53 protein-coding genes, 2 tRNA genes and 1 pseudogene (2 of these 56 only partly in view) are annotated in these 55,994 nt (G+C 73.7%); 30 read left to right on the top strand and 26 right to left on the bottom strand.

What is annotated here, in order from left to right; all coding sequences use genetic code 11:
• Window positions 1–719 carry the 5' portion of an SMP-30/gluconolactonase/LRE family protein gene (locus tag Sya03_RS27485; protein ID WP_203941328.1) on the bottom strand. Its footprint begins 196 nt before the window's first position, so only the first 719 of its 915 coding nucleotides appear in the window; the start codon lies at window positions 717–719; its stop codon lies beyond the left edge, outside the window.
• 146 nt (window positions 720–865) lie between these two features.
• Here Sya03_RS27485 and Sya03_RS27480 point away from each other — a divergent pair, with 146 nt between their 5' ends.
• The 7 genes from Sya03_RS27480 to Sya03_RS27450 all read left to right on the top strand — a co-directional run bounded on the left by Sya03_RS27480 (window position 866) and on the right by Sya03_RS27450 (window position 6,817).
• Window positions 866–1,777 (top strand): cation diffusion facilitator family transporter, encoded by a 912-nt coding sequence (locus Sya03_RS27480; RefSeq protein ID WP_203941327.1) that lies wholly within the window; start codon window positions 866–868, stop codon window positions 1,775–1,777.
• A gap of 51 nt (window positions 1,778–1,828) precedes the next feature.
• On the top strand, window positions 1,829–2,890 hold the full coding sequence (locus Sya03_RS27475) for a spore photoproduct lyase family protein (RefSeq protein ID WP_203941326.1): 1,062 nt from the start codon (window positions 1,829–1,831) through the stop codon (window positions 2,888–2,890).
• A 36-nt stretch (window positions 2,891–2,926) separates the two neighbouring features.
• Window positions 2,927–3,691: an arsenate reductase/protein-tyrosine-phosphatase family protein gene (locus Sya03_RS27470; RefSeq protein WP_203941325.1), complete on the top strand. Its 765-nt coding sequence runs from the start codon at window positions 2,927–2,929 to the stop codon at window positions 3,689–3,691.
• A gap of 13 nt (window positions 3,692–3,704) precedes the next feature.
• On the top strand, window positions 3,705–4,082 hold the full coding sequence (locus Sya03_RS27465) for a VOC family protein (protein WP_203941324.1): 378 nt from the start codon (window positions 3,705–3,707) through the stop codon (window positions 4,080–4,082).
• Window positions 4,083–4,143: 61 nt separating this feature from the next.
• Entirely contained in the window at window positions 4,144–4,767 is a 624-nt protein-coding gene (locus Sya03_RS27460) for a type IV pilus modification PilV family protein (RefSeq protein ID WP_203941323.1), read from the top strand.
• Window positions 4,767–5,357: a PulJ/GspJ family protein gene (locus Sya03_RS27455; RefSeq protein WP_203941322.1), complete on the top strand. Its 591-nt coding sequence runs from the start codon at window positions 4,767–4,769 to the stop codon at window positions 5,355–5,357. Before Sya03_RS27460 ends, Sya03_RS27455 begins: the two co-directional genes overlap by 1 nt.
• A complete protein-coding gene (locus tag Sya03_RS27450; protein ID WP_203941321.1) occupies window positions 5,354–6,817 on the top strand; it encodes a hypothetical protein in 1,464 nt (487 codons plus the stop codon). Before Sya03_RS27455 ends, Sya03_RS27450 begins: the two co-directional genes overlap by 4 nt.
• A gap of 49 nt (window positions 6,818–6,866) precedes the next feature.
• On the opposite strand, the gene Sya03_RS27445 is transcribed toward Sya03_RS27450, so the two are convergent.
• Window positions 6,867–10,853, bottom strand: a complete 3,987-nt coding sequence (locus Sya03_RS27445) for a glycoside hydrolase family 3 N-terminal domain-containing protein (RefSeq protein WP_203941320.1) — start codon at window positions 10,851–10,853, stop codon at window positions 6,867–6,869.
• Between the two features lie 216 nt (window positions 10,854–11,069).
• Here Sya03_RS27445 and Sya03_RS27440 point away from each other — a divergent pair, with 216 nt between their 5' ends.
• Together Sya03_RS27440 and surE are read left to right on the top strand one after the other, a co-directional pair.
• The gene (locus Sya03_RS27440; RefSeq protein ID WP_239107891.1) at window positions 11,070–12,008 is read left to right on the top strand and encodes a 1-phosphofructokinase family hexose kinase; all 939 of its coding nucleotides are present in this window, start codon (window positions 11,070–11,072) and stop codon (window positions 12,006–12,008) included.
• Complete coding sequence (surE, locus tag Sya03_RS27435; RefSeq protein ID WP_203941319.1) at window positions 12,005–12,847, top strand: 5'/3'-nucleotidase SurE; 843 nt, start codon at window positions 12,005–12,007, stop codon at window positions 12,845–12,847. The genes Sya03_RS27440 and surE overlap by 4 nt, the downstream gene beginning before the upstream one ends.
• Here surE and Sya03_RS27430 read toward each other — a convergent pair.
• Both Sya03_RS27430 and Sya03_RS27425 read right to left on the bottom strand, forming a co-directional pair.
• Window positions 12,824–13,714: a serine/threonine-protein kinase gene (locus Sya03_RS27430; RefSeq protein WP_203941318.1), complete on the bottom strand. Its 891-nt coding sequence runs from the start codon at window positions 13,712–13,714 to the stop codon at window positions 12,824–12,826. The genes surE and Sya03_RS27430 overlap by 24 nt on opposite strands.
• 76 nt (window positions 13,715–13,790) lie before the next feature.
• Window positions 13,791–14,162: an STAS domain-containing protein gene (locus tag Sya03_RS27425; protein WP_203941317.1), complete on the bottom strand. Its 372-nt coding sequence runs from the start codon at window positions 14,160–14,162 to the stop codon at window positions 13,791–13,793.
• Between the two features lie 362 nt (window positions 14,163–14,524).
• On the opposite strand from Sya03_RS27425, the gene Sya03_RS27420 reads away from it, so the two are divergent.
• The 3 genes from Sya03_RS27420 (at window position 14,525) to Sya03_RS27410 (ending at window position 15,739) form a co-directional block, all read left to right on the top strand.
• Window positions 14,525–14,674, top strand: coding sequence for a hypothetical protein (locus Sya03_RS27420; RefSeq protein WP_203941316.1), 150 nt, complete (start codon window positions 14,525–14,527; stop codon window positions 14,672–14,674).
• A gap of 65 nt (window positions 14,675–14,739) precedes the next feature.
• Window positions 14,740–15,183 carry a hypothetical protein gene (locus tag Sya03_RS27415; protein WP_203941357.1) on the top strand — a complete coding sequence of 148 codons (444 nt, stop codon included), beginning with the start codon at window positions 14,740–14,742 and terminating at the stop codon, window positions 15,181–15,183.
• Window positions 15,184–15,187: 4 nt separating this feature from the next.
• A complete protein-coding gene (locus tag Sya03_RS27410) occupies window positions 15,188–15,739 on the top strand; it encodes a YdeI/OmpD-associated family protein (RefSeq protein WP_203941355.1) in 552 nt (183 codons plus the stop codon).
• Between the two features lie 15 nt (window positions 15,740–15,754).
• On the opposite strand, the gene Sya03_RS27405 is transcribed toward Sya03_RS27410, so the two are convergent.
• Window positions 15,755–16,219 carry a hypothetical protein gene (locus tag Sya03_RS27405; RefSeq protein WP_203941315.1) on the bottom strand — a complete coding sequence of 155 codons (465 nt, stop codon included), beginning with the start codon at window positions 16,217–16,219 and terminating at the stop codon, window positions 15,755–15,757.
• Window positions 16,220–16,369: 150 nt separating this feature from the next.
• On the opposite strand from Sya03_RS27405, the gene Sya03_RS27400 reads away from it, so the two are divergent.
• Both Sya03_RS27400 and Sya03_RS27395 read left to right on the top strand, forming a co-directional pair.
• On the top strand, window positions 16,370–17,797 hold the full coding sequence (locus Sya03_RS27400; protein WP_203941314.1) for a serine/threonine-protein kinase: 1,428 nt from the start codon (window positions 16,370–16,372) through the stop codon (window positions 17,795–17,797).
• A 72-nt stretch (window positions 17,798–17,869) separates the two neighbouring features.
• Window positions 17,870–18,199: a hypothetical protein gene (locus tag Sya03_RS27395; protein WP_203941313.1), complete on the top strand. Its 330-nt coding sequence runs from the start codon at window positions 17,870–17,872 to the stop codon at window positions 18,197–18,199.
• On the opposite strand, the gene Sya03_RS27390 is transcribed toward Sya03_RS27395, so the two are convergent.
• Together Sya03_RS27390 and Sya03_RS27385 are read right to left on the bottom strand one after the other, a co-directional pair.
• Complete coding sequence (locus Sya03_RS27390) at window positions 18,147–19,856, bottom strand: M16 family metallopeptidase (protein WP_203941312.1); 1,710 nt, start codon at window positions 19,854–19,856, stop codon at window positions 18,147–18,149. The genes Sya03_RS27395 and Sya03_RS27390 overlap by 53 nt on opposite strands.
• Complete coding sequence (locus Sya03_RS27385) at window positions 19,853–20,824, bottom strand: tetratricopeptide repeat protein (RefSeq protein WP_203941311.1); 972 nt, start codon at window positions 20,822–20,824, stop codon at window positions 19,853–19,855. The genes Sya03_RS27390 and Sya03_RS27385 overlap by 4 nt, the downstream gene beginning before the upstream one ends.
• A gap of 133 nt (window positions 20,825–20,957) precedes the next feature.
• Between Sya03_RS27385 and Sya03_RS27380 the strand changes: the two genes are divergently transcribed.
• Window positions 20,958–23,300, top strand: coding sequence for a putative bifunctional diguanylate cyclase/phosphodiesterase (locus tag Sya03_RS27380; protein ID WP_203941310.1), 2,343 nt, complete (start codon window positions 20,958–20,960; stop codon window positions 23,298–23,300).
• Window positions 23,301–23,340: 40 nt separating this feature from the next.
• Here the strand turns inward: Sya03_RS27380 and Sya03_RS27375 are convergent, their stop codons facing one another.
• Entirely contained in the window at window positions 23,341–24,471 is a 1,131-nt protein-coding gene (locus Sya03_RS27375) for a winged helix DNA-binding domain-containing protein (RefSeq protein WP_239107889.1), read from the bottom strand.
• Window positions 24,472–24,577: 106 nt separating this feature from the next.
• Between Sya03_RS27375 and Sya03_RS27370 the strand changes: the two genes are divergently transcribed.
• Both Sya03_RS27370 and Sya03_RS27365 read left to right on the top strand, forming a co-directional pair.
• Window positions 24,578–24,991 (top strand): CBS domain-containing protein, encoded by a 414-nt coding sequence (locus Sya03_RS27370; RefSeq protein ID WP_203941308.1) that lies wholly within the window; start codon window positions 24,578–24,580, stop codon window positions 24,989–24,991.
• 11 nt (window positions 24,992–25,002) lie between these two features.
• Window positions 25,003–25,821, top strand: a complete 819-nt coding sequence (locus Sya03_RS27365) for an SDR family NAD(P)-dependent oxidoreductase (protein ID WP_203941307.1) — start codon at window positions 25,003–25,005, stop codon at window positions 25,819–25,821.
• 72 nt (window positions 25,822–25,893) lie between these two features.
• Here the strand turns inward: Sya03_RS27365 and Sya03_RS27360 are convergent, their stop codons facing one another.
• Entirely contained in the window at window positions 25,894–26,124 is a 231-nt protein-coding gene (locus Sya03_RS27360; RefSeq protein ID WP_370871997.1) for a hypothetical protein, read from the bottom strand.
• Window positions 26,125–26,203: 79 nt separating this feature from the next.
• On the opposite strand from Sya03_RS27360, the gene Sya03_RS27355 reads away from it, so the two are divergent.
• Together Sya03_RS27355 and Sya03_RS27350 are read left to right on the top strand one after the other, a co-directional pair.
• Window positions 26,204–26,764 carry a P-loop nucleotide/nucleoside kinase family protein gene (locus Sya03_RS27355; protein ID WP_203941306.1) on the top strand — a complete coding sequence of 187 codons (561 nt, stop codon included), beginning with the start codon at window positions 26,204–26,206 and terminating at the stop codon, window positions 26,762–26,764.
• Window positions 26,761–27,735 (top strand): NAD-dependent epimerase/dehydratase family protein, encoded by a 975-nt coding sequence (locus tag Sya03_RS27350; RefSeq protein ID WP_203941305.1) that lies wholly within the window; start codon window positions 26,761–26,763, stop codon window positions 27,733–27,735. Before Sya03_RS27355 ends, Sya03_RS27350 begins: the two co-directional genes overlap by 4 nt.
• 42 nt (window positions 27,736–27,777) lie before the next feature.
• Here Sya03_RS27350 and Sya03_RS27345 read toward each other — a convergent pair whose 3' ends face one another.
• Both Sya03_RS27345 and Sya03_RS27340 read right to left on the bottom strand, forming a co-directional pair.
• The gene (locus Sya03_RS27345; protein ID WP_203941304.1) at window positions 27,778–28,956 is read right to left on the bottom strand and encodes a zinc-dependent alcohol dehydrogenase; all 1,179 of its coding nucleotides are present in this window, start codon (window positions 28,954–28,956) and stop codon (window positions 27,778–27,780) included.
• Between the two features lie 41 nt (window positions 28,957–28,997).
• Window positions 28,998–29,651, bottom strand: coding sequence for a GntR family transcriptional regulator (locus tag Sya03_RS27340; RefSeq protein ID WP_239107888.1), 654 nt, complete (start codon window positions 29,649–29,651; stop codon window positions 28,998–29,000).
• A gap of 140 nt (window positions 29,652–29,791) precedes the next feature.
• On the opposite strand from Sya03_RS27340, the gene Sya03_RS27335 reads away from it, so the two are divergent.
• Entirely contained in the window at window positions 29,792–30,427 is a 636-nt protein-coding gene (locus tag Sya03_RS27335; protein WP_203941303.1) for an SRPBCC family protein, read from the top strand.
• Between the two features lie 195 nt (window positions 30,428–30,622).
• On the opposite strand, the gene Sya03_RS27330 is transcribed toward Sya03_RS27335, so the two are convergent.
• Window positions 30,623–31,573: a hypothetical protein gene (locus Sya03_RS27330; protein WP_203941302.1), complete on the bottom strand. Its 951-nt coding sequence runs from the start codon at window positions 31,571–31,573 to the stop codon at window positions 30,623–30,625.
• 61 nt (window positions 31,574–31,634) lie between these two features.
• Between Sya03_RS27330 and Sya03_RS27325 the strand changes: the two genes are divergently transcribed.
• Window positions 31,635–32,228 (top strand): dihydrofolate reductase family protein, encoded by a 594-nt coding sequence (locus Sya03_RS27325; RefSeq protein WP_203941301.1) that lies wholly within the window; start codon window positions 31,635–31,637, stop codon window positions 32,226–32,228.
• Between the two features lie 67 nt (window positions 32,229–32,295).
• On the opposite strand, the gene Sya03_RS27320 is transcribed toward Sya03_RS27325, so the two are convergent.
• From Sya03_RS27320 to Sya03_RS27310, 3 genes are all read right to left on the bottom strand, one after another.
• Window positions 32,296–33,105 carry a class I SAM-dependent methyltransferase gene (locus Sya03_RS27320; RefSeq protein WP_203941300.1) on the bottom strand — a complete coding sequence of 270 codons (810 nt, stop codon included), beginning with the start codon at window positions 33,103–33,105 and terminating at the stop codon, window positions 32,296–32,298.
• A 49-nt stretch (window positions 33,106–33,154) separates the two neighbouring features.
• Complete coding sequence (locus Sya03_RS27315; RefSeq protein WP_203941299.1) at window positions 33,155–35,716, bottom strand: ATP-binding protein; 2,562 nt, start codon at window positions 35,714–35,716, stop codon at window positions 33,155–33,157.
• A 195-nt stretch (window positions 35,717–35,911) separates the two neighbouring features.
• Window positions 35,912–37,783 (bottom strand): DUF262 domain-containing protein, encoded by a 1,872-nt coding sequence (locus Sya03_RS27310; protein ID WP_203941298.1) that lies wholly within the window; start codon window positions 37,781–37,783, stop codon window positions 35,912–35,914.
• A 218-nt stretch (window positions 37,784–38,001) separates the two neighbouring features.
• On the opposite strand from Sya03_RS27310, the gene Sya03_RS27305 reads away from it, so the two are divergent.
• Window positions 38,002–38,772 carry a DUF3800 domain-containing protein gene (locus Sya03_RS27305; protein WP_203941297.1) on the top strand — a complete coding sequence of 257 codons (771 nt, stop codon included), beginning with the start codon at window positions 38,002–38,004 and terminating at the stop codon, window positions 38,770–38,772.
• Window positions 38,773–38,817: 45 nt separating this feature from the next.
• Here Sya03_RS27305 and Sya03_RS27300 read toward each other — a convergent pair whose 3' ends face one another.
• Together Sya03_RS27300 and Sya03_RS27295 are read right to left on the bottom strand one after the other, a co-directional pair.
• Window positions 38,818–39,243: an HPF/RaiA family ribosome-associated protein gene (locus Sya03_RS27300; RefSeq protein ID WP_203941296.1), complete on the bottom strand. Its 426-nt coding sequence runs from the start codon at window positions 39,241–39,243 to the stop codon at window positions 38,818–38,820.
• Between the two features lie 97 nt (window positions 39,244–39,340).
• The gene (locus Sya03_RS27295) at window positions 39,341–40,129 is read right to left on the bottom strand and encodes a bestrophin-like domain (protein WP_203941295.1); all 789 of its coding nucleotides are present in this window, start codon (window positions 40,127–40,129) and stop codon (window positions 39,341–39,343) included.
• Window positions 40,130–40,248: 119 nt separating this feature from the next.
• Between Sya03_RS27295 and glgX the strand changes: the two genes are divergently transcribed.
• The 7 genes and pseudogenes from glgX (at window position 40,249) to Sya03_RS31365 (ending at window position 47,865) form a co-directional block, all read left to right on the top strand.
• Window positions 40,249–42,345 (top strand): glycogen debranching protein GlgX, encoded by a 2,097-nt coding sequence (glgX, locus tag Sya03_RS27290; RefSeq protein WP_203941294.1) that lies wholly within the window; start codon window positions 40,249–40,251, stop codon window positions 42,343–42,345.
• Window positions 42,346–42,368: 23 nt separating this feature from the next.
• Entirely contained in the window at window positions 42,369–44,543 is a 2,175-nt protein-coding gene (locus Sya03_RS27285; RefSeq protein ID WP_203941293.1) for an AGE family epimerase/isomerase, read from the top strand.
• Window positions 44,544–44,565: 22 nt separating this feature from the next.
• Entirely contained in the window at window positions 44,566–46,068 is a 1,503-nt protein-coding gene (locus tag Sya03_RS27280; protein WP_203941292.1) for a GMC family oxidoreductase, read from the top strand.
• Window positions 46,069–46,078: 10 nt separating this feature from the next.
• The gene (locus Sya03_RS27275; RefSeq protein WP_203941291.1) at window positions 46,079–46,681 is read left to right on the top strand and encodes a DJ-1/PfpI family protein; all 603 of its coding nucleotides are present in this window, start codon (window positions 46,079–46,081) and stop codon (window positions 46,679–46,681) included.
• 250 nt (window positions 46,682–46,931) lie between these two features.
• A pseudogene (locus Sya03_RS31370) lies at window positions 46,932–47,213 on the top strand (hypothetical protein); the annotation flags it as partial.
• 83 nt (window positions 47,214–47,296) lie between these two features.
• Window positions 47,297–47,512 (top strand): MmyB family transcriptional regulator, encoded by a 216-nt coding sequence (locus Sya03_RS32000; RefSeq protein ID WP_486387574.1) that lies wholly within the window; start codon window positions 47,297–47,299, stop codon window positions 47,510–47,512.
• A complete protein-coding gene (locus Sya03_RS31365; RefSeq protein WP_486387575.1) occupies window positions 47,410–47,865 on the top strand; it encodes an MmyB family transcriptional regulator in 456 nt (151 codons plus the stop codon). Before Sya03_RS32000 ends, Sya03_RS31365 begins: the two co-directional genes overlap by 103 nt.
• Here Sya03_RS31365 and Sya03_RS27265 read toward each other — a convergent pair.
• From Sya03_RS27265 to Sya03_RS27255, 3 genes are all read right to left on the bottom strand, one after another.
• A tRNA-Ile gene (locus Sya03_RS27265) sits at window positions 47,839–47,912 on the bottom strand. The genes Sya03_RS31365 and Sya03_RS27265 overlap by 27 nt on opposite strands.
• 68 nt (window positions 47,913–47,980) lie before the next feature.
• Window positions 47,981–49,216 (bottom strand): FAD-dependent oxidoreductase, encoded by a 1,236-nt coding sequence (locus Sya03_RS27260; protein WP_203941290.1) that lies wholly within the window; start codon window positions 49,214–49,216, stop codon window positions 47,981–47,983.
• A 119-nt stretch (window positions 49,217–49,335) separates the two neighbouring features.
• A tRNA-Asn gene (locus tag Sya03_RS27255) sits at window positions 49,336–49,408 on the bottom strand.
• Window positions 49,409–49,637: 229 nt separating this feature from the next.
• Between Sya03_RS27255 and Sya03_RS27250 the strand changes: the two genes are divergently transcribed.
• Window positions 49,638–49,961, top strand: coding sequence for a hypothetical protein (locus Sya03_RS27250; protein WP_203941289.1), 324 nt, complete (start codon window positions 49,638–49,640; stop codon window positions 49,959–49,961).
• A gap of 75 nt (window positions 49,962–50,036) precedes the next feature.
• Here Sya03_RS27250 and Sya03_RS27245 read toward each other — a convergent pair whose 3' ends face one another.
• The 6 genes from Sya03_RS27245 to Sya03_RS27220 form a co-directional block, all read right to left on the bottom strand.
• The gene (locus Sya03_RS27245) at window positions 50,037–51,041 is read right to left on the bottom strand and encodes a sugar phosphate isomerase/epimerase family protein (protein ID WP_203941288.1); all 1,005 of its coding nucleotides are present in this window, start codon (window positions 51,039–51,041) and stop codon (window positions 50,037–50,039) included.
• A 132-nt stretch (window positions 51,042–51,173) separates the two neighbouring features.
• The gene (locus Sya03_RS27240) at window positions 51,174–52,292 is read right to left on the bottom strand and encodes a TIM barrel protein (protein WP_203941287.1); all 1,119 of its coding nucleotides are present in this window, start codon (window positions 52,290–52,292) and stop codon (window positions 51,174–51,176) included.
• A gap of 350 nt (window positions 52,293–52,642) precedes the next feature.
• Entirely contained in the window at window positions 52,643–53,812 is a 1,170-nt protein-coding gene (locus tag Sya03_RS27235; protein WP_203941286.1) for a Gfo/Idh/MocA family protein, read from the bottom strand.
• 2 nt (window positions 53,813–53,814) lie between these two features.
• Complete coding sequence (locus Sya03_RS27230; RefSeq protein WP_203941285.1) at window positions 53,815–54,858, bottom strand: substrate-binding domain-containing protein; 1,044 nt, start codon at window positions 54,856–54,858, stop codon at window positions 53,815–53,817.
• Between the two features lie 74 nt (window positions 54,859–54,932).
• The gene (locus Sya03_RS27225; RefSeq protein ID WP_203941284.1) at window positions 54,933–55,979 is read right to left on the bottom strand and encodes an ABC transporter permease; all 1,047 of its coding nucleotides are present in this window, start codon (window positions 55,977–55,979) and stop codon (window positions 54,933–54,935) included.
• On the bottom strand, window positions 55,976–55,994 hold the end of the coding sequence (locus Sya03_RS27220) for a sugar ABC transporter ATP-binding protein (protein ID WP_203941283.1). The gene runs 1,511 nt beyond the window's last position; only the last 19 of its 1,530 coding nucleotides appear in the window; the start codon falls outside the window, past its right edge — the gene reads right to left on this strand; it ends in the stop codon at window positions 55,976–55,978. Before Sya03_RS27220 ends, Sya03_RS27225 begins: the two co-directional genes overlap by 4 nt.

Genomic DNA, 55,994 nt, shown 5'->3' with positions numbered 1-55,994 from the left:
CGGTTCTGCACGACCCAGAGGGTGCGGCCGCGCAGCCAGAGGCCGTCGCCGTTGCGCAGGGCGTTGTCGTCCAGGCCGGTGAGGCGCACCTCGGTGGCCACGCCGCGGTAGGTGACCCGGAACAGCTTGCCGACGTTGCCCTGGACGACGAGCAGCGCCCGGCCGTCGGGGGTGCGGGCGATGCCGTTGGCGTTGTTGCCGGTGGTGTAGGCGATGTCGCCGGTGAGCGGCACGGTGCTGACCCGGCCGCGCTGGACCCGGTACAGCTGCGGGTTGACGGAGTCGGTGAAGAACGCGCCGCGCGGGGTGAGGATCACGTCGTTGACGAACGAGGTGCCCTCGACGAAGTCGAAGGAGTCGAGGAGGCGGCCGGTGCGGCCGTCGACGAGGCGGCCGTCACCGCCGGAGCCGCCGGCGACCCAGAGGCGGCCGCGCCGGTCGACCTTCATGCCGAGCGACTGGGTGCCGGGGCCCTGGCTGATGACGGCGCCGCGGCCGGTGCGCAGGTCGACCCGGTAGATGTCGCCGTCGACGCGGGAGCCGAAGAAGGCCCAGCTCTTGAGGCCGGTGGCGATGCCCTCGGGCTGGAAGCCGTCGGGCAGGGCGATCGTGGTGGGGAGGCCGTGGCCGCCCGGGTGGGCCGCGGCGGGGGCCGCGGGGGCGGTCAGCACGCCGAGCGTCGCCGCGGCGGCGACAATGGCGAGGGTACGACGGAGCACGGCACTGTCCTTCCGGCGTTTCGGTTTCCGTTGACGTTCGCAGCATGCCCCTTCCGGGCGGGTTCCGCAGCGGGCATCCGATTGCACACATAGCGATGTGAACATATATTGGCCGGGGCGTGGCGGCGGGACGGAAGGTGAAGCGCATGGGCGCGGGGCACGATCACGGGGCGCAGGCCGCCCGGGCCGGCAGCCGCCACCGCGGGCGGCTCGTCTGGGCGTTCGTCCTGCTCGCGGTGTTCATGCTGGCCGAGGGCGCCGCCGCCCTGCTCACCGGCTCGCTGGCGCTGCTGTCCGACGCCGGGCACATGTTCACCGACGTGCTCGGCATCGGCATGGCGCTGGCCGCCATCACCGCGGCCGGCCGCGCCGCCGCCGACACCCAGCGCACCTTCGGCCTCTACCGGCTGGAGGTGCTCGCCGCGCTGGCCAACGCCGTCCTGCTCAGCGGCGTCGCCGTCTACGTGCTCGTCGAGGCCGCCCGCCGGTTCACCGACCCGCACGAGATCCCCGCCGGGCCCGTCCTGCTGGTCGCCACCGCCGGGCTCGCCGTCAACGTCGTCGCGTTCTGCCTGCTGCGCTCCGGCGCCCAGGAGAGCATCAACGTGCGCGGCGCGTACCTGGAGGTGCTCGGCGACCTGCTCGGCTCCGTCGGCGTCATCGCGGCCGCCGCCGTCGTCTGGCTCACCGGCTGGTGGTACGCGGACCCGGTCATCGCCGTGGCCGTCGCCCTGATGATCCTGCCCCGCACCTGGAAGCTCGGCCGGGCCGCCCTGCGCATCCTCGTCCAGGCCGCCCCCGAGCACCTCGACGTCACCGAGGTCCGCTCGACGCTGGCCGCCGTCCCCGGCGTCTGCGACGTGCACGACCTGCACGTCTGGACGCTCACCTCGGGCATGGACGTCGCGTCGGCGCACCTGAGCCTCGACCCGGCCGCCGAGCTGGGCACCGTGCTCGCGGGCGCCCGGGAGGCGCTGCACGCCGAGTTCCGCATCGACCACGCCACCCTGCAGGTCGAGCCGGTCGGCGCGGGCGCGTGCGATTCGGTGAGCTGGTAGTCGCGTCGGTTCCCGGGGAAGCCGCAGCTCAGGTGGGGCGTTGAACAGGGCGTGACCACCGACCTGCTGGACATCCGGCGCATCTACGTCGAGCCCGAGGCGGCCGCCCTGCCCCGCGGCAAGGAGGTCCTCGCCCGCTTCCCGGACGCCCAGCGGGTCGAGGTCGAGAGCCACCTGCGCATCCCCGAGCTGTACGGCGACGAGGCCAACGTCGCGCGCTGGGTGCGGATCAAGCGCGAGGCGCTCGTGCTGGGCGTCAAGAAGTCGCTGACCGCGCGCCCCAACGGCCGGTCCGCCGACTTCATCGCCCCGTCGACGGCCAACGGCTGCGCGATGGCGTGCGCGTACTGCTACGTGCCGCGCCGCAAGGGCTACAGCAACCCGGTCACGGTCTTCGCGAACATCGACAGGATCGCCGGGTACGTGCAGCGCCACGTCGGCCGCCAGGGCGTCAAGCCGGCGCCCAACGAGTGCGACCCGGTGGCCTGGGTGTACGACATCGGCGAGAACTCGGACTGCTCGCTGGACGCCCGGATCAGCGACAACGTGCGCGACCTCGTCGAGACGTTCCGGTGGCTGCCGACCGCCAAGGCGAGCTTCGCCACCAAGCACGTCAACCGCGACCTGCTGAGCTGGGACCCGCAGGGCCGCACCCGCATCCGGTTCTCGCTGATGCCGCAGCGCGACGCCAAGCTGCTCGACATCCGCACCTCCCCGATCGCCGAGCGGATCGCCGCGATCGACGACTTCGTGGCGGCCGGCTACGAGGTGCACGTCAACTTCAGCCCGGTGGTGGTGCGCGACGGCTGGCTGGCGGACTGGGCGGAGCTGCTCGACCAGCTGGACGCCGGCGTCGACGCCGCGACGAAGGACCAGCTCGCGGCCGAGGTCATCTTCCTGACCCACAACGAGAAGCTGCACGAGGTCAACCTCGGCTGGCACCCGAAGGCCGAGGAGGTGCTGTGGCGGCCGGACCTGCAGCAGCTCAAGCGCTCGCAGAGCGGCCAGTGGAACGTCCGCTACCGCACCGGGGACAAGGGCCGCCACGTGGCGGCGCTGACCGACCTCATCGCCGCCCGCACGCCGTACCTGCGCGTCCGGTACGCCTTCTGACACTTCCATCAAACTCATGTGATGTATTCTGCGGGCGTGGCACCGCCCGGCCGGGCCGTCCCGGCGTTCGCCCGCCTCGCCGCCCACCCGCTGCGCTGGCGGCTCCTCACCGCGCTGGCCGCCGGCGACCACCGGGTGCGCGAGCTGGTGGCGCTGGTCGGCGAGCCGCAGAACCTGGTGTCCTACCACCTGCGGCTGCTGCGCGACGACGGGCTCGTCATCGCCACCCGCAGCACCTTCGACGGCCGCGACACCTACTACCACCTCGACCTCGACCGCTGCGCCGCCGCGCTCGCCGACCTGGGCGCCGGCCTGCACCCCGCGCTGCGCCCGCCCGCGCCGGCCGCGCCGGTCCGGCTGCCGCACGCGCCCCGCGTCGCCGTGCTGTTCCTCTGCACCGGCAACAGCGTGCGCTCCCCCATCGCCGAGGGGCTGCTGCGGCACCGCACCGGCGGCCGGGTCGACGTCACCAGCGCCGGCACCCGGCCCGCGCCGCGCCGCGACCCGGACGCCGCCCGGGTGCTGCGCGACGACTTCGGCGCCGAGCCGCCCGCCGGGCCGCCCCGCGACGTCGGCACGCTCACCGGGCAGCGCTTCGACGTCGTGGTCAGCCTGTGCGACCGCGCCCGCGAGGCGGCCCCCGACTTCCCCGGCGACCCCCGCCGGGCGCACTGGAGCATCCCCGGCCACACCGGCGCCACCGGCGGCACCGCCCTGCGGGAGATCGCCGGCGCCATCGACACCCGCATCCGGCACCTGGTGCCCGTCCTGAGCGCCGTCCGCCCCGCCGTCCGCCCGTGAAGGAGAACCCGCCGTGACCGCACCCACCGCCTACGCCGGCGTCCGCTACCTGGTCGACGACGTCCAGGCCGCCGTCGACTTCTACACCCGCCACCTCGGCTTCACGAGCCTCACCACCGCCGCGCCGGCCTTCGCCGACGTCGTCCGCGGCCCGCTGCGGCTGCTGCTGTCCGGGCCGGCCAGCTCCGGCGCCCGCGCCACGCCCGCCGACGCCCGCACCGCCGGCGGCAACCGCATCCACCTCGTCGTCGACGACCTGGACGCCGAGATCGGCCGGCTGCGCGCCGCCGGGCTGACCTTCCGCAGCGACGTGACCGCCGGGCCGGGCGGGCGGCAGATCCTGCTCGCCGACCCGGCCGGCAACCTCGTCGAGCTGTTCCAGAGCGCCTGATGCGACCAGGCTGACACCGCGCACGGCTCATACCGGGCCCGGAACGTCCGATTGTGCGGACATGGACCGTCATGAGGAGGGCTTCACGCTCGTCGAGGTGAGCGTGGCCCTCGGCATCGTGGCGCTCGTGATGAGCGCGCTCGCGCCGTTCCTCGTGCAGTCCGTCGGCTTCGTGGCGTACTCCCGCGACCGGGAGGCGGCCGTGCGGGTCGCCGACGACGCCGTCGAGCGGGTGCGCGCCCTCAAGGGCTCGTCGGTGCTCGCCGGGCGCGACCGGATCAGCTCGGCCGCCCAGTGGGCCGCGGCGCCCGCGGCGGCCCGCCCGTACCTGGACCGGCTCACCCTCGGCTGGGACACCGACCCGCTGCTGCCCGCGAACGCCGGCGCCGGCGCCGCACTGCCCACCACCGCCCAGCAGCGGGTGGTCAACAACGTCCGGTACACCCAGCAGTGGTTCGTCGGCCGCTGCCGCGCGCAGGGCGGCTCCGGCGCCGCCGTGCGGCCGTGCCGCGCCACCGCGCTGGCCGACGCCGACCCGGCGCGGCCGGACGTCACCATGTACGAGGTGGTCGTCGCCGTCACCTGGCCGCACCGCACCTGCCCGGCCGGCCGGTGCGCCTACGTGACCTCCACGCTGCTCAGCAACGCCGGCGACCCTGTCTTCACCGTGACCGGGGGCCCCTGATGCGCGCCCGCCGGGCCGGCGGCGACGAGGGCACCACCATGATCGAGCTGGTCGTCGCCCTGACCGTGTTCGGGGCGGTCTCCGCCCTGGTCACCGCGGGCGTGCTGCAGGCGCACGCCGCCGCCAACCGCACCGAGGCCGTCGCCGCCGCCGACACCCAGGTCGAGACCGCGTTCCGGCGCATCGACAAGGAGATCCGGTACGCCCGCTGGATCCGCCCGCCGGCGCAGACGCCGTCGTCGGCGTGGGTCGAGTTCCTCAACTCCGACCCCGCGACCGGGCAGCCCCGGTGCCACCGCGTCGTGGTCGACCGGGCCGCCGGCGTGCTGCGCACGGTCGCCTGGCAGCCCGGCGCCACCCCGCCCGCCGCGCAGAGCCTGGCCGGGCAGCTCGTCGACGGGTCCGACCCGTTCTTCACGCTGGAGGCGACCGGCGCCACCGACTTCGCGCGGCTGCGGCTGCGGCTCACCTCCCGCGTCGGGCGCAACGCCTCCGCCGGGACGGTCACCAGCGACGTCACGTTCACCGCGCTCAACACGTCCCGGTCGGCGACCCCGGGCGCCGAGTGCACCGAGGGGCGGCCGGCGTGAACCGCGACGACCGCGACGACCGCGGCTCGATGCCCGTCGCGCTGCTGCTCGTGGTGATCAGCATCGGGCTCAGCACGCTGCTGCTGCCGATCGTCGTCGACCGCACCGAGGCCGTCCGGGCCGCCGAGGCCCGCGACCGGGCGGGCAACGCGGCGCACTCCGGCATCGACAGCGCCGCCGGGCAGCTGCGCGGCGCCGCCGACGCCGACGGCGACGGGTTGCTCGCCGCGCTGCCCGGCTGCCGGGTCACCGGCGAACCGGGCACCGACGCGCCCGGTTACGTCAGCCGCTACGACGTCACCATCTCCTACCGCACCGCGGCCGGGGCGTCGCTGGGCTGCACCCCGGCGACGGTGCCCGCGACGGCCGTGCTGACGTCCACCGGCACCGCGACGGTGGCCGGGCGCACCGTCAGCAGCCGCACCATGACGGTGACGTACACGTTCCGCACCACCGCCCAGCAGGTGCCGGGCGGCCTGCTGCGCTTCGTGCCGCCCACCCCGACCAGCCCGCGGCTGTGCCTCGACGCCGGGCTCACCTCCGGCGAGCAGCTGCGCGCCCAGGTGTGCGACCCGGGCAGCCCGCGCCAGACGTTCGCGTACGACGACCAGCTGCGCCTCGTGCTCACCGCCTCCCGCACCGCGGCCCGGCCGCTCGGCCTGTGCGTCGACGGCACGGGCGCCGGCACGGTGCCGCAGTCGCGGCCCTGCACCTCCGCCGCGCCGCCGCGGCAGCAGTGGATCTTCGGGACGTACGCGATGTGGGAGACCGCCGGCGCGCGCGGCCAGTGCATGACCGCCGTGTCGTACAGCGCGGGCAGCCTCGTCGACCTGCAGGACTGCAACGCGGATGGCCTCTGGATGCGCCAGGTGAACGAGCCGGAGACCGCCACCGGGGCGGGCGCGGCCGGCGAGGCCACCCGGCAGCTGGTCAACTTCAGCCAGTTCGGCCGGTGCCTGGACGTCACCCTCGGCGAGCCCGACTACGCGTACATGATCGTCTGGCCGTGCAAGCAGGACCCGGACCCGGCCCGGATCGACTGGAACCAGCGGTGGTCCCAGCCGGCGGTCGACCCCGCCACCGGCCACGGCACCGGCCGGATCACCGTCCAGCCCGACGGCGGCCGGCCGCTGCACTGCCTGCGCAGCCCGCGCTCGGCCGACCCGGGCACCTACGTGACCGTCGTGCCGTGCCCCGGGGGCGTCCTGCCGGACGAGCTGCGGTGGACGGTGTACCGCGACACCGGCACGTACGAGACCAGCTTCCGCATCCGCGACGCGGCCGGGCTGTGCCTGTCCCCCACCGACCCGAAGGCGGCCGACCCGGACCTGTACCCGCTGCACGGCCACGACATCAGCAAGTCGGTGGTGCGGCCGTGCGACGCGGGGCTGCTGCAGAAGTGGAACGCCGACCCGTACGTCATGGCGGCCACGCCGCTCGACTACCGGGGCGAACGATGACGAGGGCCCCCGGCGCGCGTGCGCCGGGGGCCCTCGGTTCGGGCAGGTGCTACTGGAGCAGGTTCCAGGCCTGACCCAGCTTGGTCGCCGCGACCGACGGCTTCTTCGACAGCAGGTCGTGCTCGGCGACCGCCGTCAGCGCCGCCGCCTGCGCCAGCTTCGGCGAGGTGGCCTTGGCGACCATCTGCTTCTGCGTGACGTCGCGGATGGCGGTGACGATCGCCTCTTGCTGCGCGGCGACGGCGAGCTTGCTGCCGCTCAGCGAGTTCGAGGCGCCGAGGAGGCCGGAGATGACCGCCTTGGAGTCCTTCACCGAGCCGTCCGCGTTCCAGTTCTTGTTCTGCAGCGTCACGTCGAGCGCGGCGATGGCCAGGTTGACCTTCAGCTTGTCGACGATGCCGCCGCCCGGCTTCTTCAGCGCCGCCGCGAGGCCGTCGCGGGCGGCCTTCACCCGCGGCTTGGTCGCGTCGGTGCGCAGGCCCCAGCCGTACGCGTACGCCGGGTCGTACACCTTGTCGCCGACGTTGATCGGCTGCTGCGCGGTGGTCTTCGCCCACGTCATCGGCAGGCGGCCGGTGTACGGCTTCTTGCCGAACAGCGTGTCCGCGACGCCGGCGCCCTCGGTGCCCGGCAGCCACGAGGCCACCAGCGCCTCGACGCCCGCGAACTGGGTGGCGTCCAGCTCCATCGGCCGGCCGGAGACGACCAGGACGGCGCACTTCATGGCGGCGCAGACCTTGTCGATCGCCGCCCGGTCGGCAGCGCTCAGGGTCAGGTCGGCGCGGCCGTTGCCGACGTCACCGACACCCTCGGCGTACGGGGTCTCGCCCACGACGACCACGCCGACGTCGTGCCCGGCCAGGTCGGCGGACGCGTCCCGGCTGAACGTGACCGTGGCGCCGGGCGCGACCTCCTTGATGCCGCCGAGGATCGTCGTGCCCTTGGTGGTGGGGCCGCTCTGGCCCTGCCACGAGATCGTCCAGCCGCCGTTCTGGTTGCCCATGTCGTCGGCGCTGCCGCCGGCGACGTAGACCTTGGCGTTGCTCTTGAGCGGCAGCAGATTGCCGGTGTTCTTCAGCAGCGTCTGCGACTTGGCGGCCGCCTCACGGGCCACGGCCCGGTGCGCGGCGGAACCGACCTTCGACAGGTGGGTGCGGTCGGCGTACGGCTGCTCGAACAGGCCCAGCTCGAACTTCTTCTTCAGGATGCGCTTGACCGCGTCGTCGATCCGCGCCTGCTTGACGTCGCCCTTGGTGGCGGCGTCGGTCAGGTTCGTGATGAACGTCTGGTACTCGGTCGGCACCATGATCATGTCCAGGCCGGCGTTGACCGAGGTGACCACGTCGCTGCGGTAGTCACCGGGGATCTGGTCGATCGCCTGCCAGTCGCTGATGACGAAGCCGTCGAACTTCAGCTCGCCCTTCAGCACGTCCGTGATCAGGTACTTGTGGGCGTGCATCTTGAGCGGGCCCTTGCCGTCGCCGAAGTCCACGCTGGAGTACGACGGCATGACGGTGCCGGACCCGCGGGCCAGGCCGTCCTTGTACGGGGCGATGTGCAGCCGCCGCAGCTCCGCCTCGGACATCTGGGTGATGCCCTGGTCGGTGGTGTAGCTGCCGGTGGTCGAGCTGCCGAAGGTGGTGCCGCCGTCGCCGACCCAGTGCTTGATGGTCGACAGCACGGTGGTGTTCTTCCTCAGGTCGTCGCCCTCGAGGCCGTCGACGATGGTGGTCATCGCGGCGACCAGCGCCGGGTCCTCACCGAACGACTCGTACGTGCGGCCCCAGCGGTCCTCGCGCGCCACGCACAGGCAGGGCGAGAAGTCCCACGAGACGCCGGTGGCGCGCACCTCGGTGGCGGTCACCGTGCCGACCTTCTGCACCAGCTTCGGGTCGCGGCTGGCGCCGAGGCCGATGTTGTGCGGGAAGAGGGTCGCGCCGACCACGTTGTTGTGGCCGTGCACGGCGTCCACGCCGTAGATCAGCGGGATCTGCAGCGGGGTCTGCTTGGCGCGCAGCTGGTAGGCGTCGATCATGTCGGCCCACGCGGCCGGCTCGTTCGGCCGCGGCACGGAGCCGCCGCCGGACAGCAGCGAGCCGAGGCGGTACTGCGCGATGTCGTCCTGCGCGTCGAGCGCCTGCCGCTCGGCCTGGGTCATCTGCCCGACCTTGTCGGCGAGCGTCATCCGCTTCATCAGGTCGGCGATGCGCTTGTCGGTGGACAGCTTCTTGTCCAGGTACGGGAAGCCGTGCGCGTTGACGACGACCGTGACGGGCAGGTCCTTCGACACCGCCACGTCCGGGGTGGACGTCAGCGACACGTCGACGGTCTCGGCGACCTCGGCCGTGCTGTCCTTCTTGGTCTTCACGGCGATGGTCTTGGCGGTGCCGGACGCGGTGCCCTCGGCGAACGTGAGGGTGCCCGACGCGGCGGTGTAGTCGGCGCCCGCGGTGGCGGAGCCGCCGCCGGTGGCGTACTGCACGGCGACGTCGTCGTCGAGGGGCTCACCCTCGGGGGTGGTGATGACGACCTCGACGGTGGCGGTGGCGCCCTCGTCGACCGGGTAGACCGGCTTCTTCGTGCTGACCGTGGCGAACGGCGGCGGCAGGGCGTTGCCGTACACCTGGATCTCGTCGACGGCGAACCGGCCCTCGCGGCCGCTCGGCGGCGTGAAGGCGTAGCCCCACATCTCCTTCAGGTCGAGGACCTGGTTGATGCCGCCGACCGGCTGGTAGTCGCCGCGGTAGGTGAGGTTGGCGAACGGGATCTCGACCAGCGTCCAGCCGTCGAAGTCGTCGGTGAACGAGGTCGTCCACAGCTCCGACTTCTCGCCGTCGGCGCCGCCGTCCTTGATCTCGAAGTTGATCTTCGGCCCGGAGCCCGGCGGCAGCGGCGCGGTGTTGCCGCCGTGGAACCAGAACCGGATGCCGCCGTACGCGGACCAGTCCTGCGTCTCGGACCAGTTGTGCACGACGCCGCCGTAGCTCTCGGCGCCGTACTTCACCTCGAGCACCTGGTTGCCGGCGGGCGCGCCCGGGCGGTCCAGCGCCCGCGCGGACAGCTCCGGCATGTCGGCCTCGTTGGCGCCGAACGGGAAGATGCCCAGCGGCGGCGTGCCGAACGGCAGCTCGCCCTCGAAGTCGACGACCGTCTTCGGCTGGCCGTCGCCGGCCGGCACGTCGTCGTCGGTGACGGTGATCGTGGTGGTCATCCGCGGCCCGGCGATCGTGCCGGCGCTGGGCTGCGACAGCACGAGGTCGAACGTCTCGTTCGGCTCGTCGGCGGTGTCGTTGATGCCCTTGATCGCGATGGTCTGCTCGACCGAGCCGGCCGGGAAGGTCAGCGTGCCCGTCGTGGCCGGGTAGTCCTCACCGGCGGTGGCGGTGCCGTCCTTGGTGGCGTACTGCACGGTGACCGGGGCGGTCGCCGGCTTGTTGAGGCGCACCTTGACGTTCGCGGTGCCGCGCTCGCGCATGGTCAGCGCCGGGACGGCCGTGGCGACGGCCTGCTCGGTGAACTCGCCGTTCACCGCGACCTCGTACAGCGAGTAGCCGTACTCGTTGACCCGGGCGGTGCCGGTCATCCGCACGTAGCGCAGCGTGTCGCCGCCCGTGGCGATCTCGTCGGCGCCGCCGTCGCCGGTGGTCGTCGTGTAGCGCTCCTGCCAGGTCTCGCCGTCGACGGACGTCTCCACCGAGTACGCCGTCGCGTGCGACGCCTCCCAGGTGAGCACCACGTTCTGCACGGCGGCGCGCGCGCCCAGGTCGAGGGTCCACGTCTGCGGGTCGGCGAAGAGGCTCGACCAGCGCGTCGTGGCGTCGCCGTCGATGGCCTTGTCCGGGCCCAGGCTGTTGCCCTCGCTGCTGGTGGCCGTGGCTGAGCCGAACGAGGCGATGTTGGCGACGGCGGCGTTCGCCGAGCCGGGCACGACGAGCATGCCGGTCAGGACGGCCAGGGCGGCGGCGCCGGTGACGAGCGGGCGGCGGCCGCGGCGCCGCGTCGGCGGCGGAGCGGGCACAGCAGGGTCTATCCGCATGAGCGGTCTCCTCGAGCACACGATTCGGGGGCGACGCGCTCGCCCGGCGGCAGGGTGAAACGGGCGGCACGGCACGCCGGAGAGCGCTCTCGGTCCCGGGATTGTGTGTCGCGCACGTTACGGTCGTCAATCCCTGGCCCAGGTTCCGGATCTTCGATGGCACACCGATCCGCGCAGAGCCCGGTTCGGGCCGCCACAAACGGGCATCATCAGGGCATGAGCGCGCAGGTGATGGTGTTCTCCCCCGCACCTCAACTCACCGTGACCATCGAGCAGCAGGGCGGCCGGCCCGAACTGCACGTCCACCCCGGCGGCCAGGGAGTCTGGCAGGCCCGGATGATCCGGTCGCTCGGCGTCGAGGTCACCTTCTGCTGCGCCGCCGGCGGCGAGGTCGGCACGGTGCTGGAACCGCTGCTGATCGCCGAGGGCGTCACCCTGCGCCTGGTCCGGCGCGACTCGGGCACCGGCTGGTACGTGCACGACCGCCGCGACGGCAGCCGGCAGGAGATCGCCGAGCAGCCCGGCACCGCGCTGACCCGGCACGACCTGGACGAGCTGTACGGGCTGGCGCTGGCCGACGGCCTGCGGGCCGGCACCGCCGTGCTGGGCGGCGTCGCCGACCCGGACCTCGTCGCCCCGGAGGCGTACCGGCGGCTCGCCGCCGACCTGCGCGCCAACGGCTGCCGCGTCGTCGCCGACCTGGCGGGCGAGCACCTGGAGGCGGTGCTGGACGCGGGCCTCGACGTGGTCAAGGTCAGCCACGAGGAGCTGATCGAGGCCGGGCGCGCGAAGGACGACAGCACCGACGCGCTGGTCGCGGCGCTGCGGGCCCTGCGCGCCGACGGCGCCGGTGACGCGCTGGTGTCCCGGGCCGGCGCGGGCGCGCTGGCCCTCATCGGCGACGAGATCCTCGAGGTGCGCATGCCGAAGCTGAGCCCGGCCGACCCGCGCGGCGCCGGTGACTCCATGACCGCCGGCGTCGCGGCCGTCCTCGCCCAGGGCGGGTCGCTGCACGACGCCGTGCGCACGGGCGCCGCCGCGGGCGCCCTCAACGTGACCCGGCACGGGCTCGGCACCGGCCACGTCGACGCCATCACCGTGCTCGCCGAGCGGGTGGAGCTGCGGAGCGTCGCGACGATCAAGGAGCGTTCATGACCCGCGTACTGATCACCAACGACGACGGCATCGCCGCGCCCGGCCTGCGGGCGCTGGCGCGCGCGGTGGCCGCGACGGGCGCCGAGGTGACCGTCGCCGCCCCGCACGCCGAGGCGAGCGGCACCAGCGCCGCCCTGACGGCGGTCGAGCGCGACGGGCAGATCCTGGTCGAGCCCCGGGCGCTGGAGGGCGTGCCGGGGGTGCCCGGGTACGCGGTGACCACCTCGCCCGCGTTCATCGTCGTGCTGGCGCTGCGCGGCGGCTTCGGCGACCCGCCCGACGTGGTGGTCTCCGGCATCAACCGGGGCGCCAACGCCGGCACCGCCGTGCTGCACTCCGGCACCGTCGGCGCGGCGCTGACCGCCGCCGCGAACGGGCTGCCCGCGCTGGCCGTCTCGCTCGACGTGCTGTCGCCCTCGGCGGGCACCGCGTCCAGCGGCGGCGCCGCCATCGCCGCGCTCGACCACGCCGACGACGAGGCGCGGCACTGGGACGTCGCCGCCGACCTGGCGGCCCGGCTGCTGCCGGCGCTGCCGGGCCTGCCGGCCGGCGCCCTGCTCAACCTCAACGTGCCGGACGTGCCCGCCGACGAGCTGCGCGGCCTGCGCCGGGGCCCGCTGGCCAGCTTCGGCCAGGTGCAGGTGACGGTCGCCGAGGCCGGCGAGGGGCACCTGCGCACCGCCGTGCAGGCCGCCACCGACCCGCTGGAGGAGGGCAGCGACCTGGCGCTGCTCGCCGACGGCTACGCGGTGGTCACGCCCGTGCGGGCGCCGGCCGAGGCCACCGACGTGGCGCTCGACCTGGAGGCGATCGGGTCAGCCCAGCTGGTCCAGGGCTAGCGTCGGGTGCCACGGGCGGCCGTCGAGCAGCCGCCACAGCCGCAGCGCCACCTCGGCGCTGCGCGGCCGCCCGCCCGGCTGCTTGGTCATGCACGCGCGGATGATCTCCGCGACGTCGCCGGGCAGCCCGGCCACCGACACCACCGGCGTGGGCGCCAGCTGGTGGGGCCGCAGCCCGGCCCGCATCGGGGTCGGGCTCACCACGGGGTACGGCGACCGGCCCGTCACCATCTCGTAGAGCAGCACGCCGAGGGTGTAGACGTCGTCCGCGGGGCGCGCCACGGCCGTCACCGGGTGCGCCGGCGGGCGGCTCTGGGTGCGCCGGTTGCGCACGACGACCGGGCGGGCGGCGGTGTCGCCGGTGCGCGCGGCGGCCGTCGCCAGCCCGAAGTCGATGATCTTGATGGCGCCGTCGTCGGTCACCATGATGTTGCGCGAGGCCAGGTCGCGGTGCACGATGCCGCGGCGGTGCGCCACGGCCAGCACGTCCGCCGCCGTCGCCGCCACCCGCACCGCGTCGCGCCACGGCAGCGGCCCGTCGGCCAGCAGGTCCTCCAGCGGCGTGCCGCTGAGCAGCTCGAGCACCACGTACGGCACCACCGTGCCGTCGGGCAGCGGCGCGTCGCCGTACTCGAACACCCGGGGGACGCTCGGGTGGCGCAGCCGGTCGGTGATGAGGGCCTCGCGGCGGACGTCCTCGCGGGCCTTGGGGTCGTGCGCGAGCAGCGGGGCCAGCACCTTGACCGCGTGCAGGGTGCCGCGCCGGGCGTCCACGGCGTGGTAGACGGTCGACACCCCACCCTGGCCGATGGCACCGATCAGCACATATCGCCGCAGGATGGCGGTGCCCATCGGAAGTCGCGCCACGACAGGGCACTATTCCCTACCGGTACGGGGGCCGACAAGTTACTGAAGGAGACCTTAACCACGCGTTCACCGCGGGTCAGGCAGTCGGTACGGGGGGCTCCTGGATCGAACCGGACACGCCCACCACGTGGGGGTCGGGGGCCCCGAACAGCCCCAGCAGGCCGGTGACCCACAGCTGCCGGTGCACGAACCGGCTGGGCCGGGTGACCACCAGCTGCACGCCGCCCACGGAGGCCAGCTGGAACGCCGCCACCATGGCGCTGATGCCCACGGAGTCGAGGAACGTCACCAGGTGCATGTCGAGCTCGATGCGGCGCGGCCGGCCCGCGGCGAGCACCGCGGCCACCGCCTCGCGGACCTCGTGGGCGTTGTCGACGTCGACCTCGCCACGCGGCTGGATCTCCACCACCCCGCCGACCGGAGCCGACGTCTCGATCGAGAGACTCACCCGAGCACCTCCAGCCGCCCGGCACCATTACCGGGCGTATCTCCTGTGCGCGAGGCAGCTCTCGAAACCGCGCCGCTCACCCTGGCACCCCGTCGCCGGGGGCGCGATGCCTACCCACGCACCGGATCGTCGAAACGACCCGAACCTAATCGTCCAACCTGTGAGCGGCCTGAGATGTTCCCACCGGCCGCCTGCCGGGCCCCGCCATCGGCGTACGGAGCCGGATCCCACCGTAACGGGTCGTGTCCAGCGGATTCCCCCCGGTCCACTCAGGACGTTCCCCCGGTGGCGCGCCGGGCCTAGCATCGGGGGGTGGCCGCGGGAACGCGGACCGTCACCTCACTCTCCGGAGGTACCTGACCATGCTGCGCAAGCTTCTCGGACTGGCCGGCGCCGGCGCCCTGCTCGCCCTCCTGCTCGCCTGCGGCATGGGCGGCGGTGACGGCGACGACGATGACGACGGCGGCGAGGACGACTTCGCCCGCGGCGCCGCCATCGTCTCGCTGCACTGACGTTTGTCGCCGCGCGGGCGGGGGCAACGAGACCGCACTGACCGCACGCAGGGAGGAACGAGACGATGCTGAGCTCCCGCAAGAACGCCTCCGAGCGCGCCGCCGCCCAGGCGTGGGAATACCTCACGTCCGCCGTGTCCGCGGCGGGCGACAGCGCGAAGAACGCGGGCCTCGCGGTCGGTGACAGCGCCCGCACCGCCGGCAAGGCGGCCGGCCGGGCCGCCGGCCGGCAGGGGTCCCGCCTGGCCGCCGAGACCGGCAGCCGGGTCGGCTCCACCGCCGACGAGGCGTGGCGGCGCGCCAACCGGGCCGTCGACGCCCTGGCCGGGCGCCGCCCGGCCACCCCGTGGGCGCTGCTGGCCCTCGCCGCCGTGGCCGGCGCCGCGATCGGCTTCGCGGCCGCCGCGACCCTGCGCACCGCCGTCGACCGCCGGACCACCGAGCCGGCCGGCGCCCTCGACGCTCCCCCGCCGCCCACGACCGAGCAGGTGCACCTCGACGCCGAGTGAGCCGATCCGGTTCGCCACGCCCGCCGAGCTGCGGGCGTGGTTCTCGGCGCACCACGAGACGGCCGCCGAGCTGCACCTCGACTACCGGCCGGCCGGCCTGACCCACCCGCAGGCGATCGAGCAGGCGCTGTGCTTCGGCTGGATCGACACCACCGCCCGCCGCGCCGACGACGAGCGCCGGCCGGTGCGGTTCACCCCGCGCCGGCCGGGCAGCGTGTGGAGCCCCGCGGACGTCGCCACCGTGCGGCGCCTCACCGCGGCCGGCCTGATGACCCCGGCCGGTCTGGCCGCCTTCGCGCGCCGCCGCCCCGAACCCGCCGCCGTCCGCTCCGCCGAGCAGGAGCCGCCCTCGCTCACCCCGTCCCAGCTGGCGCTGCTGGAGGGCGACGCCGAGGCGTGGGCGTGGTTCAGCGCCCAGCCGCCGTCGTACCGGCGGGCGGCGGCGCGCTGGGTGAACAGCGCCAGGCGCGACACCATCCGCGAGTCCCGCCTGGCCCGGCTCATCGAGTCGGCCGCCGCGGGCACGACGATCCCGCCACTGACCCGCCGTAGCTGACGGTCACCCCGCCGGTCAGACCGCCGTGGCCAGGTCGTCGTGGCGGGTCGCGCGCAGGTTGTCCCGCACGTCGGCCGGGAAGACCCGGCGCACGCTGCGCTCGTCGGCCGGGCCCTTCTCCGGCATGCGCAGGGCCGGTTCGCCGTCCAGGCGCACGGCGACCGGGGTGTGCAGGGTGCGGCCGGTCCGCTCGGCGCGGCAGAACACCCACGCGTAGATCGTCGTGGCCTGGGCGGCGCGGGACAGGTTCTCGGGGCGGGCGCCGAACGGCCGGGCCGCGCACCGCACCGGCTCGGCGCGGCCCGAGACCGCCTCCCGGAACGACGTCTCCATGAGTTTCACCACCCGGTCGCCCAGGGCGTCGGCGAGCGGCCCGGACGGCGGCGGCTGGGGGCCGAGGCGGCGGGCCGAGACGGCGGCGAACCCGGCGGCCGCCAGCAGGCCGATGGTGACCAGCGCCGACACCAGTTTCGTGCGCATGTCACCGGACGCTAGGCCCGGTGGCGCGGCGGGCGCGGCCGAACGCGGGAGATCCACTCGCGTGCGCCATCCGAAATCGTTGCCGAGGCGTACTCATGTCCCCCGGTCGCGGGGAGGCAGCCACCCCCTCCGGTCGGATAAAGTCCGCAGGTGCTGGTTTCGGGTCACCTGTTGGACAATCGCTACCGGCTGGACGAGCGGATCGCCACGGGCGGCATGGGCGACGTCTGGCGCGGGACCGATGTCGTGCTGGGCCGCGTGGTCGCGGTCAAGGTGCTGAAGCCGTCGCTGCTCACCGACCCGGAGTTCTCGGCCCGCTTCTACGGCGAGGCCCGCATGCTGGCCGCGTTCCGGCACCCGGGCGTGGTCGAGGTCTACGACTACAACAGCGCCACCGGCCCGTCCGACGACGACCAGGGCGCCTACCTGGTGATGGGGTTCGTCGACGGCGAGCCGCTGTCGGCCAAGCTGAAGGACGACGGCCGGCTGGGCGTCGCCGAGACGCTGTCGATCGTGGCGCAGACGGCCGACGCGCTGCACGCCGCGCACCAGAACGGCACCGTGCACCGCGACGTGAAGCCGGGCAACATCATGGTCAAGCCGAACGGCACGGTGGTGCTGGTCGACTTCGGGGTGGCCCGGTCGGTGGCCGTCACGAGCGTGACCAGCGTCAACTCGATCGTCGGCACCGCCCTCTACATGGCGCCGGAGCAGGTGTCGAAGGGCGACCTGTCGCCGTGCACCGACATCTACGCGCTGGGCGCGGTCGCGTACCACTGCCTGTCGGGGCACCCGCCATTCGAGGGCGAGAACGCGCTGCAGGTGGCGCTGCGGCACCTGGAGGACGAGCCGGACCCGCTGCCGGCGGACGTGCCGCAGCCGGTGCGCGACCTGATCGCGCGGGCGATGGCGAAGAACCCGGCGGACCGGTGGGCCAGCGCGGCCGACTTCGCCGACGCGGCGCTCGCGGTGGCCGACCCGCAGGACTGGCGCACCAGCACCGGCACGGGCACCGGCTCGCTGACGGCCACGAGCATGGCGGCGGCGGGCCGCACGGCGCACCTGACGCGGGCCACGTCGGCGACCGTCCCGGTGCAGCGCACCGCCCCGCCGCCCGCTCGGCCGGGCGGACCGGCGCGCCCGGGCGGCCGCCGGGACGGCCGGCGCGGGCCCATCCTGCTGGCGGCGGCCCTGGTCGTCGCGGGCGGGCTGACCGCGCTCATCGCGGCGCTGGCCGCCGACGGCCCGGGCGCGGGCCCGCAGACGGTGCCGGACGCCACCGTGCCCGCCGTGGCGCCGACGGACGCGCCGGCGCCCAGCGTCCCGGCCGAGGACGACACCGACGACGAGCAGCCGACCCGGCCGGGCAACCAGCCGATCGTGCCGTCGCAGCCGTCCGCGCCGCCGACGAGCCGGCCGACGAGCGCGGCGGTGACCACGGCGCCGGCCACGCCCGACGCGACCCCGACGACGCCCGACGTCGAGCCGACGGGGGACGACGACGAGGAGCCGGGCGGCGGCACCGACCCGACCACGGTCCCCACGCCGCCCACCCCCGCCGTCGGCGCCACCCCCTGAGTACCCGTACCCAGGCGGTTCTGGGGTCGCCGCCGGGCGCGGGCCGGGCGGGCCCGTCCATAGGTTGCGGTGGTGACCATCGCACGCACGTCCTTCGCCGGGTGGCTCGTCGCCACGCCCGCCCTCGCCCTGTGCTGGGCCGCCGCCGACGGTGACCCCGGGCGGCAGCGCCAGGCGGCGTGGCTGCTCATCGCGGTCGCGGTCGCCGCGTTCGGGGTGCCGTTCGTGGCCACGCTGGTGGCGCTGGACCGCGGCCACACCGGCGCGGGCCTGGTGTGGTTCGTGGTGGCGGTGCTGGCCGTGGCGCCGGCGCTGACGATGGCCTGCCGCGGGGCGGGTGAGCTGCGGGTCAGCGACGCAGCCGGCGCAGCTGCCTCGTCCCCCGCACGACCCCCCAGATGATCAGCGCGGTGAGGCCGTAGAGGAACACCAGGACGGTGACCAGCGGCGCGCGGTCGCCCTGCTCCATGACCGTGCCCAGCGTGAGCAGGGCGGTGAACCCGCCGACCGCCACCAGCAGCACCCACAGCACGACCAGCCGGGCGACCAGCAGGCCGCGGCTGCCCGCGTCGGCGGTGTCGGCGTCGGCGCGCGGGTCGGCGCGGCGGTCGTCGCCGGGCCGCGGGATGTCGTCGGGGTCGCGGGCCGGCATGGGCACCCGCACCGGCGCGGTCGCCGCGTCGATGGTGGGCAGCGCGGCCGCCGCCCCCTCGAACAGGGTGGGCTCGACCTGGACCACCACGGCGTCGTGGCCGACGAGCATGCGGCCGCCGTCGGGGAACGCCAGGGCCGCCGCGCAGGCGTCGAAGGTGACGGTGGCGACGTCGTCGCCCCGCACCAGGCTGACCCCGGCCTGGCCGACGACCAGCCGGTGACCGGGCACGTCGACGGAGCGGTGGGCGTGGCCCGGCACGGCGGACTCCGAGCCCTGCGGCGCGGTCGCGTAGCCGGCCCAGTCGGCCGACCGCCGGCCCGGCGTCATCAGCAGGCCCGTCGACAGCGCCTCGGCGGCTACCGCCGCCACCGCGCCGGGGGTGACGGCGCGCAGATCGGCGGCCGCCTCCTCCAGGGTCTGGAGAGGGAACCCGACGAGCATGTCGAACGCGTACTGCGGCAGCCGGGCGGCGTCGGCCTCCGCCGTGCCCAGCGCGTCCGCCGCCTTGCCGACGACGGCGTCCACGTCGGCCGGGTCGATGCGCCCGACCTTGAGCTTGGCCAGCACGTCGACGAACCCGCCGAGCACCGCGTCGGCCTTCTCCGGCAGGGCGTCGGCGACCGCGACGATCAGCGCCGAGCCGTCGCCGCGCGGCTCGTAGGCGGCGTGCGCCGTGTACGACAGGCCGTCCTCCTGGCGCAGGGCGCGGAACAGCTCGCGCTCCAGCACGCCGGTGAACACCCCGGCGGCGGCGCTGCGCGGCACCACGGCGTCCCAGGCGGTGGCCCGCGACGAGCCGCTGAACCAGGCCGGCGTCTGCGGCAGCGCCGACGTCACCGGCGGCACCGGGCGGCGGACCCCGGCGGGCAGGTCGAGCCGCAGGCCGGCGGGCACCTCGTCGCCGGCGATCCACAGCACCGCGTTCTCCCGGGTGAAGTACGTGGCGGCCCAGGCGCGCAGGTCGTCGGGGGTGAGCGCGGTCAGCCCCCACTCGGGGTAGCCGGCCAGCCCGTACCCGCGGGCGCCGTGCCGCCACAGCGCCATCGGCTCGCCGACGTGCCCGCCGCGACCGGCCGCCTCGGTGCGCAGGATCTCCTTCTCCTTGGCGAGCCGCTCGAACGGCAGCGCCGCCAGCGACGCGCATACCCGGGTGATGAACGTGGCGACGTCGCGGTCGGAGCCCTGCATGTGGAAGTGGGTCGAGACGCTGCCGGTGGCCCCGTTGAAGTGGTAGTCGGCGATGCCGAGCGGGAACAGCGTCAGGTGTTCCAGCAGGTGGGTGATGCCGGAGCGGGACAGCGTCTCGTCGGCCTGCCCCACCCGGAACACCAGGCCGGCGTGCAGCTGCCCCGACGTGGGGGCCAGGATCGCCGGGACCCCGTCGACCTCGGTGTGCTTGATCACCGCGCGCGTCCCATCGCGAAGGCGCGGCCGCGGGCCGCGCGGATCTGCTCGGCCGGCTCGCCGCCCAGGTAGTCCCACGGGTGCTCCGTCGCCAGCGGCCCGAGCGCGCTCAGCAGGCTCGCCGCCGCGGGCTCGTCGCCGATGACGCTGAACAGCATCGCGAACGTGCTCATCGCCCCGACCCAGCCGTACGTGCGCCGGAACGCCGGGTGCCACACCGAGCGGTGCGCGGCCTCGTGCAGCTCGGCGCGCACCCCCTGGCCCAGCAGGTACGCCCGGTCCTCGCCGTCGGGCAGGTCCAGCCACCGCTCGACGTGGTACTCGGCGACGACCACGCCGTTCAGCGCCCCGGGCGGCGCCGTCTCCAGGCATTCGCGGGCGAACGCGTGCGCCTGCTCCCAGCTGCCGTGCCACTTCGGGCACAGCTCCTGCAGCAGCTGCGTCTGGCCGGCCAGGTGGTGCGGCGCCACCGCGGACAGCCGGTCGTAGCGGCGGCGGCCCTCGGAGACGCCGAGGTTGAGCGCGCGGACGGTGATGATCCGCGGCACCCACAGGGCGGGGTCGCGGGGGTTGCGGGCGCAGCCGTCGATGAGCACCTGCTCGGCCTTGATCAGCCACTCGTGGAACTGCTCGAACTGGCTGCGGCTGACGTGGCTGGCCCGCGCGCCGCTGCGGATCGCCCAGCCGACGTCGATCAGGTGGTTGCCGAGCATCGCCGCGGCGGTGGCGTCGTCCGGGTCGCGGGCCAGCACGTACCGCAGGAAGTCCTCGCCGCCGGCCAGCGGGCCCAGCTCGCCGCCGCCGAGCCGGATCAGCCCCGTGCGCAGGGCCGGCTCGGCCGTGTCGGTGACGGCGCGCACCGCCGTCCAGTCCCGGGTGCGCAGCGCCGCGCGCAGCTGGTGGACCTCGGGGTGCGCGGCGGCCGGGTCGGTCAGGACGTCGCCCGCGGCCGGCGGTGCTGGCTGCATGGCGGGAGATCATAGATGCTCGATCGGGACGGCGATGTCCCGTCGCGGCGGCCGTGCGCGGACCCCGAACCCTCAGGGCACCCGTGCGCCCGCCGATGAAGCACGATGACACCGGTGGGGAGGGACGCGGGACATGGGCAGGGTGCAGGACGGGGTCGCGGCATGGTCCGCGAAGCTCGGCGCCGCCGTCCGCGGCACGAGCCGCCTGCTGCTCGCCGCCGCCGCGCTGAGCGTCCTGGCCGCCGTCTGGTTCACCGTCAACTCGCTGGCCGACCAGCTCATCGGGTCGCCCGTGCTGCTCTGGGTGCCGATCGTGCTGAGCACCGCCGTGCTGAGCGCCATCTTCGTCCGCACCTCCCGGGCCGCCCACCTGCCCGTGCCGACCCGGCGCTTCTGGCGCCACCTCGCCGTCGTCGCCGTGCTGGTCGGCGCGGGAACGTCCGCCCAGGCGTACGACGTGCTCACCAACCCGCACGCGTTCGGCGCGCACACCCCCATCTCGATGCTGCTGCTCGACGGCAGCGCCGTGCTGGTGATCATCTACGCGCTGTACCGGCTGCCGATGGGCGCGCTCACCCGCCACCAGCGGTTCACGACCATGCTCGACGCCAGCACCGTCCTGGCCGCCGCCGCCATCTTCATCTGGCACTTCCTGACCGCCGCGCTGCTGGAGCAGGGCGCCGAGCGCACCACCACGCTCATCAGCGCCACCGTGCTGTCGCTCATCGCCCTCGTCGCCCTGTTCGCGGTCGCGAAGGTCGCGCTGTCCGGCTACCGGTACCTGGACAAGTCGGCGCTGCAGCTGTTCGGCCTGGCCATCCTCGTCGGCGCGCTCGCACCGCTGCCGCAGGGCTTCCTGCCGGCCGACCCGTACCTGATGATCACGCAGGTCAGCATCCCCACGGTGATGTGGCTGGCCGCGTGGGCCGGGGAGCGGCAGCGGCTGGCCGGCAAGGACCAGGCGCCCACCCGCCGGGCCCCCAGCGAGCCGGCCCGCCGCCCGTACAGCGTGCTGCCGTACATCGCCGTCGCCGCCGTCGACACGCTGCTCATCATCGACACCTGGACCGGGACGGCCGACAAGGTCGTCGTCGTCGGCGCCGTCGGGCTCACCGTCATCGTGGTGCTGCGCCAGCTCACCGCGTTCCAGGAGAACCGGCGCCTGCTGGACCGCCTCAACCACGGCGCCACCCATGACGCCCTCACCCAGCTGCCCAACCGCGCCCTGTTCGCCGACCGCCTGCAGAAGGCCGTGGCCGGGCCGGGCGACGGGGTGTTCAGCGTCGTGCTCATCGACCTCGACGACTTCAAGGTCGTCAACGACAACCTCGGCCACGAGGTCGGCGACGCCCTGCTCATCGCCGTCGCCGAACGCCTCGCCGGCTGCGTGCGCATCGCCGACACGGTCGCCCGCCTCGGCGGCGACGAGTTCGTGCTGCTGCTCGACGGCTCCGCCGCCGACGCGGCCGAGATCGCCGTGCAGCGCATCGTCGAGTCGCTCGCCAAGCCCGTCGTCGCCGACGGCCACGAGCTGCTCATCCGCGCCAGCATCGGCATCGCCGGCGGCAAGACCGGCGACACCCCCAGCACCCTGATGCGGCACGCCGACATCGCCATGTACGGCGCCAAGAGCCTCGAGGGCAGCCGCTACCTGCACTACGCCCCCGGCATGGCCGGCGCCGTCGCCGACAACGCCCAGATCGGCGCCGAGCTGCGCCAGGCCATCGAGAACGACGAGCTGCGCCTGCTCTACCAGCCCATCGTGAGCCTCACCGACGGCCGCCTCACCGGCGTCGAGGCCCTGATCCGCTGGACCCACCCCGTCCGCGGCCCGCTGTCGCCCGCCGAGTTCATCCCCGTCGCGGAGCGCAACGGCCTCATCGTGCCGCTGGGCCGCTGGATCCTGCGCACCGCCTGCCGCCAGGTCGCCGCGTGGACGTCCGAGCTGGGCGACTCCGCCCCCGCCGTCGTCAACGTCAACGTCTCCGCCCGCGAGCTGCGCGAGCCCGGCTTCGCCGACGACGTCGCCGCGATCCTGGCCGACACCGGGGTGCCCGGCCACCGCCTGGCCGTCGAGGTCACCGAGACCACCGCCCTGGAGGCCGGCCCCTCGGTGGAGAACCTGCGCCGCCTGCGCGGCATGGGCATCCGCATCGCCCTGGACGACTTCGGCACCGGCTACTCCGCGCTCACCCTGCTGCAGGACTGCCCGGTGGACGAACTCAAGCTCGACCGCTCCTTCACCCAGGTCGCCGACGACGCCGACGCCACCGTCGCCGCCGCCGTCATGCACCTGGCCACCGCGATGCGCCTGGACGTGGTCGCCGAGGGCGTCGAGACGCCCGCCCAGGCCGACCGGCTGCGCCTGCTGGGCTACCCGGCGGCGCAGGGCTATCTGTTCGCCCGCCCGCTGCCGGCCGTCGAGGTCGCGGCCCTGGTGGCCGCCGCCCGCACCGAGGCCCACCAGGCCGCCTGAGGCCGCCGCCTGAGGCCGCCGCCTGAGGCCGCCTGAGCCGTCAGGCGTGCGGGCCGACCGGCACCGGGCCGATCGTCAGCGTCACCGACGACGCCTCCAGGATGCCGGCCGTGCGGTCCGCCTCCGCGTCCAGCGCGCGGCGCTGCCGGGCCGTCAGGTCCGTCAGGGGTTCGACGGTGATCGCGAGGCGGGCGCCGGTGCGGCGCTGGTGCCAGACGCCCGCCGCCACCCCGTCGATCAGCAGGACCGGGTAGTTGCCCGCCTGGCCGCCGGCGAGCGCCCGCTGCGCCGCCCGGCCCGGGAAGACCTGCTCGCGGGGGTGGCAGCCGATCACGTACGCGTCGAAGTAGGGCAGCAGGCGCACGGTGCCGGCGGCCGGGGTGTCGGCGAGCGGGTCGCCGGCGGCGGTCCACGCCTCGGCGCCCTCGACGTCGGCGCGGGCGAGGCCCGCGGCCGCGAACTGGGCCGCCGCCCACGGCGGTGGCACGCCGAGCCAGCGGGCGAAGTGCGCCGGCGTCGACGGGCCGTACGCGTGCAGGTAGCGGGTGACCAGCAGCGGGCCCGCCTCGGCGGGCGGCAGCGGGGTGAAGCCGGGCAGCCAGCGCCGCGGGCCGGTGTAGGTGGTGCGGCGGCCACGGTTCGGGCCGAAGCAGACGGCGCCGCGGCGGAAGGCGGCGGACTCGGCGGCGCGCCAGCGGGGCCAGCGGTCCTGGAAGGCGTCCATGACGCGGTCGCCGGCCCAGGGTCCGGTGCGGGCGACGACGGCGTCGGTGAGCTCGTCCACGGTGAGTTCCGCGCCGGCGACGGCGTCGGCGACGGCCGCGACGACCGCGTCGAGGCGGTCGGGGGTGAGCAGGTCGGGCGGCGCGGCCGGGACGGCGGACAGCGCGCCCGTCCAGAGCGGCAGGTCGGCGGCCGCGAGCAGGTGGACGGTGCCGCGCGGGCCGCGGGTCTTCACCAGGGTGCGGTCGCGCCAGAGGGCGTCGCGGACGGTGGTGCGGGTGGCGCCGGGCACCCGTACCCCGAGGGACAGCTCGGCGGCGGACGCGAGCTGGGCGTGCGCGCCGCAGATCGCGGCGGCCGCCGCGGCGGGGTCCGGCAGGCCGGCCGCGGCCAGGCCGTGCCGGTGCAGCCGGCGGGCGGTCACCTGCGGCCAGGTCGGGCTGGTCACGCCCTCCACCGTAGGGCCTCGCGCCATCCGCGAAACCCGGGCGAGTGACCCGCCCGGTCACGGGTACCCCAGTGGTCAACAGCCCTCGACCCGGAAGGTGGATGCCATGCCGACCGCCCGCGAGATCATGACCGCCGACGCCACGTGCGTCGGTGAGAAGGAGACCCTGGCCGACGCGGCCCGGAAGATGGCCGACCTCGATGTCGGCTCGCTGCCCATCTGCGGCGAGGACAACCGGCTCAAGGGGATGCTCACCGACCGCGACATCGTCGTGAAGTGCCTGGCCAAGGGCGGCAACCCGAACGAGGTCACCGCCGGCGAGCTGGCCCAGGGCAAGCCGGTCACCATCGGCGCCGACGACGACGCGCAGGAGATCCTGCGCACCATGGGGCAGCACCAGGTCCGCCGGCTGCCCGTGATCGACGGTCACGACCTGGTCGGCATCGTCGCGCTCGCCGACGTGGCGCGCGCGCTGCCCGACCAGCCGGTCGGTGACGTCGTCGACGCCATCACGATGTGACAGGAGCCCTCATGAGTGACCTGACCCCGGAGGACACCGGGCGGCCGTTCGCCGTGGTGACCGGCGCGTCGAGCGGGATCGGCCGCGAGCTGGCCGCCCAGTTCGCCGAGCACGGCTACGACGTGCTCATCACGGCCGAGGAGGCCGCGATCGCGCTCGCCGCGGACGACCTGCAGCAGCGGTACGCGGTGACGGTCATCCCGGTCCGCGCCGACCTGGCGAGCTACGACGGCGTCGAGCAGCTGTGGGGCGCCATCGTCGCCACCGGCCGCGACGTCGAGGCGATCGCCCTGAACGCCGGCCGCGGCATCGGCGGCGACTTCGTGCGGGAGACGCGCCTGGAGGACGAGCAGAACGTCATCGATGTCAACGTGACGTCCACGGTGCACCTGGCGAAGCGGGTCCTGCCCGACATGGTGGCCCGGGGCCGGGGGCGGGTGCTGTTCACGTCGTCGATCGCGTCGATGATGCCCGGCACCTACCAGGCCGTGTACAACGCCTCGAAGTCGTTCGTGCAGTCGTTCGCGGAGGCCCTGCGCGCGGAGCTGAAGGACACCGGCGTGACGGTGACGTCGCTGATGCCGGGCCCGACGGAGACGAACTTCTTCGACCGCGCCGAGATGCTCGACACCCGGGTGGGCGCGAGCGACCACAAGGACGACGCGGCGCAGGTGGCGAAGCAGGGCTTCGAGGCGCTCATGAAGGGCGAGGAGAAGGTCGTCGCCGGTTCGCTGATGACGAAGGCGCAGGCCGCCACGTCGAAGGTGCTGCCGGACCGGGCGAAGGCCGCGATGCACAGCAAGATGGCGGAGCCGGGAAGCGCCGAGTAGCCGGCCGGTTCCATCGGGACGGTCGCGCCGCCAGCCCGCGGCGCGGCCGTCTCGTTCTGCCTGGCCGGTGGGTCAGGCGGCGCCGCGGCGGCCCTCGCGCTCGGCGCGCTTGCGCTCACGCTGCCGGCGGCTCCACTCCTTGCGGGCGGCGAGGTCGCGCTCCCACGCCGCGCGCGCCTCGGGGGTGACGCCCTCGATCGCGTTGTCGGTGGTGGCCGGTCCGGCCAGGTACTTGTAGAAGGCGTTCCAGAGGAACCCGCCCTCGCGCGCGTCCTTCGTCTTCCTGCCCGCCGCCATCGTCACGCCTCCGGCCATAATCGTTGGTGCACCAACCATTTGCACACTAACACTCCATCGGACGCCGGTAGGGCATGCTGAGGACGTGGGCTTGCCGACATCGGGTCTGCGCGGGTACGTGCTGGTGGGCGGCTGGCCCGCCGCCGGCAAGACGACCCTGGCCACCGCCCTCGCCGCCCGGCTGCGGCTGCCCTGCCTCGCCAAGGACGAGATCAAGCAGGCACTCATGGACGCGCTGGGCGCACCGCCGACCGTGGCGGCGTCCCGCACCCTCGGCGTGGCCGCCGTGCACGCCACGCTACAAGCCGCCCGCGGCTGCCCGGCCGCCGTCGTCGACAGCACCTGGTACCCGTACTCCGTGCCGCTGGTCCGGGCGCTGACCGGCCCGTTCGTCGAGATCCGCTGCCGGGTGCCGGTCGAGCTGGCCCGAGAACGGTACCGGCGCCGCGCCCGGGACGACCGCCACCTGGACGCGCTGCGCACCGACGACGAGCTCTGGGGCCGCGAGGTCGCCCCGCTCGGCGTCGGACCCCTCGTCGACGTGGACACCACGGGACCCGTCGACCTGGACGCCCTGGCCGCCACCGTCCGGGCGGCGCTCGCCGACCGGCGGGCCCCCGGGGCCGGGCATACCCTCGGCACATGAGGATCGTGGTCATCGGCGGCAGCGGGCACATCGGCACCTATCTCGTGCCCCGGCTGGTCCGCGCCGGGCACGACGTGGTCGCCGTCAGCCGCGGGCGCCGGTCCAGCTACACCGACGACCCCGCCTGGCGGGAGGTCGAGGTGGTGACCGCGGACCGGGCCGCCGAGGACCGCGCCGGCACCTTCCCCGACCGCGTCACCGCCCTGCGGCCCGACGCCGTCGTCGACCTCATCTGCTTCACGCCCGAGTCCGCGACCGCGCTCGTCGAACGCCTGCGCGGCCACACCGGCCACCTGCTGCACTGCGGCTCCATCTGGCGCTGGGGGCCCAGCAGGCGGGCGCCGATGACGGAGGACGACACCACCCCGCCCATCGGCGAGTACGGCACCGCCAAGGCCGCGATCGCCCGGCTGCTGCGGGACGAGACGGCCACCGGCGGGCTGGCCACCACCGCGCTGCACCCCGGCCACATCGTCGGCCCCGGCTGGCCCCCGATCGGTCCCCTGGGCAACCTCGACGCCACGGTGTGGCACCGGCTGTCGGCAGGGCAGCCCGTCGAGATCCCGGGCATCGGCGCCGAGTTCCTGCACCACGTCCACGCCGACGACGTCGCCCAGGCCTTCGAGGCCGCCGTCACCCACCGCGACGCCGCCGCCGGCCGGGAGTTCGCCGTCGTCGCCCCCACCGCCCTCAACGTGCGCGGCTACGCCGACATCGCCGCCTCCTGGTTCGGCCGCACCGCCGACCTGCGCCCGGTGACGTGGGACGACTTCCGCGGCCGCACCGACCCGGAACACGCCGAGGCGAGCTGGGACCACCTCGTCCGCAGCCACTGCTTCGGCATCGCCACGGCCCGCACGCTGCTCGGCTACGCCCCGCGGTACCAGCCGGAGGACGCGATCCTGGAGTCGGTGCGCTGGCTCGTCGACAACGACCGGCTCGACGTCGCCGGCCCGCTGACGGCCCCCTGACGGCCGAGCCGCGGACGGATCCCGCCCGCGGCCGAGCGCCCGTCAGGGGTTGAGCACGACCTTGATGCAGCCGTCCTGCTTGTTCTTGAAGATGTCGTACGCGTGCGGCGCCTCGTCCAAGGGCAGGCGGTGCGTCACGAGGTCGCCGGTGCCGAGCGGGTCGGCGTCGTCGAGCAGGGCGGGCATGATGTCGTCCACCCAGCGCTTGACGTGCGCCTGGCCCATGCGCAGGGTCACGCCCTTGTCGAACAGGGTCATCATCGGGAACGGGTCGGCCTCGCCGCCGTACACGCCGATGATGGACACCGTGCCGGCCCGGCGGACGCTGTCGAACGCCGTGTGCAGCGCGGCCATGCGGTCGATGCCCATGGCCTCGGTGGCCTTGCGGGCGATCGGGCCGGGCAGCGCGCCGGCGGCCTTCATCGCGGCGGACTGCAGGGGGCTGCCGTGGGCCTCCATGCCGACCGCCTCGACGACGCCGTCGGCGCCGCGGCCGCCGGTCATGTCGCGGATGATGTCGGCGGCGTTGGCGGTGTCGTCGACGGTCTCGATGCCGTGCCGCTGCGCCATGGCGACGCGCTCGGGCACGTTGTCGACGGCGATGACGCGTTCCGCGCCGAGGTGGCGGGCGATGCGGGCGGTCATCTGGCCGATCGGGCCGAGGCCGATGACGGCGACGGTGTCGCCGGGCTGCACGTCGGCGTACTTGACGGCCTGCCAGCTGGTGGTGAGCACGTCGGACAGGAACAGGAAGCGCTCGTCCGGCGGGCCGTCGGGGACCTTGATCGGGCCGAACTGGGCCTGCGGGACGCGCAGCAGCTCGGCCTGGCCGCCGGGCACCTGCCCGTACAGCTTGGTGTAGCCGAACAGGGTGGCGCCCTTGCCCTGCTCGCGGACCTGGGTGGTCTCGCACTGGGCGTAGTACCCGCGGCCGCACATCCAGCAGTGCCCGCAGGAGATGTTGAACGGGATGACGACGCGGTCGCCGGGGCGGATGTGGGTGACGCCGGCGCCCACCTCCTCGACGATGCCCATCGGCTCGTGGCCGAGGATGTCGCCCTTCTCCAGGTACATGCCGAGGACGTCGTAGAGGTGCAGGTCCGAGCCGCAGATGGCGGTGGACGTGATCCGCACGATGGCGTCGGTCGGTTCCTGGATCACCGGGTCGGGGACGGTCTCGACGGACACCTTCTGCGTGCCCTGCCAGGTCAGTGCTCTCATGGGGATGGGCTACCCGGCGGTACGGGCCGGAAACGGAATGCTCAGGCGCCGAACATGAGGGTGGCGACCTTGGCCCGGTAGTCGGCGTAGATCTGCCGGTACCGGCGCAGCGCCCCCTCGGTGTCGCCGCCCTCGAGCGCGGCGAGCACCCCGTCGTGGCCCTCGATCCAGATCTGCCACAGGTCGCTCTCGGCGGTCTGCGCCAGGATGCGGGTGGTGCGGGCGACGACGAGGTCGACCATGCTCTGCAGTTCGCGGTTGCCGCTGGCGAGGATGACGACGGTGCTGAAGTCGGCGCCGGCGGCGGTGGCGGCCACCATGTTGCCGCTGCGGATGCCCTCGACGAACTCGCGCTGCCGCTGCCGCATCGTCTCCAGGTGGGTCTCGGTGAGGTTGTCCATCCCCCACTCGAAGCCCGCGCAGGCCAGCACCTGCATGACGTCGATGAGTTCCAGCGCGTTCTTCTGGGTGACCTTGGTGACGTGCCGGGTGCGGTTGGGGGCGATGTCGATGAGGCCCTCGACGGAGAGCTGGGCGATCGCCTCGCGCACGGGGGTGATGCTGACGCCGAACCGGGCGGCGATCTCGGCGTCCTTGATCAGGGTGCCGGGCGGCAGCTCGCCGCTGATGATCTCTTCGCGGAGCTGCCGGACCACGGCTTCGCGACGGGTCGGTGGCACCGCGTAGGAATTCATGCGGCACATCGTAGACAGATGGGCATGCGGCCGCCCGTACCGACACTTTCGGGGTAGGCGGGTCACCCCTTTCGACGCACTCTGGACACGGCCATTGTACAGCCTTGACTTATATAAGTCTGGGCTTCTAGTCTCGGGCGATGATCCAGGGAGAGCAGCAGATCGACGCCGTGACCCGCACCGTGAGCGCCCGGGAGGTCCCCGCCGGCGCCGTCCGGGTGGTGTCGCTCAGCCAGGCCTACGACACCGGGCTCGACGACCTGTGGGACGCCGTCACCAGCGCCGAGCGCCTCCCCCGCTGGTTCCTGCCCGTCACGGGCGAGCTGCGCGAGGGCGGCCGCTACCAGTTCGAGGGCAACGCGGGCGGCACCATCGAGCGCTGCGCCAAGCCGGCCCTGTCCGCCACCTGGGAGTTCGGCGGCCAGATCAGCTGGGTCGAGGTGCGGCTCGTCGCCGAGGGCCCCGAGCGCACCCGCCTGGAACTCGACCACCTCGCCCTCGCCGACGACAAGACCTGGGCCGAGTACGGCCCGGGCGCCACCGGCGTCGGCTGGGACGGCGGCCTGATGGGCCTGCACCTCTACCTGTCCGGCGACGGCTCCCCCGTCGACCGCGAGGCGGTGGCGGCGTGGTCGGCCTCCGACGACGGCAAGCGGTTCGTGACCGCCAGCAGCGAGCGCTGGTACGAGGCGGCGGTGGCCGGCGGCGAGGACCCGGCCGTGGCCCGGGCCGCCGCCGACCGCACGACGGCCGCCTACACCGGCGCCCCCGCGTAGGGCCGCCGCCGCGCTCAGGTCAGGAAGACGACCCCGGCAATGATCAGCAGCCCGCCGACCACCGCGACCGCCCGCACCGACCCCCCGCTGCGCATCTCCGCCAGCCGTGCCCACGTCTCCGCCATGCCCGACCCCTTCCCTCGGATCGGACGCTAGCCATCGCGGCCGATCCGCGGAGGCGTTTCGGCACACGGATCAGCCGTCGAGCAGGCCGATCAGCGTCTCGTCGGCCTGCGCGAACGCCGGCGGACCGGCCGGCTGGTCCGCCATCACCCGGCGGCAGCCGTCCAGCTCGACGTATACGGCCGGCCCACCGGCCGCCGGCGTCAGCAGCGCGAACCGCCCGGCGTGCGCCGCGCACGGCCGCGCCGGGCCGAGGCGGGCGAGCCGGGCGGCGACCGCCGCGGCCCGCGGCGCCGGCAGCACCCCGCCGCCGAGGAACGTCCCGGCCGGCTTGCCCGTGCCCCGCTCCGCGGGCGGCACCTCGTAGCGGCAGACCCGCAGCTCCCCGGGCTCGGCGGGGGTGCGCTCCAGGCGGCGCAGCGACCCGCCGCCGGCCACGGCCACGCTGACCATGTCGGCGTGCACGTCGCCGCACCCGGCCGCCGCAGCGGCGTCCGACGTCAGGGGGTGCAGCACCCGCTCCGCGACCGTGGTCAGCGGCAGGGCGCCGAGGGCGGCCACCACCTCGGGCCGCGGCTTGGCGCACCCGTCCACCGGCACCGCCGGGCGCACCCACCGCCCGGCCGCGTCGTGCAGCACCAGGAACGGCGGCAGCACCAGATCCGCCGTGCACGCGCCGCCCGACGGCTCGGCGTCCGGCAGCCGCAGGGCCGCCACCAGCGCCGCCACCTCCGTCGACCGCAGCTCCCGCTCGACGGCGTCCGTGCCGCCTCCGGGCCGCCGCCGCTCCCCCTGCCGGCACAGCGTCACCGCGACCGGCACGAAATCGGCGGCCAGCGGCGGCCCCGCGTCCGCCGGCGGCACCGGGGCCGCCAGCGCCGCGCACGACACCCAGCCGCGCCCCGCGACCGGCACCGCTGGGGCCGCTGACGGCCCCGGGCCCGCCGGCGGCGTGCCCCCGTCCGCGCACGCCGCCAGCAGGACGACACCCAGCCCGGCCGCGAACCGCACCCGTCCCCGCATGGCCGCACCTCCGCCGCCTTCGACGCCACCGGAGCGGCCGCGGTTCCGCCATGCTGGTGGCATGACCACAGTGATCGGTGACATCACGGTGTCCCTGGACGGGTTCGTCACGGCCGAGGGCGCCGGCCCCCGGCACGGCCTCGGCGTCGGCGGTGAGGCCCTGCACGTCTGGGCCATGGAGCCCGACGCCGTCGACCAGGACGTCCTGGACACCACGACCGCGGCGACCGGGGCGGTCCTCATGGGCCGCAACACTTACGACGTGGTGGACGGGCCGGACGGGTGGCAGGACGACCTCGGGTACGGCGGGCGGCGCGACCAGTCCGCCGCGCCGCCGGTGTTCGTGGTGACGCACGAGCCGCCCGCCACCACCCGGCTGAAGGACCGGTTCACGTTCGTCGCCACGCCCGAGGAGGGCGTCGAGCGGGCCCGGGCGGCGGCCGGCGACCGGGACGTGCTGGTCATGGGCGGCGGGCAGCTGGTCCGGGAGTGCCTGCGGCGCGGGCTGCTCGACCGGCTCACGCTGCACGTCGCGCCGGTGCTGCTCGGCGCCGGGACGCCGCTGTTCGACGGCGACCGCGGGCCGGGCCTCGTGCAGGGCGCGGTCCGGCCCAGCGGCAACGCCGTGCACGTCACCTACGACGTGGTCAGGTGACGGACCCGCCACGACGTGCGGCGGGCCGCGGGGACGTGTCCCCGCGGCCCGCCGGTGCGGGCACCCGTCACGCGGTGGTGCCGACCGCCTCCAGGTAGCTGGACGGGATGCGGCAGTACGCGTCGCCGGTGCTGTGCCGGGCGGCCAGGTCGACGAGGTCCGCGTACAGCTGCTTCTCGGCCGGGCTGTCCGCGACGGCCTCGAACGCCTTCAGCGTCGGCCCGTAGTGGGTGCGGAAGTAGTCGACCAGCGCCTCCGGGGTGGCGAACCGGAACACGAAGTCCCGGCGGGTGACGCGCAGCCACGTGACGGCCGGGCCGAACAGCTCCTGCAGGCGCTCCTCGTCGCCCCACAGCGGCGGCGGGCGCAGGCCGGCCGGCGGCGGCACGTGCCGGCCGACCGTCTTGAACAGCTCGCCGATGAAGCCGTCCGGCGTCCACGAGGCCAGGCCGATCGTGCCGCCGGGGCGGCAGACGCGGACCAGCTCGGCCGCGGCGGTCTCCTGGTCGGGGGCGAACATGACGCCCACGACCGACAGCACCGTGTCGAACGCGTCGTCCTCGTAGGGCAGGGCCTCGGCGTCGCCCTCGGCGAAGTCGACGGCCAGGCCCTCGGCGGCGGCCCGGGCCCGGCCGCGCTCGAGCAGCGCGGGCACGTAGTCGATGCCGGTGACGCGGGCGCCGCAGCGGGCGGCGGCGAGCGCCGCGTTGCCGGTGCCGGTGGCGACGTCCAGGATGCGGCTGCCGGGCGCCAGGTCGGCGGCGTCCACGAGGTACTCGGCCATGGGGTGGATGAGGGCGGCGACCGCGCCGTAGCTGCCGCTGGACCAGACCTTCTGCTGGCGCGTCTTGATCGCGCCGAAGTCAATGTTCGTCATGCCCGGGACGTTAGGGACGCCCCCGGGGCCCGCACATGGGGAGAACTCCCTATGTTGGCGGCACCAGCCCGAGTTTGCGGGCCGTCGCGGCGGCCTGGCCGCGGGTGGCCACGCCCAGCTTGGCGAGCACGGCCGACACGTGGTGGTCGACGGTCTTCGCCGACAGCGACAGCCGGGCGGCGATCTCGGCGTTGCTGAGCCCGTCGGCGAGCAGGGCCACGACCTCGACCTGCCGCGCGGTCAGCCCGGACGGGTTGGCCACGGTGGCCGGCCGGGGCCCGCGGACCGCGACGCCGCGCTCGCGCAGCTGCGCGCGCAGCCGCCGGGCCGTCGCGACCGCGCCGAGCCGCTCCACGATGCGCAGCGCCCGCGCCGCGGCGGCGGTGTCGCCGCAGGCCAGGGCCAGAGCCATCGGGTACGGGTGGCCGCGCTGCTCCCAGTGGTCGGCGGCGGCCCGCCAGTTCCCGCCGACGAGCAGCCGGTACGGCTCCCCCAGCGTGTACGGCGCCTCGGGGCTGCCGCCGGCGCGCCACAGCCACACCGCCAGCTCCCCCGCGTACTGGCCGATGCCGGACCGCACGGCGAGGTCGTACGCGCGGCGGGCCTCGTCCGCGGCGGCGGCCGGGTCGCCCGCGAGCCAGTGGTGTTCGGCGAGCGCCGCCGACGCGGGACCGACGAACTGGATCTCGCCGGCCTCCCAGCCGCGGTCGGCGGCCCGGGTGAGCAGGTCGAGCGCGCCCGGCTCGCCGCGGCGCGACCGCAGCACCCCCAGCACGGCGGTGGCCCGCACCCGGCTCGCGCCGGGCTGGTCGGCGCCCGCGACGGCCTGCTCGGCGTCGGCCTGCGCGCCGGCCCAGTCGCCGCGGGCCAGCCGCAGCTCGGCGCGGTAGCCGAGCAGGTGGCGGGTGTAGCCGTCGAGGTCGCGGGCGGTGGTGAACGCCAGCGCCCGCTCCAGCTCGTCGGTGGGGTCGGCGCCGGCCCGGTCGGCGAGGAACGTGGCCAGGTTCACCAGGGCGCGCCCGGCGTCGTCGTCGAGCCCGGCGGACACGGCCAGCACGTGAGCGCGTTCCAGGTCGGCGACGCCCTCCGGGTCGCCGCCGAGCATGCGCGCCGAGCCGACGTTGGTGAGCGCGTGCGCCTCCACGGCGGTGTCGCCCAGCCGGTGCGCCAGCGCGAGGGCCTGCCCTCCCCAGTGGATCGCGGCGTCGAGATCGCCGCCGAGCATCCGCAGCTGCGACAGGTTGCTGTACGCGGCGGCGAGCGGCCGGCCCGGCGGCAGCGTCTCCAGCACCTCGACCGCCCGGGCCGCCGCCTGCCGCGCCTCGGCGGGGTGGCCGGTCCACCAGCACATCCGCGACAGCCACCGCCACGCCTCGCCCAGCTTCTCCGCGTCGTCGCCGGCGGCGCGCAACGCCAGCGCCTCGCGCCGGGCGCCCAGCGCCTCGCCGCCGAGCCCGGCCAGGTACGCGGCGAACGCGTACGCCTCCAGCAGCTCCGCCCGCTGCGCCGCGGGCGCCCCCAGCGTCAGCGGCAGGGCGAGCGCGTAGTGCGCGGCGGCCTGCCGGTGCGCCGCGACCGCCTGGGCGCGCCGCGCCGCCACCGGCACCCAGCGCAGCACGGCGTCGGTGTCGCCCGCGTGGTGGGCGTGGTGCACCAGCCGGGCCGGGTCGGCGCGGTCGCCGAGCGCGACCAGCACCCGGGCGTGCAGCGCGGCCCGCCGCACCGGCGACAGCGCCTCCTCGACGGCCCGCCGCAGCAGCTCGTGCCGGAACGCCACCCCGTCGCCCGCGGGCACCAGCACCCCGCCGGCGAGGCACTCCTCCACGGCGGCCACGTCACCGATCAGCCCGGCCTCGGCCCGCGTCGGCACCACGGCGACCAGCCCGGCCGCGTCGCGGGCCGCCGGGGACAGCGCGGCCAGCCGCGACAGCACCAGGTCGCGCACGGTGGCGGGCACGCCGGCGCTCGCCGCGGCCAGCACCTCGCTGACGAGCAGCGGGTTGCCGCCGGTCACCTCGTACACCCCGGCGGCCTCGCGGCCCGCGCGGCGGGCCAGCTCGGCGGTGGCCTCGGCCGACAGCGGCGCCACCGGCAGCCGCCGGGTCATCCCCCGCGGCAGCCCGGCCAGCACCGCCCGCAGCGGATGCTCGGGCCCCACCTCGTCGTCGCGGTACGTGACGATCAGCAGCACCTTGCAGCGCGCGAGCCGCCGCCCCAGGAACGTGACAAGATCGAGCGTCGCCTCGTCCGCCCAGTGCAGGTCCTCCAGCACCACCACGGACCGCCGCCGCGGCGCGTCGAGCGCATCCAGCAACGCGTCGAACACGGCGCCCCGCCCGGCCCCCTCGGCGTCACCGATGCGCTCGGCGAGCGCGCCGCCGACGTCACGCGCGATGTCGTGCAGCGGCCCCAGCGCCCGCGGGGTGAGCAGCGGGTCGCAGGCGCCCCACAGCACCCGGGCCCGGGCACGCACCCGCTGCGTGAACGCCCCGACGAGCGTCGACTTGCCCGCCCCGGCCTCCCCGCCGACGACGGCGACCCGGCCGCCGTCGTGCGCGCCCAGCAGGTCGTCCAGCAGACCGAGCGCGTCGGCCCGCTCCAGCAGCTCCATCGAGCCCGATCGTACGGCCCGGCCCGGCGCCGGGCAGTCGGGTTTCCGGCTGACCGGCGGGCGATCGCCGCGGAGATCATCGATCGCTTCTCTCGCGTCCGGCGGTTAGTCGGTCCAGTCAACGCGCTGCTGAGCCCAGATGAAGCGCACCAATCCGGGCGCAGCGGGGCCCTTAAGCCACCCTTGAGCCGGTGGTCAGGACCTCAGTTCTTCCAGCCGGGACGGCGACCAGATGCGCTCCGCCAGGGCAAGCAAGAGCTTGCCCCGCTTCGTGTGCTCCTCCTTGCCGAAGGCTGCATACGGGTGGAACGGCAGCCCTGTTCGCTGGCGAAAAGCCAGGAACTGAGGTTGGTGCTCGTAGGTCACGGCCGCCAGGCTCGCTGCCAGCAGGTTCTGCTTCGCGTAGTGGGGCACCTTTTCGGCGAAGGTCTTGTCCTGATAACTGCGATTCACGTCAGCCGGCAACAGCAACAACCCACCGACGTTTTCGCGCCAACTGTAGAAGTCGCTCTCGTCTTCGAACTCGCCCTTGTGACGGTCGTACCGGTCAGCCCAGATGTGTTCCAGGTCCAGCGGATTCTTCTGCCGGCGATCCACATACTTGTCAAACAGGTCTGGCCTACCTGATTCGACCTCGACGTACGCGGTTACTCTCGCCAACAGGTGGAAGATGTAGCGGCGGCTGAATTGGTTGAGGTTCAACCACTCGATTCCATGCCGCCCGCGCGCCTCACTCCCACTGAAGGAGACCTCGTCCTTATCCAGCTTCTCTGCAAGGATGTCTATGAGCTCAGGCAACCTCTTGCGCCGGATGTCCCGACACAGGAGGAACATGGCGTAGCTCACGCTGGAGTAGCCAACCCGGATGTAGTTGACGACGCGGCGCATGAGCCAGATGTCGATGTATCGGGCGGTCACCTCCATCTTGCGCCGCACCACATCCTCACTGTCGGCAAGGCTGAGCGGTGCGAGCAACACCGTGGCCTGCCAGGTGAAGTCGTTGTGCGCGTTGTAGAAGATGGATTGGAGACCGGGAGTGTAATGCCGACCGGCGTCGAGTATCACCTTGTACGCCCGGGCGAAGAAGGGAACGTCCTCCTTCATCAAACGCAGGTTGGCCTGACTTTCACCGACACCCAGGCGGCCTTCGTTGTCCCGTAGCCATCTATGGAAGGTCGTTCCGATCTGCTCCCAGTCGCGGTCGGACGCACCGGCTCTCCGCTCACGGGTGCTGTCCGCGTACTGCGCCCGGAGCCATGCCTTGACGAAGGCGGAATCACGTTCTGGATCCGGGTCGTGTCCCCAGGACGTGAGGTCGAGCAGGGTGCTCTTCCACAACCGGTTGGCCTCCACCCGGCTATGCTCCTCACCCACCGGTGCCAACAGATACGCCTTGAGCATGTCGACGGGGCTGAGTGGCCTACCGCGGTCGTTCATCGCCTCGAAGATGGAGTACGCGTGCGCGTCAGACGCCGTGATGATCTCGATAAGGCCTACCTTCTCCAACAACCAGTAGATGAAGGTGGACAATGCGTCTCCGAGATCGGCGACGAGCCCCATTTCCTCGATATCACGGTAGTGCGCGACGATGGCCTGGATGGACTCATCTTTACCGTCGACGTTGAACTCGTCGCCGTCGAACAGAGCTCGAATGACCGGAACCCGCTCTTTGATGTCGAGGTTGAAGGTCTGCTCACCGAGATTGTCGGAGAAGATGAGCGGCTCCAGCGTTGCAGCGACGTTCAGACTGAGCCGCTTCGACTCCCGATACAGGTATATGAGCAGCAGCGTCAGTGACGTAACTCGTTGTTGCCCGTCAACGAGGTACGACTTACTCTCCCGCTTGGCGATGATGATCGAGCCCAGAAAGTATTCACCGTACTCACTGACCTTCCTCGGCGCGTCACCCTCCCGGTATGAATTTCGGAATGCGGTCTGCAGGTCGGAGACGAGTTCCTCGACGTTCGCGCGCTCCCACTTGTACTCACGCTGGTACTCGTCGATGTCGAACGTGCGGCTCTGCAGCAACTGCTTGATCGTCCGGTAGTGCGGGGTGATGCTGCTCAAGCCCGAGTCCTTTCAACGGTGCCCGCGGTGGCGGGGTCGGCACATCGCTCCACTGTGCTACCACGCGCTCGGACTGCTGAGCGTCAGCCGCGAAGGCAGATCTGCGTGAGCACGTGGCGAGCCAGCCGTCACCGTGTACGACTGTCGCTCGAATGAGGACTAGCCCGAACGGCCCAAACCTGTTGCCGGCCCAACGCGGGCGCCGCCATGCTGGCCGGGTGGCGGAGATCGCGTGCGACGAGTCCGGCTACGAGGGCGAGAAGCTGGCAGGCACGTCAACGCCGTACTTCGGGCACGCCTCGGTGCGGCTGACCTCCGCCGCGGCGGCCGCGTGCGTCGCCGAGCTGCGCCGCCGCATCCGCTCCCCCGCCACCGAGTACAAGGCCAACCACCTGCTGCGCGAGAAGCACCGCCGGGTGCTGGTCTGGGTGCTGGGGCCGGACGGGCCGCTGCTCGGCCACGCCCGCGTCCACCTGGTCGACAAGATTCACCTGCTCCGGGTACGCCTCGCGGCGGTGCTGGGCGTGCCGCCGGCCGCGTTCGCTGAGCCGGTGCTGGCCGCCGGCAACGCGCTGCTGCGCACCCGCGCCCCGGCCACCGCCGTCGACGACTTCTTCCGCCTCGCCCCGCAGCTGGCCGCCGCCCGCCCGGCCGCCGAGGCGTACCGGGCGGCGCTGCGCACCCGCCCCGCGTGGCACCTGGAGCTGGACCCGCTGATCGACGCCGTCGGCCGGCTGCCCGCCCTGTGGGGCCCGGGCATCACGGTCGCCCACGACCGCCAGAACGTCCTGTCGCCGGACCGGCTGGCGGCGCTGGCCGCGACGCCCGGCATCGCGGCGATCCACCTGGTCGACACCGACGACGACCCGCGCATCCAGCTCGCCGACATCCTGGCGGGAACGGCGTGCCGCATCGCCGCGACGGGCGACGCGGAACTGCGGGAGCTGCTGCGCCCGTACGTGGGCGGGCAGCCGGTGCCCGCACGCTGACGCGCCGCCCGCCGGGAGTCCCGGTGGGCGGCGCGGTCGCTGCGGTCAGGCGGTCGGGGCCGGGTCGTGCGCCGAGTCGGCGTCCGCCGGGTCCACGGCGTCGTCCGGGGCCGGCGTGGCGGCGTCGCGCAGGTGCCGGTTGTGCCGGGGCTCCTGCTTGGTCTTCGCGTCGTTGAGCTTGCGGCGCAGGTCGTCGCGGACGTCGTTGAGGGCGGCGTGCAGGTCCTCCTCCGACGACGTGGTCACCACCTTCGCCCGCCCGGCGATCCAGCACTCCAGGGTGACCTTCTGACCGCGGGCGGCCCGGTCCTTCACCGACACCTCCAGCTCGGTGGTGTCGGCGGGGAAGCCGGCCAGCCGGGCGTCGAGCGTGGCGAACTGCTCGGCGATCCAGGTCAGGTCACCTTGGGAGAATCCCCCGCCCGTCCGCAGGCACTCCTGGACGGTCGCTGGGTTCGCATGGGCGGTCATTCGCCACACCTCACTGTCATGGTCGGCCGACATGGTCGACATCCCGCTTACCCGACCGGGTCGCGGCTTGAACAACCCCGAGGTGGGACCCGCCGCCCTACCGTTCCCGGCGCAGGTCCTCGACGACCTGTTCGTAAGCGTCCGGGCGGACGGCGAACGACCCGTAGTAGGGGTAGTTCATCTCGATGATGAGGAACAGGTTGGTGGCGATGACGGCGCTGGACAGGGCCAGCAGGATCCGGCGCACGGCGTTGTCGGCGAGGCCGAAGAACAGGCTCATCGCCATGATCGCGGCGGTCGACAGGAGCACGCCCAGCCACATGACGCTGGACATGCGCTGGTCGTCGGCCTCGGCGTCGGAGTCGTGGTGGTAGACCTCGGCGGCGCCGATGCGTTCGACTGCGACGCGGACGAAGGCGCGCTGCGGCTCGGTGACGGGTTGCAGCGCGCCGACGGTGGCGGTGAGGCCGGCCAGGTCGGCGGTGCGCCGCCGTTCGGCGCCCTCCTCGCGGCGGACCTCCCAGTCGGTGATGATGTCCGACTCGTACCGGACGACCTCGTCCGAGATCGTGCGCTGCACGTCGGGGCCGAACACGGCGGCGGCCGGCACCAGGGCGGTGAGCTGGGCGGCCTCGTCGCGTGAGGTGTCCTTCGCGGCGGTGTAACCCTCCCAGAGGGACACCACGCACAGTCCGATGACGATGGCGTAGGCGACGCCGACCACGGACACGATGACGCCGGTGACCTCGTTGTGCGGCCCGAGCCGCTGGTGCGGCAGGCGGCGGTGGATCACCGCGTCCAGGCCGAGGGTGATGGCGGGGAGGCCGAGGATGAGCACGGCCCCCACCAGCCACGCGGGCACGTCGCGTACGAGCCAGAGTTCCACCGCCCTCACGGTAGGGGTCGGGGCGGCCGGGAGGTCGGGTTCGGGCAGATACCCCAAAGACCCAACGGAACGTGAAGCCGTTGCTACGTTCAGCCACGAACAACTTCACGGAGGTCGCGATGGGCGCACAGTCAGTGGAACTGAATGTCGGCCCGGCCGACACCGAACCACCCCGGCATCGGACCTCGCGGGGCCGGTCGCACCCGCTCGGGGCCCGCCCGGACGGCACCGGCGTCAACATCGCCGTCTTCTCCGAGCACGCCACCGCCGTGCAGGTGCTGCTGTTCGACCGGCACGACTCCCCGGAGCCGTACCAGATCATCACGCTCGACCCGGAGGGCAACCGCACCTTCGCCGTCTGGCACGTGCACGTCGACGGGCTGCGGGCCCCCGCCTTCTACGGGCTGCGCGTCTTCGGCCCCGAGGGCCCCGGCCTGCGGTTCCAGCCGGACAAGGTGCTCGCCGACCCGTACGCCCGCGGCATCGACCGCACGCTGTGGGACCGCGGGGCCGCCTGCCGGCCCGGCGACAACACCGCGCTGTCGCTGCGCTCCGTCGTCGTCGACGAGAGCGGCTACGACTGGGCGGGCGACGAACCGCTCGACCTGCCGATGGAGGACCTCGTCATCTACGAGGCGCACGTCGGCGGGTTCACCCGGTCGCCGACGTCGGGGGTGGCGCAGCCCGGCACGTTCGCCGGCCTGGTGGAGAAGATCCCGTACCTGAAGGACCTCGGCGTGACCGCGGTCGAGCTGCTGCCCGTCTTCGACTTCGACGACAGCGAGGCGCGCACCGTCGACGGCCGCCGGCTCACCAACTACTGGGGCTACAGCACCGCCGGCTACTTCGCCCCGCACGCCGGCTACTGCGTCGAGCCGGCGGCCGGCGCGCACGTGCGCGAGTTCCGCGACATGGTCAAGGCGCTGCACGCCGCCGGCATCGAGGTGATCCTCGACGTCGTCTTCAACCACACCGACGAGGGCAACCACCTGGGCCCGCTGTTCTCGTTCGCCGGCCTGGACAACCCGAACTACTACTACCTGGACCCCGCCGACCCGCGGTACTACTACGACTACTCGGGCTGCGGCAACACACTCATGGCGAACCACCCGATCGTCACCAAGATGATCGTGGAGTGCCTGGAGTACTGGGTGCGCGAGATGCACGTCGACGGCTTCCGGTTCGACGAGGCGGCCGTGCTCACCCGCGGCGCCCGCGGCGAGGTACTCGACGAGCCGCCGGTGGTGTGGCAGATCGAGCTGAGCGACACCCTGGCCGACACGAAGATCATCGCCGAGGCGTGGGACGCCGCCGGCGCGTACGAGGTGGGCCGGTACCCGGGGTACCGGTGGGCGGATTGGAACGGCCGCTACCGGGACACGATGCGCCGCTTCGTCAAGGGCGAGCCGGGGCTCATCGGCGACGTGGCGACCCGGCTGACCGGCAGCGCCGACCTCTACCAGCCGCGCGGGCACCGCCCGATCAACAGCGTCAACTTCGTCACCTGCCACGACGGCTTCACCCTCGCCGACCTCGTGTCGTACGACGGCAAGCACAACGAGGCCAACGGCGAGGGCAACCGCGACGGCAACGACGACAACATGAGCTGGAACTGCGGCGTCGAGGGACCCACCGACGACCCGGCGGTGCTGGCCCTGCGGCTGCGGCAGTCGAAGAACCTGGCCGCCCTGCTGCTGCTGTCGCGCGGGGTGCCGATGATGCTCGCCGGCGACGAGGCGGGCCGCACCCAGCAGGGCAACAACAACGCCTACTGCCAGGACAACGAGATCGGCTGGCTGGACTGGTCGCTGGCCGGGACCAACGCGGAGCTGCTGTCGTTCTGGCAGCGCATGATCGCCTTCCGCGCGGCGCACCCGATCCTGCGGCAGCCGACCTACGACCGGCCCGACGTCACCTGGCACGGCACCCGGCTCGGCGAGCCCGGCTGGGACGACCCGGACGCCCGGGCGCTGGCCTGCACGCTGAGCGGGCTCGCCGGCGACGCCGACCTGCACGTCATCACGAACATGTACTGGGGGCCGCTCGACTTCGAGCTGCCCGAACGTCCCGGACGGGTCTGGGCGCGGGCGGTCGACACGTCGCTGCCCGCCGGATCCGACCTGCCGGAGGCCGGCGCCGAGCCGGTCCTGGACGCCGCCACCTGCACCGCGCCGGGGCGCAGCGTCATCGTCCTGATCTCCCGCCCGTCCGCCTGAGCGGACCGCCGAAAGAGGACTTCGTGCCGAACAACCTGGACTTCACCTTCTCTGATCTCGTCGCCGGCTACGTCATCAGCGCCGACCCGGCGAACGGGCGCTTCGAGATGAACACGTCCGACGGGCGTCCCTTCGTCGTGCAGCTCACCGCGACCACCACCGCGGAGATGCTGCGCAACCTCGGCGAGGCGTACGTGGACGCCACCGCGCAGCTGACCGGCATGCTGGAGCACGGCCGGCTGGTGCACGTGTACGGCCTGTTCTACCCGTCCGACTCCGAGGCCGGCACCGCCTTCGAGGCCAAGCACGTGCTGCTGTTCGGCAAGGCGGCCGGCGAGCTGAAGTTCGAGTCGCCCGACTGGTGGGGCCAGCAGGTCCGCCGGCTCGCCGACTTCTACCTGGACAACGAGTTCGGCGTGGGGTCGACGACGTTCGACTACCGCGACTACCGCACCGACCTGTCCATGGAGGGCGCCAAGACGTCGTCCATGCGCCAGGAGACCGACACGATCTCGCGGCTGGTGTACGGGCTCGCGACGGCGTACCTCATGCACGGCAACCCGCGCTACCGCGACGCCGCGGTGGCCGGCGCCAACTACCTCGTCGACCACCTGTGCTTCGTCGACCGCAGCGAGCGGATCGCGTACTGGTACCACGCGCTGGTGCTGCGCGCCGACGGCACCGAGGTCAAGGTGTTCGCCTCCGAGTTCGGCGACGACTACGACGCGATCCCCTGCTACGAGCAGATCTACGCGCTGGCCGGGCTCACCCAGGTGTACCGGATCACCGGCGACCCGAAGCTGCGCGAGATCATCGACATGACGATCACGATGTTCCACCGGTACTTCGAGGACACGACCAGCCACCCGGACGGCACGCCGCGGCGCGGCTACTACTCGCACATCGACCCGGTCACGTTCGACCCGCTGAGCCCGGCGCTGGACGACGGCATCCGCACCAACCGGGACCGCAAGAACTGGAACTCGATCGGCGACCACATCCCGGCGTACCTGATCAACCTGTTCCTGACCACCGGCGAGCAGCAGTACGCCGACGAGCTCGAGTCGCTGTGCGACCAGATCACCGAGCACTTCCCCGACTACGGCAGCAGCCCGTTCGTCCAGGAGAAGTTCTTCGGCGACTGGAGCCCGGACCGGGCGTACGGCCAGCAGCAGGACCGCGCCATCGTCGGCCACAACCTGAAGATCGCGTGGAACCTGACCCGGGTGAACAACCTGCGGCCCAAGGCGGAGTACGTGGCGTTCGCCAAGAAGATCGCCGCCCTCATGCCGACGGTCGGCATGGACCCGCAGCGCGGCGGCTGGTACGACATGGTGGAGCGGCACACCGGTCCCGGCGAGCGCTTCCACCGCCTGGTCTGGCACGACCGCAAGGCCTGGTGGCAGCAGGAGCAGGGCATCCTCGCCTACCAGATCCTCGACGCCGTCTACGGCGACCCGCTGTACGCCAAGTACGCCCGGGAGAGCTCCGCGTTCTACAACGCCTGGATGCTCGACACCCAGGCCGGCGGCGTCTACTTCAACGTGCTGGCCAACGGCAACCCGTTCCTGCTGGGCGGCGAGCGCAGCAAGGGCTCGCACTCGATGGCGATGTACCACAGCGCCGAGCTGTGCTACCTCGCCGCCGTCTACTCCGGACTGCAGCGCCACGAGCAGCCGATGGACCTGTTCTTCTCGCCTGGCGCGGGCGCGTTCGGCGGCGTCCTGCGCGTCGCACCGGACCTGCTGCCGCCGAAGACCAACAAGATCATGCAGGTCTGGGTCAACGGCCACGAGCACGCCGACTTCGACGCCGAGGCGCTGACCGTCACCCTGCCGCACAGCATCGAGCCACAGCAGGTGCGGGTGCGCCTGGCCCCCGCCGCGTGCACGTTCAGTGCCGACACCGTCGACACCTCGGGCGGCGTCGCCCGCATCGCGCTGGCCGGTTCGCTCGGCGCCGACCAGGTCGGCGTGCTGCGCGGGCAGCTCGACGAGGCGCTCGACGGCGGGGCGGCGACCGTGGTCCTGGAGACCGACGCCCTCGTCTACCTCGACCCGGCGGGGATCCGGTACCTCGCGACGACCAAGCAGCACCGCGACTTCCGGCTCACCGTCACCGGGGCCCGCGGCCAGGTGGCCGAAGAACTCGCCGCCAGCGAACTCGACCAGGAACTGGTTCCGACCGCCGGCCGCTGAGCCGGCTCACCCAGGGGGCGCCATGAACTACGACCACATCGTCGTCGGATCCGGATCCGCCGGCACCATCCTCGCCAGCCGGCTGTCGGAGGACCCGGGCCGCTCCGTGCTGCTGCTGGAGGCGGGTCCCGACTACCCCGACCTCGACCAGCTGCCGTCGGACCTCGCCACCGCGGCGACCGTGTCCGTCGTCGACCACGACTGGGGCTACCGCGCCGAGGCGGTGCCGGGCCGCACCATGGAGTACGCGCGCGGCAAGGTCACCGGCGGCTGCTCCGCCGTCAACGGGGCGATCGCCCTGCGCGGCCTGCCCGGCGACTTCACCGAGTGGGCCGGGCTCGGCAACGACGCCTGGTCGTGGGACCGGGTGCTGCCGTACTACCTGCGCATCGAGGACGACCAGGACGTCGAGGGGCCGCTGCACGGCAAGGGCGGGCCCACGCCGTTCGTCCGGTTCAAGCACGACGAGCTGGTCCCGCTGCAGAAGTCCTTCCTGGACGCCTGCCTCGACCACGGGTTCGGCTACGTGGCCGACCACAACGACCCGGACAGCACCGGCGTCGGCCCGATCCCGATGAACCGCCGCGGCGGGCTGCGGGTGTCGACGGCCGTGTCGTACCTGAGCCGGGCCCGCAACCGGCTGAACCTGACCGTCCGGCCGAACGTGCTCGTGCACCGCGTGCTGTTCGAGGGCACCCGCGCCGTCGGCGTGGAGGCCGAGATCGACGGGCAGCTGCAGACGGTGCACGCCCGCAACGTCACCCTGTCGGCCGGCGCGATCAACACGCCCACGATCCTGCTCCGCTCCGGGGTCGGACCGGCGAAGCACCTGGAGGAGCTGGGCATCCCGGTCGTGCTGGACCGCCCGGGCGTCGGCGCCAACCTCATCGAGCACCAGCAGGTCACCGTCGGGATCATCCCGAAGGACGGCGTCACCCAGCTCACCGACCCGGACGTGCAGGTGATCGCCCGCTACACCGCGCCGGGCACCGAGCAGTTCAACAACATGCAGCTGTACTTCGTCAGCCGGTACGTGCCCATCACCCACCGGCCGATCAGCGTGATGAGCGTGCTGCAGAAGCCGCTGTGCCGCGGCACGGTCTCGCTGACCACCAGCGACCCGCACGTCCAGCCGGCCATCTTCCTCAACTCCTACGGCGAGCCGGAGGACCAGCGGATCGCCCTCGACGGGGTCCGGCTGTGCTGGGAGATCGCCACGTCGAAGCCGATCTCCGAGCTGTCGGCGGGCGTCGCCGACACCCTCACCGAGCGGCAGCTGGACGACGACGCCGCGCTGCTCGGCTACATCCGGCAGCACTCGGCGACGCTGTGGCACCCGGTCGGCACGTGCCGCATGGGCGGCGCCGGCGACCCCGACGCCGTCGTGGACCAGAACCTCGCCGTGCACGGCCTGGAGAACCTGACCGTGGCCGACGCCTCGGTGATGCCGGCGCACGTCAGCGCCAATCCGAACCTGACCTGCTTCGTCATCGGCGAGCGCGCCGCCGAGTGGCTGCGGGACTGAAGGGACCACCATGAAGATCGGTGTACTGATCGAGGAGCACTTCGACCCGACGGAGTTCCGGGCGTTCAACCGCTGGTTCCCGGAGCAGGGCGTCGAGGTGGAATACCTGTCGCACCTGTGGGGGCAGGCGGCGCTGACCTTCGGCAGCAACCCCGACGAGGGCACGGTCGACGAGCACGTCACCGTCACCACCGAGGTGGCCACCGCCGACCCCGCCGACTACGCGGGCATCATCCTGATCGGCGCGTACGCCATGGACCGGCTGCGCTACCAGGCGGAGATCGCCGGTCCCGGCGCCCGCAACGAGGCCCCGGCGGTGGAGTTCCTCCGCCGGGCCGTCGCCACGCCGAACCTGACGATCGGCACGATCTGCCACTCGCTGTGGCTGTTCTGCGCCGACCCGGACCTGCTCCACGGCCGCCGGGTCACCTGCGCGCACAACATCGTGTGCGACGTCGAGAACGCCGGCGGCATCGTCGAGTACGACGGGCGGTCGACGGCCGACCTGGTCGTCGACGGCACCCTGGTCTCGGCCCGGCACCCGGAGGTGACCGACCGGTTCATGGCGACGTTCCTGGCGCAGATCACCAGCGCGGTGGGCGTCCGCACGTGAGGTGAGGACGGGGGCGCGGCCGTCCCACGGCCCGGCCGGGCCGTAGAAGTCGCCGCCCCGCACGCCGGGGGCGGTCGCGGCGTGCAGCTGCGGCAGCGCGCCCCGCTCCACCGGCTGGGTGACCAGCAGGCCGGCCCGCGCGATCACCGCCCCGAGCCGGCCCCGGTGCGCCCAGGCGCGCGGCGTCAGGTTGGTGCGGGTGAGGCCCGGGTGGGCCAGCACGCCGGCGACCCGGCCGCGCTGGTCGGGGATGCGGTCGGCGGTCCATGCGGTCATCTGCTGCTCCCGGTGTGTCGGTGCGGGGAACGCCGACGGTAGGAGCGGGCCGGGCCGGGCCGGTCGTACCCGCCTGCCCGGGTCTGCGAGACCTACCGTGGGCGCCCGGCCGGGCGGCAGACGGGACGTCGGCCTGGAGCCGGGCGGCCGGCGCAAGGTCATCGGGCTGCGCCGCGAGGAGCTGGCCCTGCTCGCCGGGCTGAGCACCGACTACTACCCGCGCATCGAGCAGGGCCGCGAGGTGCGCCCGTCCGACGACGTCCTCGACGCCCTGGCCGGCGCGCTCGCCCTCGGCGACGAGGAACGCCGGCACCTGTTCACCCTCGCCCGCGCCGGCCGGTGCCCGCCCGCGCCGACCACGCTCCGGAACGCGTCCCGGACAGCACCCGGCGGCCGCTGCGGGTGCTGGACACCCCGGCGGTCGTCCTCGGCCGGCACCTCGACCTGCTCGACTGGAACCCCCTGTCGCAGGCCCTGCTCGGCGACCCGGGCGACCACCCGCCGGACCGGCTCACCCCACCCACCCGCGCGCCACCGCGATCGTCGGCGAGCTGACGATCCGCAGCGCCGAGTTCGGGCGGCGGTGGGCCCGGCACGACGTCCGCGAGTCGGTCAGCGGCACCAAGACGTTCCGGGTCCCGGAGGTCGGTGACATCGTGCTGGACTGGGACACGTACCCGCTGCCCGGCACCCCCGGCCCGGTCCTGCTCGTCTTCACCGCCGAACCGTGCAGCGCCGACGCCGACCGCCTGCAGCTGCTGGCGTCCCTGCGCCACAGCCGCGCCGCCGTCCGCCCCCTACCGACGGTGAACAATCCCTCGGACACGGCGGGGACCAGCCGGCGTTCCGGCTGGCCCCGCGCCGCACGCCGACCGGAGCTGTGGGGCGGACGGGACTCGAACCCGTGACCGATCGATTATGAGTCGACTGCTCTAACCGGCTGAGCTACCGCCCCCAGGCCTGCGGCAGCGATCCTATCCGGGCAGGTGACGGCCGATCCACCGGCTTGGACGTGAGCGCCCCTCACACCGCGCTGAGCAGCGCCCCGGCCGCGCGCCAGCCGCCCGCGAGGGCGCCCTGGATCGACGGGCTGTCGCGGTGGTCGCCCGCCACGAACACGCCGTCACCGAGCGCGACGGGGCGGCGGAGGCGGTTCAGTGGCGGCGGGGCGGCCGGCAGGGCGTGCGGCAGGGCGACGACGCGCAGCAGCGGCCAGTCGGCGGCGGGCACCCCGTACAGGCGGGTCAGTTCCTCCCGGACGACCGGCTCGGGCAGCGGGGTGTCCCCCACCGCGGACGCCGCCACCAGGGCCCGGCCGGGCGGCGCGTACGTGGGGGCGGCGTTGCTCATGACGGCGGTGTTGGCGAGCCGTTCGCGGCGGTCGCCGTCGACGAGGAGGATCGGCTCGGTGATCGGCGGCTGCGCCGGGCCGAAGTACCAGGTGGTGAGCGCCCGCATCGGCGGGGCGGGCAGGTCGAGCAGGCGGCACGCCGTGACCGGGTCGGCGGCCACGACGACCTGCCGGCAGGTGATCGTGGCGCCCCCGGCGGTCACCGCGCCGGCCCGCACGGCGGTGACCGGGGACGACAGGTGCAGGCGTTCCGGCGGCAGCGGGGCGGCCACGGCGGCGGGCAGCGCGGCCATGCCGGACGCGGGCACCCCGAGCCGCCCCCGGGCGAACGACCGCAGCACCATCGCCAGCACGTGACTGGACGTGTCGAGCGCCCGGTCGGCGAACACCCCGGACAGGAAGGGGCGCAGCACCTCCTCGACGATCCGGTGCGACAGCCCGGCCCGGCGCAGCGCCTCCGCCGCGGTGACCTCGGGCTCGGCCAGCAGCTTGCGCGGCGCGACGGTGGCGCAGCGGGCGGCGAACGCGGCGAAGCGCAGCCGGTCGGCGAAGGTGCCCACGTTCGCGGTGAGGGTGGCGGGCACGGCGGCGGGCGCGCGCAGCGGCGACTCCAGCCGGTGCAGGGCGCCGCCGCGGCGCACCAGCACCCCGGAGGCGAACAGGCGCAGGTCGAGGGCGTCCAGGTCGACGAGGGCCGGCACCCGGGGGTAGGCCGTGTTGAGGATCTGGAACCCGCGGTCGAGCGTGAACCCGTCCACGACGTCGGTGGCGACGCGGCCACCGAGGCGCTCGGCGCCCTCGACGAGGTGCCAGTCGACACCGGCGCGGTCGAGACGGCGGGCGGCGGCGAGGCCGGCGAGGCCGCCACCGACGATGACGACCTCGGCGCTCGCGGGAAGCGTGGACATGCGCCCAACCTAGCGAGCGCACGACCGATCCCGGCGAACCGACGCGACCCTCGGCGGCGGCCCGGAGGCGCACGAAAAACGCGGCTCCACCATCGGGAGCCGCGTGAGAAGGAAGGAAGCTCCCCCGATTGGACTCGAACCAATAACCTGCCGGTTAACAGCCGGCTGCTCTGCCAATTGAGCTACAGGGGACTGCTGGACCACCCCGGGCGATTTCTCCCCCTCGGTGGTGACCGGGACAAGAGTACAGGACGTCCGGGGGGTCGTGCGCCAGGGTATCCACCACCGCGTGGCGGGGACTCTTGTGCGACACGTACCGGGACATTTCGCCCTTCTGACCCGTGCGCGCATACGCAGCAGTCAGGATGGGTAGGGATCCGGTCAGCGACGCAGGCGCGTCACGCACGGAAGGAGCCGCGACATGCGCGGAAAGCTTATGTTCATCGGCGGTCTGGCGGCGGGCTTCGTCCTCGGCGCTCGTGCCGGCCGGGAGAAGTACGAGGAGATCGCGGCGAACGCCCGCAAGGTGTGGGACCACCCCACGGTCCAGGAGGCTGCCGGTGTCGCCCAGGCGCAGGCCAACCGCCTGGTCACCGAGGGCAAGGACAAGCTGAGCCAGTCGAAGATCGGCGAGAAGCTCAGCACGTCGGGCACCTCGAGCACGTCGAGCACCTCGGAGGACCGGACGCTGGCGAACTCGGCCACGTCCAGCACGACGATCCCGAGCACGGGCAGCACCTACTAGCCCGTCGGGCAGCACACACGTCGAGGGCCGGTCCGCAGCGTTGCGGACCGGCCCTCGACGTGTGTGCTCAGGCGGTCACTTCGTGGAGAACGCCGCGTCGAAGGCCGCCGACGGGGCGTCGAAGGCGAGCTTGCGGACGAACTTTAGGGCCTCGGGGGCGCCGACGAGGCGGTCCATGCCGGCGTCCTCCCACTCGATGGAGATCGGGCCGGTGTAGCCGATGCTGTTGAGCGCCCGGAAGCAGTCCTCCCACGGCACGTCGCCGTGGCCGGTGGAGACGAAGTCCCAGCCGCGGCGCAGGTCCGCCCACGGCAGGTGGGACGACATGCGGCCGCGGCGGCCGTCGCCGGTGCGGACCTTCGCGTCCTTGCAGTCGACGTGGTAGATGCGGTCGGCGAACTCGAGGATGAAGTTGACCGGGTCGAGGTCCTGCCAGACGAAGTGGGACGGGTCCCAGTTGAGGCCGAACGCGGGGCGGTGGCCGATCGCGTCGAGGGTGCGCCGGGTGGTCCAGTAGTCGTAGGCGATCTCGCTGGGGTGCACCTCGTGGGCGAACCGCACGCCGACGGAGTCGAAGACGTCGAGGATGGGGTTCCAGCGGTCGGCGAAGTCCTGGTAGCCGCGTTCGATCATCGCGGGCGGCACCGGCGGGAACATGGCGATGGTGTGCCAGATGGACGAGCCGGTGAAGCCGACGACGGTGTCGACGCCGAGCTTCGCGGCGGCCCGGGCGGTGTCCTTCATCCGCTCGGCGGCGCGGGTGCGCACCCCTTCCGGGTCGCCGTCGCCCCAGATGGCCGGGGGCAGGATGTCCTGGTGCCGCTCGTCGATCGGGTGGTCGCAGACGGCCTGGCCGACCAGGTGGTTGGAGATCGCGTAGACCTTCAGGTTGTGCTTGGCGAGCAGGTCGAGCCGGCCCTGGACGTAGTCGTCCTCGGCGAGCGCCCGGTCTACCTGGAAGTGGTCGCCCCAGCAGGCGATCTCGAGGCCGTCGTAGCCCCACTCGGCGGCGAGCCGGCAGACCTCCTCGAACGGCAGGTCGGCCCACTGGCCGGTGAACAGCGTGATGGGTCGCCCCATGTCAGCTCCCTCGTCGGTGCGTGCGCGGCGGCGTGAGGGGACACCGCCCGGCAACGGCGCCGCGGAGGCGGACTGCGACCGGCCGGGCCTGCGCCGCCCGGCCGGCCCGCGCACGCGGTGCCGTCCTCGAATCTACGGAGCGCAGACCGCCGGCGCCAGACCCAGCGCGATCAACTCGTCGCGGGCGTGGGTGAACTCGGCGGCCATGGCCTCGGCCGGCACGGCGGGGCGTTCGCCGGGCGGGAGCACGTCCCAGGTCTCGGCGCCGACGTCGACGTGGTCGCAGCCGGGCACGCCGCCGCGGGCGAGCAGTTCCCGGGCCGCCGCGCGCCAGAGCGCCGTCGTGGCCGTCAGCGGCGCGGCGGGCGCCCCGCCGAGGGGTACGTGGTACCGCACCCGCCACGGCCCGGGCGGGAACACGCGCAGCGCCTCGCCGAGGTCGGGGGCGTACCCGCCGGCCTTGGTGGTGGTCTGGTGGCGGTGGCCGGGCTCGACGTAGCCGCGCAGGGCGCCGACGGCGGCGGCCGGGTCGGCGGCCTCGACGGCGGCGGCGAGGCGCACCTTGACGACGGACAGGCCGGCGGCGGCGAGCCGGGCCAGCGCCTCGGCCGGCTCCTCCCACGCGCAGGCGAGGTTGGCCAGGTCGAGGCTGACGCCGAGCCGGTCGTGGTCGGTGCGGGTCAGGGCGGCCACGGTGGCGGCGGTCGAGTCGGCGATGCAGCCGGGTTCGGGCTGGAAGCCGACCCGGACGGCCTTGCCGGTGTGCCAGGCGATCTCGGCGAGGCCGCCGGCGAGGCGGCCCATGATCCGCCGGTGCTCCTTGTCCTGGGCGGCGGTCCACGCGGGCTCGCGCAGGCCGATGCCGAGCGTCGACACCGAGCCGCGCACGGCGTCGTCGGGCAGCAGGTCGACGAGGACGCGGGCGAGGTCGAGGGTGTAATCGAGGCGTTCGGTGGTGGTCCAGTCGGGCTCGGCGCCGCCGTAGCGCACGCCGTCGACGGTGACGACCTCCAGCCCGCGGGCGTCGAGCTCGGCGCGCAGCCGGCCGCGGGCGCGGCTGTCGACGGCCAGCTCGGCGGCCAGCGGCGGCGGCAGGGTCAGGGCGGCGGCGAGCGTGCCGGCGCCGGTGCGCTCGCGCATGGCGGCGTACGCGTCGAGGTGGGCGACCACGCCGGCCAGGTCGCCGTAGGCGGGGGCCGGGATGCTCGCGCTGAGGAACACCTGCCGTCCACTGGGATGCCGCAGCCGCATCAAAGACCTCCCCCGGCCGAACCCGATGATCCAGTGTGGACCGGATCGGCGGCGATGTCCCGTGCCATCCGTGGCGGTCGAGTCCGCACGACGTCTCCCCTCACCCGCTGCCCTGCCCACGGGTACGCGATGACCGGCGGCGATGGATCAGCGCCGTCCGGGGGAGGCCCGGCGGCCGACCGGTTACACGGAGGGTGACCATGGCCGTGAGCTGGGGATTCAGTGAACGCGGCATGAACGACGCCCGAATGTCGTTCCAGTGCAAAAACGGACAAGTCGACCTCGGGCGTCCCCGGCCGGTGCGGGGCGCAGCCGCACCGTCCCTCGCCGGGGACGCCCGGGACGACCCGTCAGGCCGGCTCGACCTTCGTCCAGCCGGCCGCGTTGGCGGCCGATCGCTCGACCGCGTCCAGCACGAGCTGCACCTGCAGCGCGTCCGCGAACGACGGCGTCGGGTCCTCCCCCGCCGCCACCGCCAGCATCAGGTCGCGGGCCTCGTGCGTGAACGTGTGCTCGTACCCGATCGGATGGCCCGGCGGCCACCAGCCCGCCAGGTACGGGTGCTCCGGCTCGGTCACCAGGATGGTGGTGAAGCCACCCTCGGCGGCCGGGACCGTCGCGTCGTGGAACTGCAGCTCGTTCATGCGCTCGAAGTCGAACGCGACCGAGCCCCGCGACCCGTTGATCTCCACCTGGAGCGCGTTCTTGCGCCCGGTGGCGAACCGGGTCGCCTCGTACGTGCCGATCGCCCCGCCGTCGAGCCGCGCCAGGAACAGCGCGGCGTCGTCCACGGTGACCTCGCCGGTGCCGGCGCCCGACGAGGCGGCGAGCCCCGCCGACGCGCCGACCAGCGGCCGCTGCCGGACGAACGTCTCCGTCAGCGCGCTCACCCCGGTGATCTGCTGACCCGTCACGAACTGCGTCAGGTCGATGATGTGCGCGCCGATGTCGCCGAGCGCGCCCGAGCCCGCCTTGTCCCGCTGCAACCGCCAGACCAGCGGGAACTGCGGGTCGACGATCCAGTCCTGCAGGTACCGGGCGCGCACGTGGCGGATCTCGCCGATCCGCCCGTCCGCGACCAGCTGCCGCATGAGCGCCACCGCCGGCGTGCGCCGGTAGTTGAAGCCGCACATGCTGCGCACGCCGTTGGCCCGCGCGGCCTCGGCGGCGGAGGTCATCGCGCGCGCCTCCGCCACCGAGTTGGCCAGCGGCTTCTCGCACAGCACGTGCTTGCCGGCCGCGAGGGCGGCGAGCGCGATCTCGGCGTGGCTGTCACCCGGCGTGCAGATGTCGACCAGGTCGACGTCGTCACGGGTCACCACGTCGCGCCAGTCGGTCGCGTGTTCCGCCCAGCCCAGCTTCTCGGCCGCCGCGGCTGCCTTCGCCGCATCACGTCCGCACAGGACGGACATCCGCGCGGTCAGCGGCAGGTCGAACGCCGCGTTGACCGTGCGCCACGCCACCGAGTGGGTGCCGCCCATGAAGGCGTGGCCGATCATCGCCACCCTCAGCTCCGCCATCGTCAGAAGCCGAGCTTCATGTAGTTGGCGGCGTTCTCCTTGGTGATCGTCTCCGACGCGAGGGTGATCTCCTTGGGCACCTGCAGCTCGACCAGGTCGGCCAGGCCCTTGTTCTGGCCGATGAGGCGGGCCAGCGAGATGGCCGACGACGCCATCGACGGGCTGTAGGTGACGGTGGCCTTCAGCGGCGAGTTGTCCGCGGCGATGGCCTCGATGGCCGCCTTGGAGCCGGCGCCGCCGACCATCAGGAACTCCTTGCGGTTCGTCTGGTTGATCGCCGCCAGCACGCCGATGCCCTGGTCGTCGTCGTGGTTCCAGAGCGCGTCCACCTTGGGCAGCGCCTGCAGCAGCTCGGTCGCGGCGCGCTGGCCGGTGTCGGCGGTGAACTCGGCGGGACGCCGGTTGGCGACCCGGAACCCGGCCTGGGTGAGCGTGTCGCGGAAGCCGGCCGAGCGCTCCTGGGTCAGCTCCAGCGAGTCGATGCCGGGGATCTCACCGATGATCGGCGCGCTGACGCCCTTGGCCTGCATCTGGGCGATGATGTACGTGGCCGCCGCGACGCCCATGCCGTAGTTGTCGCCCTTGATCTGCAGCCGGTACGCCTTGGCGTCCGGGAACGCCCGGTCCAGGTTGACGACCGGGATGCCGGCCTTCATGGCCTCCAGGCCGAACGCGTTGAGCTCCTTGCCGTCGTGCGGCAGCAGCACGATGACGTTCGGCTTCTGCGCCAGCAGCGTCGCCAGGGCGGCGCGCTGGGCGGCCGCGTCGGCGCCGGCCTCGACGGCGCGCAGCTCCACGTCGGAGTACGCGGCGGCCTGGGCCTTGGCGTTGTTGGTGATCGCGGCGATCCAGCCGTGGTCGGCGGCCGGCGCGGAGAAGCCGATGACGACCTTCTGGCCGGGCGCGGCGTTGGCGTTGTCGCCGCCGGTGTTCGTGTTGACCTGGGCGTCGTTGCCCGCGTCGTTGCTGGTGCAGCCGGTGAGCAGGGCGCCGGCGCCGAGCGCGGCGCCTCCGAGGAGCAGCCGGCGGCGGTCGAGGACGGACATGGTGGCCTCCAGAAAAAAGGTGTGCTGGTCCCGGCGGCCGTCGGCACGACGGTCACCAGCGGAGTGTGAGCTGATCAGCCGGTCTTGACCCGGGAGAACAGGTTGGTGAGCGACTTGTACCGGAACTGCTGGATGAGCACGGCCGCGACGATGATGCCGCCCTTGACCATGTTCTGGACCTCTGTCGACAGGTTGTTGATGGCGAAGAGGTTCGTGATGGTGGAGAACACCAGCACCCCGAACAGGGCGCCGATGATGGTGCCGCGGCCGCCGCTGAGCAGCGTGCCACCGATGATCGCCGCGGCGATCGCGTCGAGTTCGTACAGGTTCGCCATGGCCGCCTGGGCGCTGGTGGCCTGGGACGTCAGCATGATCGCGCCGATGCCGCAGCACAGGCCGGACAGCGCGTACAGCAGCACGGTGTGCCGCCGCACGTTGATGCCGGCCAGGCGGGCCGCCTCGGGGTTGCCGCCGACAGCGACGGTGCGCCGCCCGAACGTCGTGCGGTTGAGCAGCACCCAGCCCGCCGCGACGACCGCGGCGAGGATGTAGACCAGCAGCGGGATGCCGAGGACCCGGGTGCTGGCGATGTCGTTGATGACGCTGTTCGCGCTGACCTGGGTCTGCTTGCCGGAGATCTGCGCGGCCAGGCCGCGGGCCGCCACCATCATCGCGAGGGTCGCGATGAAGGGCACGAGCCGGCCGTACGAGATGAGCAGCCCGTTGACGAGGCCCACCCCGACGCCGACCGCGATGGCGGTGAAGATCATGCCGCCCGCGCCGTAGCTCTGGGTGGCCAGCGTCGTGGCCCACACGCCGGCCAGCGCGACGATCGCGCCGACGCTCAGGTCGATGCCGCCGCCGATGATCACGAACGTCATGCCGACCGTGATCACGCCGATCGCGCTGGCCTGCTGCAGGATCGTCAGGACGTTGTTCTGCACCCAGCTCGCGTCGCCGTACAGCTCGGGCCGGGTGACCGCGCCGATGACGACCAGCGCCACCAGCACCCCGACCAGCCCGAGGTTGCGGCGGACGGGCTCACTGCGGTCGCCCTTCCACCACGAGGTCTTCGTCTCGCCGGGGTGCTTGGCCACCGGCGGGGCCTCTGTCACGCTCATGCGAGCGCCTCACCT

Origin of the sequence: Spirilliplanes yamanashiensis, assembly GCF_016863475.1 — a bacterium.
GTDB lineage: Bacteria > Actinomycetota > Actinomycetes > Mycobacteriales > Micromonosporaceae > Spirilliplanes > Spirilliplanes yamanashiensis.
This window is presented reverse-complemented; position numbering and strand designations above follow the sequence as displayed.

Excerpts from the sequence above, each read along its gene's own strand:
- Sya03_RS27370 (WP_203941308.1), top strand. The coding sequence starts at position 24,578 with ATGCCGACCGCCCGCGAGATCATGACCGCCGACGCCACGTGCGTCGGT.
- glgX (WP_203941294.1), top strand. The coding sequence starts at position 40,249 with ATGGGCGCACAGTCAGTGGAACTGAATGTCGGCCCGGCCGACACCGAA.
- Sya03_RS27440 (WP_239107891.1), top strand. The coding sequence starts at position 11,070 with ATGAGCGCGCAGGTGATGGTGTTCTCCCCCGCACCTCAACTCACCGTG.
- Sya03_RS27225 (WP_203941284.1), bottom strand. The coding sequence starts at position 55,979 with ATGAGCGTGACAGAGGCCCCGCCGGTGGCCAAGCACCCCGGCGAGACG.
- Sya03_RS27380 (WP_203941310.1), top strand. The coding sequence starts at position 20,958 with ATGGGCAGGGTGCAGGACGGGGTCGCGGCATGGTCCGCGAAGCTCGGC.
- Sya03_RS27480 (WP_203941327.1), top strand. The coding sequence starts at position 866 with ATGGGCGCGGGGCACGATCACGGGGCGCAGGCCGCCCGGGCCGGCAGC.
- Sya03_RS27415 (WP_203941357.1), top strand. The coding sequence starts at position 14,740 with ATGCTGAGCTCCCGCAAGAACGCCTCCGAGCGCGCCGCCGCCCAGGCG.
- Sya03_RS27445 (WP_203941320.1), bottom strand. The coding sequence starts at position 10,853 with ATGCGGATAGACCCTGCTGTGCCCGCTCCGCCGCCGACGCGGCGCCGC.
- Sya03_RS27250 (WP_203941289.1), top strand. The coding sequence starts at position 49,638 with ATGCGCGGAAAGCTTATGTTCATCGGCGGTCTGGCGGCGGGCTTCGTC.
- Sya03_RS27275 (WP_203941291.1), top strand. The coding sequence starts at position 46,079 with ATGAAGATCGGTGTACTGATCGAGGAGCACTTCGACCCGACGGAGTTC.
- Sya03_RS27260 (WP_203941290.1), bottom strand. The coding sequence starts at position 49,216 with ATGTCCACGCTTCCCGCGAGCGCCGAGGTCGTCATCGTCGGTGGCGGC.
- Sya03_RS27455 (WP_203941322.1), top strand. The coding sequence starts at position 4,767 with ATGCGCGCCCGCCGGGCCGGCGGCGACGAGGGCACCACCATGATCGAG.
- Sya03_RS27330 (WP_203941302.1), bottom strand. The coding sequence starts at position 31,573 with ATGCGGGGACGGGTGCGGTTCGCGGCCGGGCTGGGTGTCGTCCTGCTG.
- Sya03_RS27420 (WP_203941316.1), top strand. The coding sequence starts at position 14,525 with ATGCTGCGCAAGCTTCTCGGACTGGCCGGCGCCGGCGCCCTGCTCGCC.
- Sya03_RS27460 (WP_203941323.1), top strand. The coding sequence starts at position 4,144 with ATGGACCGTCATGAGGAGGGCTTCACGCTCGTCGAGGTGAGCGTGGCC.
- Sya03_RS27325 (WP_203941301.1), top strand. The coding sequence starts at position 31,635 with ATGACCACAGTGATCGGTGACATCACGGTGTCCCTGGACGGGTTCGTC.
- Sya03_RS27280 (WP_203941292.1), top strand. The coding sequence starts at position 44,566 with ATGAACTACGACCACATCGTCGTCGGATCCGGATCCGCCGGCACCATC.
- Sya03_RS27230 (WP_203941285.1), bottom strand. The coding sequence starts at position 54,858 with ATGTCCGTCCTCGACCGCCGCCGGCTGCTCCTCGGAGGCGCCGCGCTC.
- surE (WP_203941319.1), top strand. The coding sequence starts at position 12,005 with ATGACCCGCGTACTGATCACCAACGACGACGGCATCGCCGCGCCCGGC.
- Sya03_RS27350 (WP_203941305.1), top strand. The coding sequence starts at position 26,761 with ATGAGGATCGTGGTCATCGGCGGCAGCGGGCACATCGGCACCTATCTC.
- Sya03_RS27245 (WP_203941288.1), bottom strand. The coding sequence starts at position 51,041 with ATGGGGCGACCCATCACGCTGTTCACCGGCCAGTGGGCCGACCTGCCG.
- Sya03_RS27315 (WP_203941299.1), bottom strand. The coding sequence starts at position 35,716 with ATGGAGCTGCTGGAGCGGGCCGACGCGCTCGGTCTGCTGGACGACCTG.
- Sya03_RS27235 (WP_203941286.1), bottom strand. The coding sequence starts at position 53,812 with ATGGCGGAGCTGAGGGTGGCGATGATCGGCCACGCCTTCATGGGCGGC.
- Sya03_RS27300 (WP_203941296.1), bottom strand. The coding sequence starts at position 39,243 with ATGACCGCCCATGCGAACCCAGCGACCGTCCAGGAGTGCCTGCGGACG.
- Sya03_RS27345 (WP_203941304.1), bottom strand. The coding sequence starts at position 28,956 with ATGAGAGCACTGACCTGGCAGGGCACGCAGAAGGTGTCCGTCGAGACC.
- Sya03_RS27385 (WP_203941311.1), bottom strand. The coding sequence starts at position 20,824 with ATGCAGCCAGCACCGCCGGCCGCGGGCGACGTCCTGACCGACCCGGCC.
- Sya03_RS27405 (WP_203941315.1), bottom strand. The coding sequence starts at position 16,219 with ATGCGCACGAAACTGGTGTCGGCGCTGGTCACCATCGGCCTGCTGGCG.
- Sya03_RS27240 (WP_203941287.1), bottom strand. The coding sequence starts at position 52,292 with ATGCGGCTGCGGCATCCCAGTGGACGGCAGGTGTTCCTCAGCGCGAGC.
- Sya03_RS27365 (WP_203941307.1), top strand. The coding sequence starts at position 25,003 with ATGAGTGACCTGACCCCGGAGGACACCGGGCGGCCGTTCGCCGTGGTG.
- Sya03_RS27335 (WP_203941303.1), top strand. The coding sequence starts at position 29,792 with ATGATCCAGGGAGAGCAGCAGATCGACGCCGTGACCCGCACCGTGAGC.
- Sya03_RS27320 (WP_203941300.1), bottom strand. The coding sequence starts at position 33,105 with ATGACGAACATTGACTTCGGCGCGATCAAGACGCGCCAGCAGAAGGTC.
- Sya03_RS27340 (WP_239107888.1), bottom strand. The coding sequence starts at position 29,651 with ATGAATTCCTACGCGGTGCCACCGACCCGTCGCGAAGCCGTGGTCCGG.